The sequence below is a fragment of the Photobacterium sp. genome, from assembly GCF_057456235.1.
Window position 1 is genome coordinate 1 of sequence record NZ_JBVCPH010000023.1, and the last position, 57,671, is coordinate 57,671.

Annotated in this window: 55 protein-coding genes; 19 read left to right on the forward strand and 36 right to left on the reverse strand. The window is 47.9% G+C overall.

The genetic code is table 11. The features are described from left to right. Window positions 1–272: 272 nt before the first annotated feature. A complete protein-coding gene (locus AC2204_RS19115; protein WP_318927439.1) occupies window positions 273–1,115 on the forward strand; it encodes an endonuclease/exonuclease/phosphatase family protein in 843 nt (280 codons plus the stop codon). Here the strand turns inward: AC2204_RS19115 and AC2204_RS19120 are convergent. The 3 genes from AC2204_RS19120 to gloB form a co-directional block, all read right to left on the reverse strand. Continuing rightward, a complete protein-coding gene (locus AC2204_RS19120) occupies window positions 1,105–1,794 on the reverse strand; it encodes a Yip1 family protein (RefSeq protein ID WP_318927441.1) in 690 nt (229 codons plus the stop codon). The genes AC2204_RS19115 and AC2204_RS19120 overlap by 11 nt on opposite strands. Continuing rightward, entirely contained in the window at window positions 1,791–3,359 is a 1,569-nt protein-coding gene (locus AC2204_RS19125) for a lytic transglycosylase (protein WP_318927443.1), read from the reverse strand. The genes AC2204_RS19120 and AC2204_RS19125 overlap by 4 nt, the downstream gene beginning before the upstream one ends. A gap of 70 nt (window positions 3,360–3,429) precedes the next feature. Beyond that, window positions 3,430–4,188, reverse strand: a complete 759-nt coding sequence (gene gloB, locus AC2204_RS19130; protein WP_318927444.1) for a hydroxyacylglutathione hydrolase — start codon at window positions 4,186–4,188, stop codon at window positions 3,430–3,432. A 41-nt stretch (window positions 4,189–4,229) separates the two neighbouring features. Here gloB and AC2204_RS19135 point away from each other — a divergent pair, with 41 nt between their 5' ends. Then, complete coding sequence (locus AC2204_RS19135) at window positions 4,230–4,973, forward strand: methyltransferase domain-containing protein (RefSeq protein ID WP_318927445.1); 744 nt, start codon at window positions 4,230–4,232, stop codon at window positions 4,971–4,973. A gap of 27 nt (window positions 4,974–5,000) precedes the next feature. On the opposite strand, the gene rnhA is transcribed toward AC2204_RS19135, so the two are convergent. Then, window positions 5,001–5,471, reverse strand: coding sequence for a ribonuclease HI (gene rnhA / locus AC2204_RS19140; protein WP_318927446.1), 471 nt, complete (start codon window positions 5,469–5,471; stop codon window positions 5,001–5,003). Between the two features lie 51 nt (window positions 5,472–5,522). Here rnhA and dnaQ point away from each other — a divergent pair, with 51 nt between their 5' ends. Both dnaQ and AC2204_RS19150 read left to right on the forward strand, forming a co-directional pair. Continuing rightward, a complete protein-coding gene (gene dnaQ, locus AC2204_RS19145; RefSeq protein WP_318927447.1) occupies window positions 5,523–6,251 on the forward strand; it encodes a DNA polymerase III subunit epsilon in 729 nt (242 codons plus the stop codon). Between the two features lie 7 nt (window positions 6,252–6,258). Continuing rightward, the gene (locus tag AC2204_RS19150; protein WP_318927448.1) at window positions 6,259–7,500 is read left to right on the forward strand and encodes a TIGR03503 family protein; all 1,242 of its coding nucleotides are present in this window, start codon (window positions 6,259–6,261) and stop codon (window positions 7,498–7,500) included. Between the two features lie 217 nt (window positions 7,501–7,717). Here the strand turns inward: AC2204_RS19150 and AC2204_RS19155 are convergent, their stop codons facing one another. Then, on the reverse strand, window positions 7,718–9,124 hold the full coding sequence (locus AC2204_RS19155; RefSeq protein ID WP_318927449.1) for a DASS family sodium-coupled anion symporter: 1,407 nt from the start codon (window positions 9,122–9,124) through the stop codon (window positions 7,718–7,720). Between the two features lie 271 nt (window positions 9,125–9,395). On the opposite strand from AC2204_RS19155, the gene AC2204_RS19160 reads away from it, so the two are divergent. Next, the gene (locus tag AC2204_RS19160; RefSeq protein WP_318927450.1) at window positions 9,396–10,985 is read left to right on the forward strand and encodes a sensor histidine kinase; all 1,590 of its coding nucleotides are present in this window, start codon (window positions 9,396–9,398) and stop codon (window positions 10,983–10,985) included. Then, window positions 10,979–11,665, forward strand: coding sequence for a response regulator (locus AC2204_RS19165; RefSeq protein ID WP_318927452.1), 687 nt, complete (start codon window positions 10,979–10,981; stop codon window positions 11,663–11,665). Before AC2204_RS19160 ends, AC2204_RS19165 begins: the two co-directional genes overlap by 7 nt. A 72-nt stretch (window positions 11,666–11,737) precedes the next feature. Here the strand turns inward: AC2204_RS19165 and fadE are convergent, their stop codons facing one another. After that, the gene (fadE, locus tag AC2204_RS19170; RefSeq protein WP_318927453.1) at window positions 11,738–14,194 is read right to left on the reverse strand and encodes an acyl-CoA dehydrogenase FadE; all 2,457 of its coding nucleotides are present in this window, start codon (window positions 14,192–14,194) and stop codon (window positions 11,738–11,740) included. Between the two features lie 414 nt (window positions 14,195–14,608). On the opposite strand from fadE, the gene AC2204_RS19175 reads away from it, so the two are divergent. The 4 genes from AC2204_RS19175 to AC2204_RS19190 all read left to right on the forward strand — a co-directional run bounded on the left by AC2204_RS19175 (window position 14,609) and on the right by AC2204_RS19190 (window position 18,231). Next, on the forward strand, window positions 14,609–14,734 hold the full coding sequence (locus AC2204_RS19175; RefSeq protein ID WP_318927455.1) for a hypothetical protein: 126 nt from the start codon (window positions 14,609–14,611) through the stop codon (window positions 14,732–14,734). 307 nt (window positions 14,735–15,041) lie between these two features. Then, on the forward strand, window positions 15,042–16,769 hold the full coding sequence (gene dauA, locus AC2204_RS19180; RefSeq protein ID WP_318927456.1) for a C4-dicarboxylic acid transporter DauA: 1,728 nt from the start codon (window positions 15,042–15,044) through the stop codon (window positions 16,767–16,769). 60 nt (window positions 16,770–16,829) lie between these two features. Continuing rightward, complete coding sequence (gene lpcA, locus AC2204_RS19185) at window positions 16,830–17,408, forward strand: D-sedoheptulose 7-phosphate isomerase (RefSeq protein WP_318927457.1); 579 nt, start codon at window positions 16,830–16,832, stop codon at window positions 17,406–17,408. Window positions 17,409–17,451: 43 nt separating this feature from the next. After that, on the forward strand, window positions 17,452–18,231 hold the full coding sequence (locus AC2204_RS19190; protein WP_318927458.1) for a class II glutamine amidotransferase: 780 nt from the start codon (window positions 17,452–17,454) through the stop codon (window positions 18,229–18,231). A gap of 100 nt (window positions 18,232–18,331) precedes the next feature. Here the strand turns inward: AC2204_RS19190 and purN are convergent, their stop codons facing one another. Both purN and purM read right to left on the reverse strand, forming a co-directional pair. After that, complete coding sequence (gene purN / locus AC2204_RS19195; RefSeq protein WP_318927460.1) at window positions 18,332–18,976, reverse strand: phosphoribosylglycinamide formyltransferase; 645 nt, start codon at window positions 18,974–18,976, stop codon at window positions 18,332–18,334. A 4-nt stretch (window positions 18,977–18,980) separates the two neighbouring features. Continuing rightward, entirely contained in the window at window positions 18,981–20,021 is a 1,041-nt protein-coding gene (gene purM / locus AC2204_RS19200) for a phosphoribosylformylglycinamidine cyclo-ligase (RefSeq protein WP_318927461.1), read from the reverse strand. Between the two features lie 197 nt (window positions 20,022–20,218). Between purM and upp the strand changes: the two genes are divergently transcribed. Beyond that, the gene (upp, locus tag AC2204_RS19205) at window positions 20,219–20,845 is read left to right on the forward strand and encodes a uracil phosphoribosyltransferase (RefSeq protein ID WP_318927462.1); all 627 of its coding nucleotides are present in this window, start codon (window positions 20,219–20,221) and stop codon (window positions 20,843–20,845) included. A gap of 95 nt (window positions 20,846–20,940) precedes the next feature. Here the strand turns inward: upp and AC2204_RS19210 are convergent, their stop codons facing one another. Continuing rightward, the gene (locus AC2204_RS19210; RefSeq protein WP_318927463.1) at window positions 20,941–22,194 is read right to left on the reverse strand and encodes a uracil-xanthine permease family protein; all 1,254 of its coding nucleotides are present in this window, start codon (window positions 22,192–22,194) and stop codon (window positions 20,941–20,943) included. A gap of 230 nt (window positions 22,195–22,424) precedes the next feature. Here AC2204_RS19210 and AC2204_RS19215 point away from each other — a divergent pair, with 230 nt between their 5' ends. Beyond that, window positions 22,425–23,654 (forward strand): DUF2066 domain-containing protein, encoded by a 1,230-nt coding sequence (locus AC2204_RS19215; RefSeq protein ID WP_318927464.1) that lies wholly within the window; start codon window positions 22,425–22,427, stop codon window positions 23,652–23,654. A gap of 86 nt (window positions 23,655–23,740) precedes the next feature. Here AC2204_RS19215 and AC2204_RS19220 read toward each other — a convergent pair whose 3' ends face one another. From AC2204_RS19220 to bepA, 4 genes are all read right to left on the reverse strand, one after another. Next, complete coding sequence (locus tag AC2204_RS19220) at window positions 23,741–24,178, reverse strand: DUF2069 domain-containing protein (RefSeq protein ID WP_413466725.1); 438 nt, start codon at window positions 24,176–24,178, stop codon at window positions 23,741–23,743. Next, a complete protein-coding gene (wrbA, locus tag AC2204_RS19225; protein ID WP_318927466.1) occupies window positions 24,171–24,755 on the reverse strand; it encodes an NAD(P)H:quinone oxidoreductase in 585 nt (194 codons plus the stop codon). The genes AC2204_RS19220 and wrbA overlap by 8 nt, the downstream gene beginning before the upstream one ends. Continuing rightward, window positions 24,755–25,105: an arsenate reductase (glutaredoxin) gene (arsC, locus tag AC2204_RS19230; RefSeq protein ID WP_318927468.1), complete on the reverse strand. Its 351-nt coding sequence runs from the start codon at window positions 25,103–25,105 to the stop codon at window positions 24,755–24,757. The genes wrbA and arsC overlap by 1 nt, the downstream gene beginning before the upstream one ends. Before the next feature lie 118 nt (window positions 25,106–25,223). Beyond that, window positions 25,224–26,681: a beta-barrel assembly-enhancing protease gene (gene bepA, locus AC2204_RS19235; protein WP_318927469.1), complete on the reverse strand. Its 1,458-nt coding sequence runs from the start codon at window positions 26,679–26,681 to the stop codon at window positions 25,224–25,226. A 363-nt stretch (window positions 26,682–27,044) separates the two neighbouring features. Between bepA and AC2204_RS19240 the strand changes: the two genes are divergently transcribed. Both AC2204_RS19240 and AC2204_RS19245 read left to right on the forward strand, forming a co-directional pair. Next, window positions 27,045–27,272, forward strand: coding sequence for a sulfurtransferase TusA family protein (locus AC2204_RS19240; protein WP_318927470.1), 228 nt, complete (start codon window positions 27,045–27,047; stop codon window positions 27,270–27,272). Between the two features lie 8 nt (window positions 27,273–27,280). Beyond that, window positions 27,281–28,354, forward strand: a complete 1,074-nt coding sequence (locus AC2204_RS19245) for an AI-2E family transporter (RefSeq protein ID WP_318927471.1) — start codon at window positions 27,281–27,283, stop codon at window positions 28,352–28,354. A gap of 130 nt (window positions 28,355–28,484) precedes the next feature. On the opposite strand, the gene AC2204_RS19250 is transcribed toward AC2204_RS19245, so the two are convergent. The 3 genes from AC2204_RS19250 to AC2204_RS19260 are packed head-to-tail and all read right to left on the reverse strand — an operon-like array spanning window position 28,485 to window position 31,579. Then, entirely contained in the window at window positions 28,485–28,760 is a 276-nt protein-coding gene (locus AC2204_RS19250) for a hypothetical protein (RefSeq protein WP_318927472.1), read from the reverse strand. Next, window positions 28,760–31,315: a ferrous iron transport protein B gene (feoB, locus tag AC2204_RS19255; protein ID WP_318927474.1), complete on the reverse strand. Its 2,556-nt coding sequence runs from the start codon at window positions 31,313–31,315 to the stop codon at window positions 28,760–28,762. The genes AC2204_RS19250 and feoB overlap by 1 nt, the downstream gene beginning before the upstream one ends. Window positions 31,316–31,336: 21 nt before the next feature. Further along, window positions 31,337–31,579, reverse strand: a complete 243-nt coding sequence (locus tag AC2204_RS19260; RefSeq protein WP_318927475.1) for a FeoA family protein — start codon at window positions 31,577–31,579, stop codon at window positions 31,337–31,339. Between the two features lie 255 nt (window positions 31,580–31,834). Here AC2204_RS19260 and AC2204_RS19265 point away from each other — a divergent pair, with 255 nt between their 5' ends. After that, window positions 31,835–32,149, forward strand: a complete 315-nt coding sequence (locus AC2204_RS19265) for a hypothetical protein (protein ID WP_318927477.1) — start codon at window positions 31,835–31,837, stop codon at window positions 32,147–32,149. Between the two features lie 47 nt (window positions 32,150–32,196). Then, a complete protein-coding gene (locus AC2204_RS19270; protein WP_318927479.1) occupies window positions 32,197–32,985 on the forward strand; it encodes a DUF4198 domain-containing protein in 789 nt (262 codons plus the stop codon). Window positions 32,986–33,063: 78 nt separating this feature from the next. On the opposite strand, the gene bcp is transcribed toward AC2204_RS19270, so the two are convergent. Together bcp and AC2204_RS19280 are read right to left on the reverse strand one after the other, a co-directional pair. Continuing rightward, window positions 33,064–33,534 carry a thioredoxin-dependent thiol peroxidase gene (bcp, locus tag AC2204_RS19275; protein WP_318927481.1) on the reverse strand — a complete coding sequence of 157 codons (471 nt, stop codon included), beginning with the start codon at window positions 33,532–33,534 and terminating at the stop codon, window positions 33,064–33,066. An 11-nt stretch (window positions 33,535–33,545) separates the two neighbouring features. Beyond that, entirely contained in the window at window positions 33,546–34,085 is a 540-nt protein-coding gene (locus AC2204_RS19280) for an ACT domain-containing protein (RefSeq protein ID WP_318927482.1), read from the reverse strand. A 161-nt stretch (window positions 34,086–34,246) separates the two neighbouring features. On the opposite strand from AC2204_RS19280, the gene dapA reads away from it, so the two are divergent. After that, the gene (gene dapA, locus AC2204_RS19285; protein ID WP_318927483.1) at window positions 34,247–35,128 is read left to right on the forward strand and encodes a 4-hydroxy-tetrahydrodipicolinate synthase; all 882 of its coding nucleotides are present in this window, start codon (window positions 34,247–34,249) and stop codon (window positions 35,126–35,128) included. Between the two features lie 30 nt (window positions 35,129–35,158). Beyond that, window positions 35,159–36,187, forward strand: coding sequence for an outer membrane protein assembly factor BamC (gene bamC / locus AC2204_RS19290; protein WP_318927484.1), 1,029 nt, complete (start codon window positions 35,159–35,161; stop codon window positions 36,185–36,187). 102 nt (window positions 36,188–36,289) lie between these two features. On the opposite strand, the gene lipA is transcribed toward bamC, so the two are convergent. The 12 genes from lipA to leuS all read right to left on the reverse strand — a co-directional run bounded on the left by lipA (window position 36,290) and on the right by leuS (window position 49,211). Continuing rightward, the gene (gene lipA / locus AC2204_RS19295) at window positions 36,290–37,261 is read right to left on the reverse strand and encodes a lipoyl synthase (protein ID WP_318927486.1); all 972 of its coding nucleotides are present in this window, start codon (window positions 37,259–37,261) and stop codon (window positions 36,290–36,292) included. Then, window positions 37,262–37,906: a lipoyl(octanoyl) transferase LipB gene (gene lipB, locus AC2204_RS19300; protein ID WP_318927488.1), complete on the reverse strand. Its 645-nt coding sequence runs from the start codon at window positions 37,904–37,906 to the stop codon at window positions 37,262–37,264. 164 nt (window positions 37,907–38,070) lie between these two features. Beyond that, window positions 38,071–38,349, reverse strand: coding sequence for a DUF493 family protein YbeD (ybeD, locus tag AC2204_RS19305; protein ID WP_318927490.1), 279 nt, complete (start codon window positions 38,347–38,349; stop codon window positions 38,071–38,073). Window positions 38,350–38,563: 214 nt separating this feature from the next. Further along, a complete protein-coding gene (locus AC2204_RS19310; protein WP_318927491.1) occupies window positions 38,564–39,739 on the reverse strand; it encodes a serine hydrolase in 1,176 nt (391 codons plus the stop codon). Between the two features lie 203 nt (window positions 39,740–39,942). Continuing rightward, on the reverse strand, window positions 39,943–40,746 hold the full coding sequence (locus AC2204_RS19315) for a septal ring lytic transglycosylase RlpA family protein (RefSeq protein WP_318927493.1): 804 nt from the start codon (window positions 40,744–40,746) through the stop codon (window positions 39,943–39,945). Beyond that, the gene (mrdB, locus tag AC2204_RS19320; RefSeq protein ID WP_318927495.1) at window positions 40,747–41,868 is read right to left on the reverse strand and encodes a peptidoglycan glycosyltransferase MrdB; all 1,122 of its coding nucleotides are present in this window, start codon (window positions 41,866–41,868) and stop codon (window positions 40,747–40,749) included. Further along, entirely contained in the window at window positions 41,865–43,784 is a 1,920-nt protein-coding gene (gene mrdA / locus AC2204_RS19325; RefSeq protein WP_318927497.1) for a penicillin-binding protein 2, read from the reverse strand. The genes mrdB and mrdA overlap by 4 nt, the downstream gene beginning before the upstream one ends. A 6-nt stretch (window positions 43,785–43,790) precedes the next feature. Continuing rightward, on the reverse strand, window positions 43,791–44,261 hold the full coding sequence (rlmH, locus tag AC2204_RS19330) for a 23S rRNA (pseudouridine(1915)-N(3))-methyltransferase RlmH (RefSeq protein WP_318927499.1): 471 nt from the start codon (window positions 44,259–44,261) through the stop codon (window positions 43,791–43,793). Window positions 44,262–44,268: 7 nt separating this feature from the next. Next, window positions 44,269–44,586 (reverse strand): ribosome silencing factor, encoded by a 318-nt coding sequence (gene rsfS / locus AC2204_RS19335; protein ID WP_318927501.1) that lies wholly within the window; start codon window positions 44,584–44,586, stop codon window positions 44,269–44,271. 136 nt (window positions 44,587–44,722) lie between these two features. After that, window positions 44,723–45,754 carry a DNA polymerase III subunit delta gene (gene holA, locus AC2204_RS19340; RefSeq protein WP_318927502.1) on the reverse strand — a complete coding sequence of 344 codons (1,032 nt, stop codon included), beginning with the start codon at window positions 45,752–45,754 and terminating at the stop codon, window positions 44,723–44,725. Further along, window positions 45,751–46,461 (reverse strand): LPS-assembly lipoprotein LptE, encoded by a 711-nt coding sequence (locus tag AC2204_RS19345; protein ID WP_318927504.1) that lies wholly within the window; start codon window positions 46,459–46,461, stop codon window positions 45,751–45,753. Before AC2204_RS19345 ends, holA begins: the two co-directional genes overlap by 4 nt. A 173-nt stretch (window positions 46,462–46,634) precedes the next feature. After that, window positions 46,635–49,211 carry a leucine--tRNA ligase gene (gene leuS, locus AC2204_RS19350; protein ID WP_318927506.1) on the reverse strand — a complete coding sequence of 859 codons (2,577 nt, stop codon included), beginning with the start codon at window positions 49,209–49,211 and terminating at the stop codon, window positions 46,635–46,637. Between the two features lie 295 nt (window positions 49,212–49,506). On the opposite strand from leuS, the gene AC2204_RS19355 reads away from it, so the two are divergent. Beyond that, window positions 49,507–49,989 carry a zinc ribbon-containing protein gene (locus AC2204_RS19355; RefSeq protein ID WP_318927507.1) on the forward strand — a complete coding sequence of 161 codons (483 nt, stop codon included), beginning with the start codon at window positions 49,507–49,509 and terminating at the stop codon, window positions 49,987–49,989. Between the two features lie 55 nt (window positions 49,990–50,044). On the opposite strand, the gene AC2204_RS19360 is transcribed toward AC2204_RS19355, so the two are convergent. The 6 genes from AC2204_RS19360 to miaB all read right to left on the reverse strand — a co-directional run bounded on the left by AC2204_RS19360 (window position 50,045) and on the right by miaB (window position 57,568). Next, on the reverse strand, window positions 50,045–51,607 hold the full coding sequence (locus AC2204_RS19360) for a S8 family serine peptidase (protein ID WP_318927508.1): 1,563 nt from the start codon (window positions 51,605–51,607) through the stop codon (window positions 50,045–50,047). Window positions 51,608–51,930: 323 nt separating this feature from the next. Continuing rightward, the gene (lnt, locus tag AC2204_RS19365) at window positions 51,931–53,484 is read right to left on the reverse strand and encodes an apolipoprotein N-acyltransferase (RefSeq protein ID WP_318927515.1); all 1,554 of its coding nucleotides are present in this window, start codon (window positions 53,482–53,484) and stop codon (window positions 51,931–51,933) included. A 2-nt stretch (window positions 53,485–53,486) separates the two neighbouring features. Continuing rightward, window positions 53,487–54,359, reverse strand: coding sequence for a CNNM family magnesium/cobalt transport protein CorC (corC, locus tag AC2204_RS19370; RefSeq protein ID WP_318927510.1), 873 nt, complete (start codon window positions 54,357–54,359; stop codon window positions 53,487–53,489). A gap of 94 nt (window positions 54,360–54,453) precedes the next feature. Beyond that, window positions 54,454–54,918: an rRNA maturation RNase YbeY gene (ybeY, locus tag AC2204_RS19375; RefSeq protein ID WP_318927511.1), complete on the reverse strand. Its 465-nt coding sequence runs from the start codon at window positions 54,916–54,918 to the stop codon at window positions 54,454–54,456. Further along, on the reverse strand, window positions 54,918–56,045 hold the full coding sequence (locus AC2204_RS19380) for a PhoH family protein (protein ID WP_318927516.1): 1,128 nt from the start codon (window positions 56,043–56,045) through the stop codon (window positions 54,918–54,920). The genes ybeY and AC2204_RS19380 overlap by 1 nt, the downstream gene beginning before the upstream one ends. A 98-nt stretch (window positions 56,046–56,143) precedes the next feature. Further along, the gene (miaB, locus tag AC2204_RS19385) at window positions 56,144–57,568 is read right to left on the reverse strand and encodes a tRNA (N6-isopentenyl adenosine(37)-C2)-methylthiotransferase MiaB (RefSeq protein ID WP_318927512.1); all 1,425 of its coding nucleotides are present in this window, start codon (window positions 57,566–57,568) and stop codon (window positions 56,144–56,146) included. Window positions 57,569–57,671: the final 103 nt, after the last annotated feature.

The window sequence follows — 57,671 nt, forward strand, 5'->3', positions numbered from 1 at the left end:
ACCCCTGCCATTTTAGAAAGCCTCAGCAGAAATGCTGGGGCTTTTTTACGTTTGTTACTCGAACTGGCAGAGCAGCGGATTCCCCCTGTACCAAAAATAGCGCGTGTTGGGAGCTCGAATCTCTCCACCCCTGTCATTTTAGAAAGCCTCAGCAGAAATGCTGAGGCTTTTTAGTATATTCCTTTCCCAACTTATCCAGCTCTTCTATCACGACAGTGGTATGATTTCTGATATCAGTGTGTTTATACCTATAACAGTCGGAAATAATCGAGATGAAGCGCGGGATTACGGTTTTTTTGGGTGTTTGTACCCTTGTAACAGGCATTGGATTGGGGTTTATTTCCTGGTCATTTGATGTTGCCAGGGCGCCGGAAGTAACGGCAGATATTACGACTCCCACTTATTCCTATCATTGTATTGATGGAACTTCCGACCAGCCTTTAGATCAGGATGGTGCGCTGACTGTTTCTGTCTGGAATATCTACAAACAGCAGCGAGAAAATTGGCGCCAGGCGCTGGAGTTGTTTACGGCAGATAGCGAACTGGTCTTATTGCAAGAAGCGAGTTTAACTACGGCATTAAAGGACTATTTAGATACATCACACTGGCAAGTGACAATGGCGAATGCCTTTAAATTCTTTAATACGTCTGCCGGTGTTATGAACTTGTCGTCTGTCGAAGCCATTGAAACATGTGCTTATCTTGCTATGGAACCTTGGCTGAGGTTACCCAAATCGGCGTTATTGGCGCGCTTTTCTCTTTCGAATGGTCAGGTACTGGCTGTCGTTAACTTGCATGGTTTGAATTTTGCGTTAGGGCTGGAGGAGTATAAGGCACAAATGGACCGCCTTGGTAGAGTACTGGCTAAACATCAAGGACCGGTAATCTTAGCGGGTGACTTTAATAGTTGGAGGCAAGGACGAATAGATGTCGTCAGAGATTTTGCGGAAGGTTTGCAGTTAAAAGCCGTAGTGCTGAATATCGATCAGCGAAGTACGGTACTGGGCAAACCGCTTGATCATCTGTATTACAGAGGCTTGAGGTTAATGGAAGCAGAGGCGCCCAAAACGGAAGCCTCTGATCATAACCCAATTATAGCCACATTCAGGCTGTAAAAATCATTACCGGCCAGAGAATCAAAGTGAGTATCCAGGGCAGGATGGCAATGATAATAGCCTTAGCACGGTCAAAGTCTGTCCAGGCTCCGACTGCCGCATAGGTCAGGGCGATGTACCAAGGTGCTAATAGAGGTATTGTGGTGGCAAACGGTGACCATGGATGGTTGAGAGGCAGTTTTAATAATCCGTTCAAACTATTGAGGTCAGCGGCATTAGGTAAGATATCACTTGGGTTAAACATGATATTAGTATAACTGGCAACATCACCGATGATTGCGGGCAGCATAATAAAACATGATGCAGCAAGCCATTTACCGAAGCCGTGTTGATAGCGGTTTGCTTTGGTCGCTAAATTTAACCAAAGGGCCAGAACAAAAATGCACGCTGTTCGGCCTAAAATATCACTGAATACTTCTCCCGCGAGTAAAACCTCTTTAGTCAGCCAGGCTTTCTGAACGTCTTGATCAACATTTGATAGCTGGACTGTTAATTCCTGCTGTAGCCATGCCATATTGACGTGATCAAAGTATGTTCCCCAAAGGATAAAAGAGCCTAAGAGAATGACTAAGAATGGGAGAATTGCCCACTTAGGGCGTTCGTGTATTGCAGCAAAGCAGTCAATGGGTGATCGGAACAGATCCCATAAAGCGATTAATGGGTTTTTTGACGGTGTCATACGCTTACCTTGGTTACATCAATGTACAATTTCAGCTTTTGTCCGGGTTTTAAATACTTGCTGGAACTGATGTTATTCCATTTTACTACATCAGAAACTTTCACTTTATAACGTTGAGCAATTTTACTGAGATTATCACCCTGACGAATTTCATAATATACCGTACGAATGACCCCGCCATTGCCGCTTGTTTTCCAAATGTTGAGTTTCTGACCGATATGAAGAGATTGATTTTTAGAAAGGCCATTCCACTTTGTTAGCTGGTCGATAGTCACTTTCTGACTGCGGGCGATGGTCCATAGGCTGTCACCTGATTTAATGTGATACACGGTTCGGTAGCCGCTACCGTGACTTTTCTGGCTGCGTACTTGTTGCGCTTGGTATGCCGATGGAAATCCGTCACTGTCTTTCATCGCCACAGGGATCAGGATATGTTTACCGGTTCGAATACTGGTTCCGGTTATTTTGTTGGCTCGTTGGATTTGCTTCACTGTCGTTTTATGTTTGGCCGCCAGTACGCTTAAACTATCACCGGGCTTCACCTGATAACGGATCACATTCATTCCCTGATGGCCACTGTTAGCCAGCTGAATATTGAAAGTATCCACTTTGTTGGTCGGCAGGAGTAAATGGTTCGGACCATCTGGTGCGGTAGCCCACTGGTTATAGGCCGGATTCAGGCTTTGCAGTTCAGACAGTTTCATACTGGCATATTGTGCCGCCATGGCCAAGTCCATCTGGATTCCTGGCTCAACGAGCTTCACTGCTGGTTTATTGGCAATGTTAGGGATCTCTATACCATACGCTTTTTGATTTCTGATGACATCTGCCACAGCATAGAGTTTGGGGACATAACCGCTGGTTTCTTTCGGTAAGTCCAGTGACCAGAAATCGGTTGGTTTACCGGCTGCTTTGTTTTTCCGGATGGCTCTGAATACCCGCCCTTCGCCAGTGTTATACGCGGCTAACGCATGTTGCCAGTTGCCGTCAAATTTACGATTAAGGTATTCCAATAAATCCAGTGCGGCGCGAGTTGATTCAACGACATCACGGCGACCGTCATACCACCAGTTTTGTTCGAGACCAAAGCTGCGGCCTGTTGGTGGCGTAATTTGCCATAAACCAGCAGCTCGGCCATGGGAGTAGGCAAATTGGTCAAAAGAGCTTTCAACAATCGGCAATAAAGCGAGCTCGAGAGGGAATCCGCGTTTTTCGACTTCTTCAGTGATGTAATAAAGAAAGGGTTCGGCACGCTTAGATACGGTGTTCAGATGCGCGGGGTGCTTCAAATACCAGTTACGATAATCCTGAACCTGCTTGTTGTTTGGGATATCAGTTGTGATTTGCATACTGAGCCGTTGCCAAACATCATCTTGTTCCTGAGGCGTCAGTCTTTTTTCTTCTTTTATAATAGGCTTATCATCCACATCCAGAACAGATTTTCCTGTTACTTGCGTCTGAGTTAGCGTTTCATTTTTATTGGTACTTGCTTGCTCTTCTACGGTATTCGTTATTTGGCAACCAGCCAGTAATAGCGCACTCGCTAATAAAATTCGTGACTTCATGACACCTGCCTACAGCCAAAATGGTTGATGATAATACTTGTCCTGCCACCTTGGTTACAAGAGACCTGTGTCAAAATTCGTCCTTCCATCTTCTCAGTGCGGCAAATGTCTCCAGATCACTATCGTCAAATGCTTTATTCGCAACAGATTTTTTGATACTTGGCTGATCGCAGCGCAAAAACGGATTGATCAACTTTTCTTGCCCCAGTGTTGATGGAATGGTGCTGATCCCCTGTGCACGCGCGCGACTGACCACCTCTCTGTAACGCTGAAGGTGAGGGTTGTCTTGCTCTGCAACTAGCGCGAAAGATAAGTTACTGCTCGTATACTCGTGGGCACAGTAAACTTCGGTTTCATCCGGCAGGGCGGCAATTTTCTGCAGTGAGCTGAACATCTGAGCCGGATTACCTTCAAAAAGGCGTCCGCAACCCGCTGAAAAGAGAGTATCGCCACAAAAGAGTTTACCATCGCCTACGTAAGCAATATGTCCTAACGTATGGCCTGGAACGCCAAGCACCATAAAACGCTCGCCAAATAGCTCGACCTGATCGCCATCTTCAACCGATTGGGAAATCCCGGGAACAGGTTCAGCTGCCGGGCCGACAATATTGATCTGCGGATAACGGCGTTTTAGTTCGCTAATGCCACCAATATGATCATGATGATGGTGAGTAATTAATATTGCCTCAAGAGTGAGTTGTTGCTCTTCTAATACCTTGATCACCGGAGTTGCATCTCCAGGATCGACAACAACGCAATGATTATCCGGACTGTGAATCAGCCAGATGTAATTATCATTAAATGCGGGTATGCTTTGAACAGTTAACATATATTTCGTCTCCAGCCTTTGAAGGTGTTGAGCAATAACTTATGAAGCCAGCACGCACATTAAAACATATTGAAGCACCTAACACCTGGTCACAAATAACAAATGGTGAATGGGCCGCTGACTTGCTTCAGGCACAACTCGATGAATGGTGTCCGAAGCTGTTTGGCTATCATATGTTGAAACTGGGTGGTCTAAGCTGTGAGTTGGCGAGTGGCCATTGTAACATCCAGCATCAGGTATGTGTTGATAAGTACAATCCACTGCATAATTTGATTGCCGAGCCTTTTGAACTGCCTTTTATCGAAAAATCATTTGATGCTTGCCTCATTGCACATCAACTTGATTATTGCCCTGATCCTCACCGTTTGCTGCGAGAAGTAGACCGAGTGACGGTTGATGACGGCTATATGGTGATCAGTGGTTTTAACCCGGTCAGCATTCTTGGCCTAAAAGGATTGTTGCCATGGAACCGTAAAAAATATCCCTGGTCCGGAAGGATGTTTATGCCGATGCGGATAAAAGATTGGCTAGGGGTGTTGAATTATGAGGTGGTTTATCAGGATGACTTTGCGGTTTTGCCGGCAACGAAACACCGGGCTTGTGCGGCCTGGGTCGAAAATATGGTAGCGGATCCACTTTCCGTGATTGGGAGTATGTATTTTATCGTCGCCCGCAAGCGTACGTTCCCATTAAGACCGATTAAACCCCGCTGGAAATTACGCCGTCAGTTAGCCCCGATGGGGGTCAATTGCCATACTAAGGTCAGTCAAAAAGTGAAAAGTTAGCCAGCGTTCACCTGACTAACCGCTGGGTCAGGAGTCGGCTTGATAACCGGTATCATCGTGGGTCGGGGACTCAGCCGCGCTGCGCGCCAGTTCATCGCAGCGTTCATTTTCGGCATGACCAGCGTGACCTTTTACCCAATGCCAGTTAACTTCGATATGACGCTGAGTTTCTTGATCCAGGCGTTGCCAGAGATCGGCATTTTTAACCGGCTGCTTAGCAGCTGTCTGCCAGTTCCGTTTTTTCCAGTTATGGATCCACTGGGTGATCCCCTGACGGACATACTGACTGTCAGTTGTCAGGTCAACTTTACACGCTTCTTTTAAACTGGATAAACCAACAATGGCCGCCAGTAATTCCATTCTGTTATTTGTTGTCATGAAAAAGCCCGCATTGAGTTCTTTTTCATGTTGTTTATAACGTAAAACCGTACCGTAACCACCGGGGCCGGGGTTACCTAAACAAGAACCATCGGTGAAAATCTCTACCTGCTTCGTCATATTTGGTAGTATTCGTTTTAGGGAAAACTTGAGTCTGACATGATCGCTACTATGAAAGCTACTAACGAACGAATTATTGTACTCGATACCGAAACCACGGGTATGAATATGACCGGCCCTCATTACGAAGGCCATCGTATTATTGAAATTGGCGCGGTTGAAATTATCAACCGTAAATTGACGGGAAACACCTTCCACGTTTATATCAAACCTGATCGCACCATTGAAGATGAAGCGGTTGGTGTCCATGGTATTACCGATGAGTTTCTGGAAGATAAACCCGCTTATAAAGACGTTCATGATGAATTTCTGGAATTTATTCGTGGTGCAGAGTTAGTCGCCCATAACGCTCCCTTCGATGTGGGCTTTATGGATTATGAATTCCGAAAACTCAATCGTTCAATAGGTAAAACGGAGGATTTCTGTAAAGTTACCGATACCCTGGCGATGGCGAAGAAAATCTTCCCGGGTAAACGTAACAACCTCGATGTGCTTTGCTCACGTTATGGTATCGATAACTCACATCGTACACTCCACGGCGCCTTACTCGATGCCGAGATCCTAGCCGATGTTTACCTGTTAATGACGGGTGGGCAAACGTCGTTAGCGTTGAATGCCGGGAGTGAAGAAAGTGATGCTGGTACAGAAAGTGGGATCAAACGTCTTGCTTCAGGACGAAAATCATTAAAGATCATTCATGCCTCTGCCGATGAGATACAAGCGCATGAATCGCGTTTAGATATTATTAGCAAAAAAGGTGACGTCCTGTGGCGTCAGTAGGGGATCTATGCTGCAGCGGTTATTACTACTGGTAATATTATTACCGGTACTCTCTTTTGCCCAAGAGAGTACCGCAATGTCGTGGCTGGATAACCGTTTTCGAGTCGATCCCACGGTGGATCAAGTCTCATTTATGGTGCAAAGAGAAAAGCAGAGTCGCGCTGTGGTACTTGTGCGCCCTGATGGCACTAAATATTACCCCTGGCGTCATCCGGATAATGTCTCATGGCATGAAGAGCCTGAGATGGATATTATTTCTATTGAAAACCCAATGCCGGGTCCCTGGCAAGCCGTTGGCAAGATAACACCGAACAACCAGGTGAAAGTGTTATCGAACTTGAAACTGGAAATCGACGATTTGCCTTCCAGACTATATCAGTCTGAAACCCTTAAATTTACCGCTCGGCTGAAGCAAGATGGAAAGTTACTGACGTTAAGAGATTTTCTTGATCGCATTAGACTGACTGTGGTTTTGTACGAATATGTTGAAAATGCAGAATTATTACCGAAGGAAGCATTGCCCGACCCGATTAAGCTTGGTGAATTTACCGATGATGGCTTAGGGCTTGATGAAGAACCTGGAGATGGTATTTTTACCGTCGCCCTGCCAGTCGAGATCCTGCCCGGCAAATACAGGGTAAAGATAACATCCAGCAACGGGATTTTCCTGCGTACGGTCGAGCAAGAAGTCTTAGTTTACCCGCCACCACTGTCAGTTAGTTTTATCCAGGGACGAGACCGCAATGAATCTCACGAGGTCGCCGTAACCGGAGAAGAAGGCACATTAGTGCCTGGATCGTTTGCTGCTCATATTGAACAGGTGGATCCGGAAGGACGCGTTACGATCCATCAGGGGCATGCGCTGGCTGATGAAAAAGATTTGCGAGTGCCTATCCCCCATGGAAAAACACCGGGACGCTATAGCTGGTCAGGTTGGTTATATGCGACTGATATCCTTAATGGGCGGGAATTAATTTTTAAATTACCGAAAAACAATTTTGCAGTAGTGGCTGAATTACAGCTTGATAAGAACCTGGAGGTTTTCCGCTCTCAGCAAGAAGCAAAAGCTCAAGCTGAAGAGCAAAAGCGTAAGGAAGAAGAGCTGGAGGCGGCACGTTCTAAGGCCCTGAATATTGTACTGGGAAGCAATTTGATCGTGATTTTTTTGGTTATTATCGGGGGCTTTCTCTGGCGTAAGCGTCAGGTTAAAAAAGCGTTAGCTGAAGAATTGTTAGTGATCCCAAGTTGAAGCTCCCTTTGATTTGTTTCTATCAGAATGCATTTAACAAGCTTATTGAGACGGTCATCCGATCTTAAGGCAAATGCTCTATATCGCGACTTGTTATTCTGCTCGAAGAAGAACCGCTCGCGGTTAAGCGAGCGGTATGAGTGGATAAAGACACTGAGTTTCTTGTTGTTACGTTATTCTGGTTAACGCCTCAATATAGAAAGGGAAAGAGCGGTACTTACCACATACCGAGTAGTTTCCACCATGCGCCGCCAATAAAGAAGAACACTGGCAATACGATGAGGGAGAATACAAATCCGATCTTCCACCATTGCTGTAGCGGGTGGAATCCTGCACCGAACAGTATCGGAGCGGGCCCGGAAGAGTAGTGCGTAGTCGACATATACAAGTTACTGAAAATACCCAGAACAATCGCAGCCAGCATAGGGGGAGCACCAGCAGCGATTGCGATGGCCAGAAATGCGGAATACATTGCGCTGATGTGCGCCATGGCACTAGCCATCAGATAATGGCTGTAATAGTAAACCAGCAGCAATATAACCAACGTGGTCACCCAGCCATACCCAGACAAAGACTGCCCAATAAAATCACCGAACCAACTGATAAAGCCCAGCTTATTGAGCTGTGAGGCCATCATCACCAATACCGCAAACCAAGTAATGGTGTGCCATGCTTCTTTCTCGCTGAGAACGGCATCCCATGTGATGGTGCGGGTAAACAGTAAAAAGACCAGACCTAACAGCGCTGTAACCGTTGAGTGAATTCCCAGCGTAGGACCGAGAACCCAAAGTGAGATCATGCCGATAAAAGTCACACAGACCATCATTTCATCGCGGCTCATTTTGCCCATGTCTACCAGCTTCTGCTTGGCAATCGCGCGCATTTCCGGTGTCTTTTTAAGCTCCGGCGGGAAGAAAATGTACATCGCCAGCGGAATAAGGAAAAGACAAATCAAACCCGGAACAATCGCTGCAATCGCCCAGCCCGCCCAAGTGATTTCGACACCTTGTTCGCTGGCAAAATTAGCGGCCAACGGGTTACCGGCCATTGAGGTCAGGAACATGGCACAAGTAATGGCGTTACACTGGAAAATACATTGAACGAGGAATGCGCCAATTTTGTTTTCAGTGCCTTTTTCTGGATCAGAATCATATGCGTTGGCGACTGAACGGAACAGCGGAGAGATAATTCCGCCGCATCGTGCTGTTGTGCTCGGCGTTGCCGGTGCGAACAGTAAATCGGTTAACACCAAGCCATAAGCCAGACCCAGCGAACTATGGCCGAGCTTAGAAATAAACCAGTAACCCACACGACGGCCAAAACCGGTACTGATAAAGCCTCGTGAAATGAAAAATGCTGCCGCTATCATCCAAATGGTTGGGTGAGCGAAACCCGTCAGGGCCGTTCTAATCGGCAGCACATCAAGTAGGGTTGCGGCGGTGAGGCCAAGCAGTGCCATCGCGCCCAGTGGCAGGGGGGCAAGTATCAGGCTGAGTACGGTGACGACGAAGATCGTCATCATCTGCCAAGCCTGTGTGGTTAGCGCTTCCGGCCCCGGGAAAAACCAGAGACCGGTGCCGAACAGTAATAGGATAAGTAAACGAGTGTTGGTTGCTGTAATCATAAATACCTCCGTGATTTGCCCTCAACATAGCGTTTGTACACGCGTAGAAACTGCGATAAATCAATTTTGGATAAGAACAACGGCAGTGAATTACGACTTTGAAGTGGAGCGCGGATTAAGGGTGTAACTGACGTGAGATAAGCATTTTTGATACCATAAAAGTCATAAAATTCACCGGAGAGAGCGGGGCCAAACTTCCAGCCATGCAGCCTGCGAAAATTGTGCCGTTTCCCTTATCCTGCCTTTATGGCCTTTTTAAAAGAAGCTTGTTATGAATTTTTGGCTTATACCGCACTCCTTTACAAAACAACTCACCCTGCTGTTGTGTGGCGTGTTTGCATTCAGTGCGGTCAGTTGGTGGGGGATAAGCGCCTATCGCTTAAATCGGGTGCTGAACGAGCAAATCGCACTACGGGCGCAGGTTCAGACATTGCAGCTATCCCGCCTACCCAGTCTGATTAACGCGGTGGCGGGGAACGATCCGAGCAGTGTACAGACGATAGTATCAAGCGTTCAAACTGTCAGTGACGCCGATTTTATAACGGTAAGTGATCATGCCGGTATCCGTATGGCACACCCGGTTGTTGATCGCATTGGTCTTCCTGTGATGGGGGGCGATATTCTTCGTGCCCTTGAACAAGGTGAGTCTTACCTTTCTCAAGGAACTGGCTCACTAGGGCCATCTATCCGTTATATTGCGCCTATTATCAGCGATTCCGGTATGGTTGTCGGTATGATCAAAGTGGGCTACCTTAAGAATACTCTTGCGGGCTGGGGCGCGGAAATTATCTCTCCGCTGTTGTTCTTTGGCGCCTTTGCAGTGCTATTTTCGGGGTTGGTCGCGTGGCGTTTTTCTGACTATGTTCGCCATCAGATGCAGCATATGGAGCCATGGCAGCTTAGACAGGCTCTAGATACCAACCAAGGGGTGCTGGAAGCGGCTCATGAAGGACTGATTGCCATTAATCAGCACGGCGAAGTGTATTTGATCAATGACTCGGCAAAATCCCTGCTGTTAAAAGAATCTCCGTACACGGCGAACATGCCGATCACTGACATCGTTAAGGACGCTAACCTGTTTACGTTAAGTGGCAATGATTTTATTGACAAAATGCTCAGGGTGAACGGGCGAAACCTCGTTGTTACCCGTGTCACCATTAGTGGTGAACTGAATGAGCCGGTAAGTGCGGTTTTTAGCTTTAGAACACAGCAGGAAATGCAGGTGCTTTCTAATAAGCTCAGCCAGGTCGATCGCTATCTTGATAGCTTGCGCGTTACCCGCCATGAATACCAGAATAAGCTTTCAAGCATAGCGGGGCTGTTGCAGATGGGGATGTATGAGAATGCGCTGGCGATGACATTGGCGCAGTCTCGGGCTAATCAATCCCAACTCGATGGTGTCAGAGATCTTGATGCGCTGCCCCAGCTTTCAGGGCTGCTGATATCAAAGTTATGCAAAGCGAATGAACAAGGCGTAATTTTTACGACCCAGATTATTAAGGGATGGGGGGGCTGCCCAAGCGCGATAACGGAAGAGCAGCTTTGTTCGCTGGTGGGTAACTTGATAGATAACAGCCTTGATGCGTTGCTTGATGCAGACGAGCCTGCTGTTGAGATCGCATTGTGGGAAAATGCAACCGAGCGGGTATTGTCTGTTACCAATAATGGCCCGGTAATTAACTTAAGTCTCGATGTGCTATGCCAGCTGGGCTATACCAGCAAACCGAATTATGAAGAGCATGGTATTGGCTTGCATCTGGTTCAGGCCATTGTTGAAGAGGGCGGGGGCCACTTGGAGCTAGATAGCGATACCGAGGAAACATCCTTTACCGTTTACTTTCCCAAGGACGAACAATGCTGAAGGTTTTGATTGTTGAAGACGACAAAGATATAGCGGCGCTTAATAGTTATTTTGTCAATAAAGACAGCCGCTTCAAAGTACTTGGTGTTGCAGGGAATCTTGCTGAAGCCAGAGAATTTGTAGAGGCTGTCGTGCCGGATTTGGTGATCGTTGATAACTATTTACCGGATGGATTGGGGGTCGAGTTGGTCTTAGAGCTGTTGAACCGTCCCAATTATCCAGAGTGCATTTTGATCACGGCTGCCAATGATTCTGAAACGGTGCAAAAAGCGCACCGATATGGCGCATTTGATTATTTGGTTAAACCTTTGGATTATAGCCGCCTGAGTGAAAGTTTAGGGCGATTGTGGGATCTTAAACACCATGTGAAATCGTCAAAGCATTTTCGGCAAAATGAACTCGACCGCTTGTTTAACGCCAGTAAATCACCAATAAAATCTAATGCATCTACAGATGCTTATACCTTAAAACAGATCATTGAGCACTTTGGCCATGCACATATCGAACATACATCAAACAGCATCGCCGCTGAGTTTGGTATCAGTAAAAGTACTGCTCGCCGATATTTAGATAAAGCGGTAGAAGATGGCGATCTGATTGCCTTCCTCGCACATGGAAAAGTCGGTCGTCCCACTCGGGTATACCGTCGGCCCTTTTTAGAAGAGGCAGTTAAAATGTAGGGAAAGATGCCGCTAACCTTAAGTCAGCGGCATTGAAGTATTTAGCTTTCCCTCGTGTCAGGCTTATTAGGGCTACGCGGCATTACCGATATTGTTTTCGACAGCGCGGTAAGGTTTGGCAGCAAGCTCTTCCGAGGCGAAGTCATCGACATTGATTGTACGTAATCGACCTTCTTCCGCTTTACGTAGCAGGTCAGCCTCTTCCTCATTGATGGCGTTAAGCTCTAAACCGGTCGCCGCCACCTTATCAAGCTGCATAAACGGCAGTTTTTTACCTGCGGCCTGGCAGACACGATCATAGATAGGCTCAGCAGCCAGAATGTCTTTCAGAGCCAGCTCAATCATACCGACGGCATTATTTTCTGTTGCTTCAAGGAATTGGCCTTGACCAATTCGGCTACGTGTATCGCAAGGAGTCTGGATAATACGAGCCACCGTATGATCAAGCTTGTCACTGGGTTTTGCTCGTCTCTGCCCCAGCGGGAAAATAACGGCCCGCAGCATGCCCGCAATAAAGCGGTTCGGGAAGTTAGCCAGGAATTGATCCAGAGCCTCTTCTGTCTGATGCAGGGAATCTTGCAGCCCCCAGTGAACAAGTGGAAGATCTTCTTGTTGACAGCCGTCATCAGCAAAACGTTTTAGCGTCGCCGAGGACAGATAAAGCTGACTTAACACATCTCCCAAGCGAGCAGACAGACGTTCTTTTCGTTTAAGTGAACCACCCAATACGGCCATTGAAATATCGGCCAGTAAGGCAAGGTTAGCACTGTAGCGATTCATTTGCTGATAGTAACGGACTGTTGGATCTTTGCGTGGTGCAACAGAGCCTCGGCCATCTGTCAAGCCCAGCCAGAACGAGCGAACCATGTTGCTTATCACAAAACCAATATGACCAAACATCGCTTTATCAAAATCAGTTAATGCCTGCTCCTGATTGTCATTGTAGGCTGCATTCATTTCGTCCAAGACATATGGATGGCAGCGGATGGCACCCTGACCAAAGATGATCATTGATCGGGTCAGGATATTCGCGCCTTCAACGGTAATGGCAATGGGCGCCCCCTGATAACTACGAGCCAGGAAATTACTTGGCCCTATACAGATCCCTTTACCCCCGACGATATCCATTGCATCAATAACACTGCGTTGACTACGATGCGTACAGTGATATTTGACAATGGCTGAGATCACCGATGGTTTTTCACCTAAATCGATACCCGCGACAGTGAGGTTACTAGCAGCATCCAGGACATAAGCATTACCGGTAAGGCGTGCAAGCGGTTCTTCAATCCCTTCCATTTTACCTATCGGCAGTTTGAACTGGCGACGAATACGGGCATAGGCACCGGTTGCCATTGCCGCTGTTTTGATACCCCCGGTAGAGTTTGACGGCAAGGTAATACCGCGGCCGACAGACAGGCACTCAACCAGCATACGCCACCCCTGGCCCGCCATTTCTTGGCCACCAATGATGAAGTCTATCGGTACGAAGACTTTATTACCCTTAGTTGGACCATTCTGGAAAGGCACATTCAGAGGGAAGTGGCGTCGGCCGATTTCAACGCCTTCGATTTCGGTCGGGATCAAAGCACAAGTAATGCCGGGTTCTTCTTCATCGCTAAGCAGATGGTCCGGGTCGAAGAGCTTAAATGCCAGCCCCAACACTGTCGCGACAGGCGCTAAGGTGATGTAACGCTTATTCCAGGTCAGTTCCATGCCGAGCACTTCCTCGCCTTGCCAGATCCCTTTTTTCACGATACCGAAATCAGAAATCGAGCCGGCGTCGGAACCCGCTTCGGGGCTGGTCAGGGCAAAACATGGGATCTCCTTCCCTTCCGCGAGGCGAGGCAGGTAATGGTTTTTTTGACTTTGAGTACCATAGTGCTGTAGCAGTTCGCCGGGGCCTAATGAGTTCGGTACACCGACTGTCGATGACAGTACGGCAGAAACCCCGGTCAGTTTTTGTAACACAAGGGATTGCGCATAGGCAGAAAACGCCAGTCCACCGTATTGTTTATCGATGATCATCGCGAAGAATTTATGATCTTTCAGATACTGCCAGACTTCAGGAGGTAGATCGGCCAGTTCATGGGTGACCTGAAAGTCGTTAACCATACGGCAGACTTCGGTAACGGGCCCTTCTAGAAAGGCTTTTTCTTCTGCACTCAGGCGCGGTGCCGGGATGTCATGCAGTTTGTTCCAGTCAGGATTACCACGGAACAGATCGGCTTCCCACCAGACCGTTCCCGCATCAATGGCCTCTTTTTCGGTGCGGGACATTTCAGGCATCACACCTTTAAACAGTTTTAAAGCGGGTCGGCTGAGGAAACTTTTGCGAAAGGAGAATATATTGATTGGCACGGCAATGATGAAGTACACCAGCCAGCTGTATTGACCAATCACATCAAGTACAGAGCCGATGGCAAGTACCACAGCCAAAGCAAGAGTAAAGGTTCTCAGACTTGCTCTATGGTAGGCGAGTATGCCAGTTATACCTATAAATCCTAGCAGGTACATGAGTGTTACCATGGTGATTCTCCTTATCGGGGCGTAACGTCTCACCTCAGCGCTATTTCGTCCAGTACTGCTTGTTCTTTAAGCTGCAGAGGATGTGTTCATTTATCTTGATAAATGTCACACGGAAAAATCGCCGCCTTCACTGTTATGGCACAAAATAGCTGTGGGTTGACCTGTTACAGAATACTTTCAATGAATATACATTTATTGTGTTGGGTACATTTTATGCAAGGTAAGAGGTCTTACCACTAACAACAAGTGTAATTGTTTTTTTAATGAAATGTAAAATAATTTTTTCGATTTGAGGTGAGGTGTTACGTGTCTGTGGTTTGTTATCCCTTGATAAAACGAGGGTTGATCAAAAATCAGTGAGTTGCTTTTTTGTACTTGCGAAAATAATCCAGCCTATTAATATAGGAGCATATTGTGATGTTGTTCACGTTAATCACGGCTATCGACTTTCGTCTGGCTGTAGTGGGCAGTATTCTGTTATATGTTGCCTTTCCCGATCTCCGACTGACACATGCCCGCCGGATCCCTCTTTCGGGTTGACAGCTATTCCTGTTTTTTTTGTGTACGTAATACCAAACGGGATAAGTATTTGGCCATTCAGCGAGAATTAAATTGCTCAGTGACAAGGCGCTTGATTGTAGATGTATTCACATCCATCAAAGTCAAGCAACGCAGTGGCTGAGCAATTTAAACTCGCCCTTCGGGAACGTGCCAGCGGCCTGATTCCGGCCCCAAATTTTTTCGATGTAGAGCAACTATATCTTCATCAATTTGGGTTGTTCTCTGGCCACTGGCAACGTTCTGAATTGAGCAGATATTTATCTCGTTTGGTATAAAGGGGTTTGTCGTGTTGCTATTTCATGCTTTATCACAAGCGTGGAAGGATGGTTATTCCTTCTCTAAATTTCGTTCTGATATCGTTGCGGGTGTGACGGTCGGGATTGTTGCTATTCCTCTTGGCATGGCTTTGGCTATCGCCGTTGGTGTGCCACCTCAACATGGTCTATATACCGTTATCGTGGCGGGTTTGCTCGCGGCACTATTCGGTGGTTCTCGATTTAACATCACAGGCCCGACGGCGGCATTTGTGGTGATCTTGCTACCCATTACCCAGCAATATGGTCTGAGCGGTTTAATGCTGGCGACGTTAATGTCGGGTGTGATCCTGGTTCTAATGGGGATTTTACGTCTCGGTCAGCTGGTGGCTTATGTTCCTTATCCGGTGACAACGGGCTTTACTGCCGGTATCGGTCTGGTTATTGCGTTTTTGCAATTAAAAGATCTGCTGGGGTTATCGGTGGCTGGAAATCCCATTCACTTTCCGGAAAAAGTGATGGCTTATGCCAGCGCGTTACCCAGCGTGGACTTTGCCGATACGACTGTTGGCCTGATCACCATCACCGTATTTATAGCTTGGAGTAAATTAAAGACCCGTATTCCGCCACATGTTGTTGCTTTGGTAATCGGTACATTGCTGGCTCTACTGATGAACCATTTCGGAGCCTCCCACGTCGGATTACTGGGTGAAAAATTCCATTATCAGATCGGAGATTTGATTGGTCAGGGGATCCCTCAGGTATTGCCCCAATTTAGTGTGTTATGGCACAACGACAGTGTGAATTGGTCGCTGGTCGTCGAGTTGCTGCCAGCGGCTTTTACTATCGCGATGTTAGGCTGCATTGAGTCTCTGCTCTGTGCCGTTGTTGCCGATGGTATGACGGGTAAGAAGCACAACCCCAATGCAGAGCTGGTAGGCCAGGGTTTGGCAAATATTGTTGTGCCTTTTTTCGGCGGTATTCCGGCAACGGCTGCTATTGCCCGTACCGCAACCAATATCCGTTCCGGCGCCTTCTCTCCGGTTTCCGCTATTATTCATGCCCTTTTCGTGCTGGCGGCAATGATTTCTCTGGCGCCAATGTTATCTTATGTGCCAATGAGTGCGCTAGCTGGCCTGTTGATCATGGTGGCCTGGAATATGTCAGAAGCCCCGCACTTTGTGCATACTCTGAAAGTGGCACCTCGTCGTGATGTCGCAGTATTGTTAACTTGTTTCACGTTGACCGTGGTGTTTGACATGGTGATTGCTGTGGTGGTGGGGCTGTTGTTAGCCGGGGTATTGTTTATCCAGCGTATTGCCAGCCTGACCACCGTTACCGTGGTCGGTGATCAGCATGAACACCTGGATTTTGGTTCTGATGTGGTGGTTTACGATATTAACGGTCCTCTCTTTTTTGCGGCGAGTGAAAAAGCGTTTTCAGTGATTGATAGCTCATTGGTTGATACGCGTGCCGTTGTATTGGATTTCGCGGATGTTTCTACCATTGATATTACGGCGATTCATGCATTTGAAAATGCATTAGATCGTCTTCGTCATTATCCGGTGTACTTATTGGGAGTGGCCCCGCATGTTAAGACTAAGCTGGCCAATGCGGGCGTTTTGGCGGCAGATAATATTACCCTTTATGCTTCTGCTCCGTCATTACGTGAACATTTGGCAATAAACCATCACAATGTGCCCTCTCAGGAGTCGACACCCTCGACCGTTTCTTTGTACACTGCAGATACAGGCGTATAGCAATTCAGGTGTGCGATGTACCCTGAAAAATCTATTTAATGAATAATCAGAGATAAGCCTATGTATCAAGATATGATTCGTGCAGAGTTAAGCGAAGCTGCCGAAGTGTTAAACCGCTTTTTGAACGACGAAAAAAATGTTGCGGATATTGAAGCGGCAGCAAAGCTACTGGCTGATTCATTTAAGCAGGGTGGTAAAGTATTATCATGCGGAAACGGTGGTTCTCACTGTGATGCGATGCATTTTGCGGAAGAACTGACAGGCCGTTACCGAGAGGATCGTCCTGGTTATCCGGGGATTGCGATTTCGGATCCCAGTCATTTGTCATGTGTCAGTAATGACTTTGGTTATGAACACGTATTCTCTCGTTATCTTGAAGCTGTTGGATCTCAGGGGGATGTGCTGTTTGGTCTGTCTACCTCAGGTAACTCTGCCAATATCCTTAAAGCGATTGAAGCCGCCCATGCAAAAGGCATGAAGGTGATTGCGCTGACGGGGAAGGACGGTGGCAAGATGGCGGGTTTGGCCGATGTGGAAATCCGTGTTCCGCACTTTGGTTTTGCCGATCGTATCCAGGAAGTGCATATTAAAATTATCCATATTTTGATCATGCTGGTGGAAAAGGAAATGGCGGTATAGTTGTTAAATCGAGCCGCTATTTAAGAAGAGAGGCATAAGAGATATGTGTGAATTGCTTGGCATGAGCGCAAATGTGCCAACAGATATCTGTTTTAGTTTTACCGGCCTGATGCAGCGTGGCGGAAAAACCGGGCCTCATCGTGATGGCTGGGGAATCGTCTTCTATGAAGGTAAAGGGTTCAGAACATTTAAAGACCCTAATCCGAGCTATCAATCTCGTATTGCTGAGTTAGTACAGGGATACCCGATCAAAAGCTGCGCAGTGGTCAGCCATATCCGGCAGGCCAATCGCGGGGGCGTCAGTTTAGAAAATACCCATCCGTTTACCCGGGAGTTATGGGGGCATTACTGGACTTTTGCCCATAATGGTCAGTTAACAGGCTATGAAGCGCTTGATACCGGACGATTTAAACCTGTCGGGGATACCGATAGTGAAATTGCTTTTTGTTGGTTGCTAAACCAGTTAGACGCAAAATTTCCAGATTTGCCCGATGACTTAACTCCTGTATATGGCTATATCGCAGAGTGTTGTGATCGCTTGCGCCAGCTTGGTGTGTATAACATGTTGCTCAGCAACGGTAGCTGTGTGGTGACTTACTGTACCAACAACTTGTATTGGATCACCCGCCGCGCCCCATTTGGTCAGGCATCGTTGATCGATGAAGATGTCACGATTGATTTCCAGAAGGAAACAACACCTAATGATGTGGTTACGGTGATAGCAACTCAGCCTCTCACCAATAATGAGAGCTGGCATAAAATGCAGCAAGGGGAGTTTAGCGTGTTTCACTTTGGTGAACTCGTGCATAACCGGACCCTGTAGGCGGATATGTTGCTGCTCAAGGCGTTGTGATGTAATCGTTAATGTCGGGTGTGAACAATTTGACGAACAAATAAAAACGCGGCCAGATGGCCGCGTTTGTTTATTCGTCGGTTGCGTAGCCTTGGGGAGGCAGTGGTTCGCGGTCTAAAACCGCGCCATCATTCTCCATGATTAAACGATCTTGCAAGAACCAGTTCGCAACTAAAGGATAAATACGATGCTCTTGCTGCTGTACTCTGGCTGCTACTTCATCAACTGTATCCTCAGCAAAAATAGGCACTTTTGCTTGCAGGATCACCGGGCCACCATCTAACTCTTCGGTGACAAAGTGGACACTGGTACCATGCACCTTATCACCAGCGGCTAAAGCGCGCTGGTGGGTATGAAGACCGGTGTATTTCGGCAACAAAGAAGGGTGGATATTAAGCATTTTGCCCTGATAGTGACGGACAAACTCATCACTGAGGATACGCATGAACCCGGCCAAGATGACAAGTTCTGGTTCGAAGCTATCGATTTGCTCTGCCATTGCCTTATCGTAAGCTTCGCGATCAGCGTAATCACTTGCGGCAAGAGACACCGCTTCAATTCCTGCCTGGCGAGCGCGCTCAAGGCCATAAGCATCTGCTTTGTTTGATAGCACGGCCGCGACTTTGGCGTCTTCAATAGTCCCACTCTGACAAGCATCAATGATGGCTTGAAGATTTGAACCATTACCAGAAATTAGGACAACGATGTTTTTCATCGACTTACTTGATCTCCACCTGCTCTTCGCCAGCGTCAGCGGTAGCAATTTCACCGAGCAGCCAGGCATTTTCGCCTTCCGCTTTCAGAATTTCAATTGCTTGCACTGCCTGGGCTTGTGGTAAGGCAATCACTAGCCCAACACCACAGTTGAAAGTACGGTACATTTCATAGGTTTCGACGTTGCCGGCAGTTTGCAGCCAGTTGAAAATTGCCGGCCACTGCCAGCTGTTGCCATCAACCACCGCTTTCGTTCCTTTTGGAAGTACACGTGGAATGTTCTCCCAGAAACCACCACCAGTGATATGAGAAATCGCGTGAACGTCACAGGACTCCATCATTTTCAGTGTTGATTTCACATAAATCTTGGTTGGAGTTAACAGGTGATCGGCGAGTGATTTCCCTTCCAGATCCTGATTAAGATCCGCTTGTGACACGTCAATGATTTTACGGACGAGAGAATAGCCGTTTGAGTGCGGGCCACTTGAGCCAACCGCGATTAACGCATCGCCGGCTTTCACTTTAGAGCCGTCGATGATGTCAGCTTTCTCTACCACCCCGACACAGAAACCCGCAACGTCGTAATCTTCACCGTGGTACATGCCCGGCATTTCAGCCGTTTCACCGCCGATTAAGGCGCAGCCCGCCTGAATACAACCTTCACCGATACCGGCAACAACACTGGCCGCGGTATCAACGTCTAATTTGCCTGTCGCATAATAATCAAGGAAGAAAAGAGGTTCGCCACCTTGAACAATCAGGTCGTTGACACACATCGCAACGAGATCAATGCCGATCGTGTCATGCTTGTTCAGATCCATCGCTAGACGAAGTTTCGTGCCCACGCCGTCGGTACCTGATACCAAGACCGGCTCTTTATACTTGGTGGGTAGCGAGCATAGCGCCCCGAAACCACCGATGCCGCCCATTACCTCAGGACGGTGGGTGCGTTTTACCACCCCTTTAATACGATCTACTAATGCATTACCTGCATCGATATCTACACCAGCATCTTTGTAACTAAGAGAAGAGTTATTGCCGCTCACAGGAGGTCCCTCAACGTATTAAAGTAAAAAAGCGGGGGTATGATAACAGCAGTCAGGGCGGAAAGGGAAACGTTTGCGTCAATAAATCTTGCTGGGTGTTTCCTGAGCAAACGATACCCTTTCCCCTATCAGAAGGTTAATGGTCTAGTGTATAATGATTCGATTTTTTTTAAATTTTGTTTGCTTAGGAGTCAGAAATGAAAGTCGTTGAGGTTAAACACCCACTGGTTAAACATAAGATTGGTCTTATGCGCGAAGGCGACATCAGCACTAAGCGTTTTCGTGAGTTAGCAACGGAAGTAGGCAGCCTACTGACGTATGAAGCGACTTCGGACTTCGAAACAGAAAAAGTTACCATTGAAGGTTGGGATGGTCCAGTTGAAATTGACCAGCTCAAAGGTAAAAAAGTCACGGTTGTGCCTATTCTTCGTGCCGGTCTTGGTATGATGGACGGTGTTCTTGAGCATGTACCAAGTGCACGTATCAGCGTTGTCGGTATTTACCGTGATGAAGAAACATTAGAGCCTGTGCCTTATTTCAATAAGCTTGCATCAAACATTGATGAGCGTATTGCTTTGGTTGTCGATCCAATGTTAGCGACTGGCGGTTCAATGATTGCAACACTGGACCTGCTAAAAGAGCAAGGCTGTAAGCAATTTAAAGTCTTAGTACTTGTTGCTGCGCCTGAAGGTATTGCTGCACTGGAAAAAGCACATCCGGATGTTGAGCTGTACACAGCTGCTATTGATGAGAAGCTAAATGACAAAGGCTACATCGTTCCAGGTCTGGGCGATGCGGGCGATAAGATCTTCGGTACTAAGTAAGCAAGAAGTTTTGATAGAGAAAAGCCGAACTAGGTTCGGCTTTTTTATTATCGGTATAAACTGAAATCGACTAATTATCTGAATAATTAGGCAATTTAACTCTCTGTGGTGTTTTCCATCTGAGCATTATCAACAACATGATTATCCCCCAGATCGTCAGGCAGGATCAGGTTTAGCAAAATTGCCACGATACCGCACAGACTTACTCCCTGCAGGCTGAATTCGCCGATACCGAAAGCCATGCCGCCAATACCGAAGACCAGTGTTACCGCGACGATAACCAGGTTGCGTGCTTTGTGCAGATCAACCTGATTCCTGATGAGTGTATTGAGGCCAACGGTCGCAATGGATCCAAATAGCAGGATCATGATGCCGCCCATCACCGGTACCGGAATAGTTTGCAACATTGCCCCTAACTTGCCGACAAATGCCAGTACCAGAGCCGTTATAGCAGCCCAGGTCATGATGACGGGGTTGAAGGCTTTGGTTAGCATGACAGCGCCAGTGACTTCAGAATAAGTGGTATTAGGCGGTGCTCCAAACATTGAGGCCGCGATGGTGGCAATCCCGTCACCCGCCATCGTGCGGTGCAGGCCCGGTTTTTTCAGATAGTCTTTACCGGTTACATTAGAAATCGCCAGTATATCGCCTACATGCTCTACCGCTGGAGCAATCGCAACAGGGATCATAAATAGCACGGCGTTAATGTTGAACTCAGGGAATGTGAAGTTTGGTATCGAGAGCCAGCTTGCCTGAGTAACTGGTGCAAAGTCGACAACGCCAAAGCCCAGGCTCACACAGTAACCTGCAACAATCCCCCCCATAATCGGAACTAACTTCAGGAAGCCTTTGGCAAATACACTGAGAGCAATAGTCACAAGCAGAGAAATGCTTGAAATCCAAAGCGAAGCATCACTATTGACTAGCTGTATACCGCCATCTCCACTTTTACCTAAGGCCATATTAACTGCAGCAGGCGCTAAGCCTAAGCCAATGACCATGATAACCGGGCCAACAACAACCGGTGGCAGGATTTTATGGATAATCGCAACGCCACGTACTTTAATGATAGCTCCCATCAGCACATACACGATGCCAGCCATCATCAGGCCACCCATGGTACCAGCGATTCCCCAAGTCTGGACGCCGTACATGATTGGAGCGATGAATGCGAAAGAGGAAGCGAGAAAAATAGGGACGGAACGTTTAGTGATGACTTGAAAAAGAAGAGTACCAATACCCGCACCAAATAGGGCGACACTAGGATCTAGCCCGGTAAGTAACGGAACCAGAACCAACGCACCAAATGCGACGAATAGCATTTGTGCACCTTGCAGTACCTGCATCATTGTATATTCCATCCTGTCTGAAAAAAAATCGCGCAATCCTAGCATGGAAGCAAACGATTAACTAGCGGAATTTGTGAGTCAAATCGCACTTTATCGCGGCGTTGTCTGGAATTGCCTGATACCTCATCTTTTAATGAAAGTTCATCCATGTTTATCATCAGGGGCAATAATAAACAGTTACACTTGCTGAACATTGCCTGATCCCATTATGATCAGGGACTAACTACGTTATGAAAGAGTTTATTATGTTGCGTTGTGCTTTTTTATTTTTGGCTTTATTAGCCTTGCCGCTTAAAGCCGCAACCGTCACTAATTTATATCAGGCGCAGGTTGTCTTGCCTGACACGGATAAGCAATCAGAGCAACATGCTCGTGAAAAGGGGCTTGAGCAGGTTCTGATTAAAGTCTCAGGGCAGAGCTCGGTAGGCCAAAATGACGTTATTCGCAAAGCGATGGCGAACAGTAGCCCTTATATCAGTCAATTTGGTTACGGTAACTTAAACGGTGAGCGGACCTTAGAGCTGACGTTTAATAGCGGTCAGATCCGTAACCTGTTGACCCAGGCTCATTCCACATTATGGAGTGAGCAGCGCCCAACGATTCTGGTCTGGATGGTGGAAGATGCCAATCGTGAGCGTGAAATTCAGTGGGATCAGTCAGGCAACTCTCTGGAATTGCAGATGAAAAAAGCTGCCGATAGGCGTGGTGTGCCATTGATGATGCCAATAGGTGACTTCGATGATGTGACTGCGATTAATATCCCGGACTTGTGGGGAGGCTTTGTTCAGCCGATTGCTGACGCGAGTATGCGTTATCATCCTGACGCAGTGCTGGTGGTACGTGCCCGTCAGAAAGGTTCTGATGATGTTGATCTGGCATGGCAGCTATTCACCCAGAAACCTGAACAACTGGTCAGCTCTCAACAGGCACCTTCGGAAGGTCAAGCGGCAGGATCGGTTGCGATCGCGATCACAGAGATGATTAATGAGGTGGCAGATAGGCTGGCAGCCAAATATGCCGTCCCATTAGGGGGGGGCAGTGAGGGTAACTTCGCCATTCAGCTTGCCAATGTGCAAACGACGGAAGATTTTTTTGCCCTGGAAAGAATGTTGACAAACCTAACGTCTGTGGCATCGGTAAATGCTAGCCGACTGCGGGGGGATAACGTCATATTTGACGTTAACCTCCTCAGTACTGAAGATGCCTTCCGTCGAGAGTTGGGCCAAGATGGGCGTATTAGTCAGCAACCTGCGGATGGGCAGAGTGCCGTTGAATTCGGTGATGGCAGTGTAGTGATTGTGAAAGAAGCGATGGCAGGCACTGAATCTCAGATCAAGCCAATTGAACCCCAAGCGATAGAAAATGAACCAGAGGCACCAGTCGACCCGAGGATGGTTGACGTTAGTGCCACGGTGGAGCTAGCTACCGGTCAGATTGAGACTTATTATTGGCAGCCATAATATGACCGGTGACGCCCCCCGTCGTGTTGCTAGGGGGAATGTTCGTTCTAAAAAAGGCGCCGTCAGGCGCCTTTTTTTGTAAGAGATTACTTCTGTCCGTGGGCTTCTTTTTCTTCTTTTTCGACCTGAGAGAGACGTTTTAATCCCGTCCCTAATTCTTTGCCGCGAATACGGGCAAACAGGATATTGGTGACAAAAGCCCAGGATACCAGGCCTAATTCCACCCAAGCTAACCAGCGCTCGCCACCATCAACCCATAAAATGGTCAATGCGTGAAGAAAATAGAACATCAGAATGAAGTTAGCCCAGGCATGAGTGTAGGGCTTTCCTTCAAGGATGCCCTTTAAAGGCAACAGCAGCGGTAATACCCACATGATCGCAATCACATAGCTGTTCAGGTGAGGGTGAGGCGAAATCATAGTCTGCCATAACCCCACCCACAGAATGAGGGACAGGTTAGCGATCAAAGTGATATACCGCAGATTTTGTGTTCTAGGGCTCATTTTTGTCATGTCATCATCCATTTAGCTTATGCGCTGTCCATGCCAGTCGTTTTCCAAGGGTTTGTGCCAATGCTGCTTCGTCAGGGTGAATGTGTTTACTTTGCCCCTCATTCAGATGTGACGCCCCATAAGGCGTACCGCCATGGCGGGTGGTATGCAGCAGAGGCTCTGAGTAGGGCAGGCCTACCACCAGCATCCCGTGGTGGAGCAGGGGCAGAAGCATCGATTGTAAGGTCGTCTCGTGTCCGCCATGCATCGAAGACGAAGAGGTGAACACGCAGGCCGGTTTGCTAATTAATGTACCAGAAAGCCATTGGGCGCTGGTACTGTCGATAAAGTGCTTGAGAGGTGCGGCCATATTGCCAAAATGAACCGGGCTGCCTAGTGCTAATCCGGCACATTGCTGAAGATCGGTGTGAGTGGCAATCGGGTCGCCTGCTTGTGACGATCCCGCTAATTGCCCCTGGGGATCAATATCGGCCACGGTGCGTAATACGGCTTCACAACCAGCAACCTGCTCAATACCACGCGCAATATGGCGTGCTAACTGACGGGTATTGCCGTGACGGCTGTAGTAGATCACCAGGATTTTCAGCATTATAGAATGTCCAGTACTTGCTCGGGAGGGCGGCCCATTGCGGCTTTGTCACCGTTCACCACAATCGGGCGTTCGATAAGTTTAGGGTTCGCCGCCATGGCGTTAAACAGTTGATCATCTGTGACGCTGTCTTCGCCCAGAGCAAGCTCTTTATAGGTATCTTCTTTGATACGCATCATGTCACGAACAGAGCTATAACCGAGCTTGGCGAATAAGCCTTTCAGCTCATCTGCCGTTGGTGTGTCATCAAGGTATTTCACAATTTCTGGGGCAATGCCTTGCTCTTCAATCAGCGCAAGAGTTTGGCGGCTTTTTGAGCAACGCGGGTTGTGGTAGATAGTCACTGACATTGTTTCTTCCTTTTTAATAATATGTTGCAGTCCCATTGTAGTGGAACTGCAACATATAAAAAAAGAAAAATAGTCACCAGCTGCAATGTTGAAAGATAAGCAGGCCCTCACCTCATAACTATTGCAGATTCTCGAAGCGCTCGCGGGAAAGGCGAAGCTGGTCAATTCTGGCGTCATAACGAGCTTGATCCAATGAATCAATATCGACAATCTGGCTTGCCTGGATATAGTGATTGATCGCTTTGTCCCACTGTGCCCGTAATGCCAGTAATTCGGCACGGGCGGCCAGTTCACCATCGCGTTTTCCGCTATAGGCATAGGCTTGCGCCAGCAGGCTCCAGCCATTGGTATCCTGAGGGCTATCATAGGTGTAGCGGGTCAGAATAGAAATACTGTCCGTCGTCCGACCGGCTTCCTGCAGGGCATGAGCCAGATTTAAGCGCAATACTTTATGTTCCGGGTTCTGCTTTAAAGCGAGCTCTAACCGGTTGATAGCAGAATCATATTTTTTCTGAAACAGATCGAGATCGGTAGCCGAGTCAATGAAAAAGCGGTTGTTGGGTTCGGCAGCCACTAACGGATCCAGTAACTGATGCGCCAGGTTAAACTTGCCAGAATCCATATAAACGAGGGCTTTGCCATAGTTTAGCGCTGTGGTTTGGCTGGAATTCGCTTTTTTCAGCTGGCGATCAAACCAATCCAGTGCTGCATCGCTGTCAATACCGGCAAAGCGCGCAACAATGCGGGCGCGGGCTAACTGGTAACGTTCAGAGGGGGTTACCCTGACGGTCGGGTACTGATTTGCACGGCTACGGGTATCAGAGACACGCGCTTCAGGCAATGGGTGAGTCAACAACATTGCTGGTGGTTTGCTGGCATAACGATACTGATCGGCCAAACGACCAAAAAACTGCGGCATCGCTTGTACGTCAAAGCCTGATTTTGCGAGTGTTGCAATACCAATACGGTCAGCCTCTTTTTCATTACTGCGGGTATAGTTGATCTGTCCTTGCATTGAAGCGGCGGTGGTCGCGTGAATAGCGGCAATACCGGCCTCCGGTGAAGCAATAGCCAGCATCAGAGATCCAATTAGAGCGGCCATTGTCGCAGGCGATTTTTTCGCCTGATCTTCCATGCTTCGAGCAAGATGACGCTGGGTGACGTGAGCAATCTCGTGCGCCACAACAGAGGCTAACTCACTTTCAGTGTTGGCATGTAAAAACAGCCCGCTGTGCAGAGCCACATAGCCACCAAAGAAAGCAAAGGCGTTAATTTCCCGGCTTTGGATCATGAAGAAATTAAAAGGTGTACGAACATCCTCGGCATTGGCGACCAAGCGATGACCTAAGTCCAGGACATACTCTGACAGTAAAGGATCACTGATGACCGGTTTACTGGCCCGCAGCATGCGCATGTATGCATCACCGTATTCCTGCTCTTTTTCTATCGTTAACGTTGATGCTGCTGCTGTGCCGATTTCCGGTAGGGTGTTGAAGTTATCAGCATTTACCGTAAAACTTGAGCCCAATAAAGCACTGATTAAGAGATAGCTTGGCGCTTTAGCAAATCGAAACATGTTAATAATACAACCGCCTTCTGTGGAGATCCCAAGACATTATACCCATGACATTCATCACTGCTGAATGAGCAGTTACTGATGCCATTGAAACTAAGACAACAAAACGTATGACGGGTTTCTTTTTTGTTGAGCCGGTGTCATTTATTATCCCCAAACCGTCTAAAGAAACGAGATTCAGAGCTACGCCGAAAAGGCCACGACCATTGTCTTTTACTCTGTGTCAGCCACTCCCGAAGTAAAATCACTATTGCGTGAAACGGCAACCCTGACTAAAAGGCAAGGAATTCTCGCGGAACTCTGCATCTTGCAGTAGTTTGGGTATACAATACCCTGATGTATAATAACTGTCAGTATACTGGAATGGAAATCCAAGCGCTTAACTTGACATCAGAACGTTGCCCTATGGCACTTTTATTAGCTAAACGAGCAAGTAAAAGCCTTCGCTTTGGCCAAGTTTTGCGGATCCACATCTCAGATCCCGGTGGCAGACAAGATATTCCCCGTTATTTATTAAACCATGGGTTTAATGTTGAGGTGCAAGCTGATGTTTATCAAGAGCTTGTAATTATTGTGACAAAAAGGCTGTAAAGATATTTATGCTGGATATGCTAACTCGCTGGTATCAGCGACGATTCTCTGATCCCCACGCAGTAAGTCTGGTTGCTATTCTGTTAGGTGGTTTTATAACGATCTACTTTTTCGGCCATCTCATTGCGCCATTATTGGTGGCTATTGTACTTGCTTACTTACTTGAATGGCCAGTCATGCGACTAAGTCGCTTAGGGTTGCCTCGCTCGCTATCGGTGATTGTGGTCCTGCTGATTTTTGCAGGCTTAATGGTACTGGCAATCTTCGGTCTGGTGCCGACTATCTGGCACCAGATTAGCAACCTTGTTGCTGATGTGCCAACGATGTTCAACGGCCTGCAGGAGTATGTGTCCAGCCTGCCAGAACGTTATCCTGATCTTGTCCAGCCACATCAGATCGTGACTCTCATGACGACGCTGCGTGAAAAAGTACTGGGAATGGGGGAAAGCGTCGTAAAAGGCTCATTCGCCTCGTTGGTCAGCCTGGCGACACTGGCGGTATATTTAATTCTGGTGCCGTTATTGGTCTTTTTCCTTTTGAAAGATAAACAGGAAATGCTGGCAACCCTGAGTGGCCTCTTGCCGAAAAATCGCCGTTTGGCGAGCAAGGTCGGGGTGGAGATGAATGAACAGATCTCTAACTATATTCGCGGTAAAGTGACTGAAATTTTCATTGTCGGCATTACCAGCTATATCACCTTTGCGGTGATGGATTTACGCTATGCCGTGTTACTCGCGGTGCTGGTTGGTTTTTCTGTGTTGATCCCTTATATCGGCGCGGCGGCAGTGACGATCCCAGTGGCAATAGTTGGTCTGTTTCAGTGGGGATTAGCTCCCGATTTCTGGTGGTTGTTAGTCGCTTACGGTATTATTCAAGCACTAGATGGTAATGTATTAGTACCGGTTTTATTCTCCGAAGCGGTTAACCTGCACCCTGTTGCGATCATCGTGGCAGTCTTGGTTTTTGGTGGACTGTGGGGGTTCTGGGGGGTATTTTTTGCGATCCCGTTAGCGACCCTGGTGAAAGCTGTATGGAATGCCTTGCCCGCTAAAGAGCTCGATGACGAGACGGTGAGTGAATAGGCCGATAGTGCTTACAAGAAGAAATACCGTATTTGGGAAATGCCAGTCTGTTAAACGGACTGGCATTTTTTATTGAAGGTCGGCTATTTTTATTACTTATCCCGGTTGGTATTAGGATGATTTTCTTGATTCAGCCGCTACTCTGATTGGTCGATTTGTTTGTTGCTGTCTTGTTATCAGAGGGGAGAGATATCACTGATATCGTGTCCATCTGCTGACAGCGGGGTTGACGCATTGCTTTGCCGCATCGTTTGCAACCGTCACACCGTCCCTTGTTTTTCCACCACTTAATATAGAGATAAACAAACGCGGCAATGATCACCAGGCCGGCAACAGCGATATCCTCCCAGCTGGTGGTGGCAGTCAGATAAGGTAATACTGCTAAAGTAGAATCTGTATTCGCCATCAGAGCGCTCCGCTATTGTTTAGTGGGGCTGTGTTGTCAGCAGCAGGCATAAGCCTGCGTTTGATGGCCGGATAAAACCCGACGGCGAGCAGCAATGCCAGACCGCTAAAGTACACGCCGCTCATCATAGCAATGCCAGACGCGCCCAGTGCCAGACCCAGACTGTAAGTCGTACTTGCAACGGCCAGTCCCAACGCGGTGGGGAAGATCAGTGAGAGCAGCATCCAGCGATATTGTCCTGTCTGCACCCTAACCATGATCATCGTAGCCAGACATGGCGGATACAGTGCAAAGAACAGGATCATTGCCACCGCGGTGAGTGACGTGATGCCTTCGGTTTGCTCACCCATACGTTGTTCAAGGCTGGCATTCTGATCATCTTCCTGCTGGAACAGTACACCCAGCGTGGCAACACTGCTTTCGCGGGCGGCAAAAGAAGACAGCAGGGCAACGTTAATTTTCCAGTCAAAGCCTGCAAACTGCGTGACTGGTTCCATTGAACGGCCAACAGATCCGAGAAAGGATTTGGTCAGGCGTTCTTCTTTTATTTCCCGGCGAATTGATTTACGGGCGCTAGTCAGATTACGCAATGCTCGATTGGCTTTTTTCGCCAGTAGGTCTCCCTTAGGCGCTTTAACAAATGGGAAGAAAGTCGGGTTACGTTGTTTGAATGTTATATTAACCGCTTTGGAAGCTTCCGCGCCTTTGGCATTTAACTTGGCACGTTTGAAATCGTTGTAATAGTTGACCAGTGATACCAGCTGCTCACCTTGTGCGACATCAAGGTAGGGGTTTCCTGCCATTGCCTTATTGAACTTTTGAATTGCTTGTGCTGAGCGTTGTTGATAGAAGTTGTCTCGCTCAGGGGGCAGGCCTGGATATTGTAGTAGAGTAAAGATCACTACAGATACGGCAATGACAATGGTGCCAACCTTCTTGATGTAAATCCAGGTACGTTCAGTCGAACGGGTTAGCACAGCGCGAACTGTGGGCAGGTTGTAACGTGGCAGCTCTATCACAAATGGGGCACTTTCCTCACCGCGCAATACGGTCAGAGACAACAGCTTGGCAACCAGTAATGCAGCGATAATGGTCATGGTTGAAATGTAGAACATCATCAGTGCTTGGTCCTGCTTGAAAAAGATACCAACCAGCAGGGTATAGAGAGGAACTTTGGCCAGACAGTTCATAAACGGCACAGTGAGTATGGTGGCCATTCTGGCCCGGTGATCCGGAATGCCTTTGGTTGCCATAATTCCGGGTACCGCACAGCCGCCGGCGAATACTCCACTGAGAATGAGCGGCAGAGTGCTCTGGCCATGAAGACCAAAACGATGAAGTACTTTGTCGATCACAAAGGCGATCCGTGCCATATAACCTGAATCCTCCAAAATGGCAATCAGCGCAAACAAAATCAGAAATATAGGAACATAGTTCAATAGAGTATTGGCGGAATCGACGATCCATAGCCCCAGCGATCGGGTATAAGGATCAAACAGGAATCCGGCTTCCGGTAGTAACCCGGCGACGAACTCCCGAAAGTTTGCCAGATACGGCCAAGTATAGTTGGTTAGTGTATAGCCATGGACGATCGCTAGCTGGTAGATCATAAAGACGGTCAGAACCAGGAACACCGGAGCCAGAAAACGATTCAGTACGACTTTATCAATACGTTGTGACACGGTTGGTCCCTGATGCGGTATGACGACAACAGCGTCGGCGAACAACGATTGCACAAAAGCTTCGCGTTGAGCGGCAATGTAGTCATTTATACCGGTTTTGTATTGGCGATCAAACTGTGCGCGCAATACAGATACCATTTCGAGCAGTGGTGCCAGATCGGTTTCTGACAGTCTGTCAGTCAGGTGGCTGATAATCTGGGCGTCATTTTCCAGCAATTTAAGCAGCAGCCAGTAGCGCGGTAGCTCGTCAATTTCTTCCTCAACACTAACCAGTTCGGCATCAATAGTGGCTATAGCTTCCGTCAGCGCAGGATAGTGAGGCAGATTTCCATGCTGAACCGCGGACTTTGTGTTGGCCGTTTTGATTGTTTTCGCTGCGGTCTGAGTTTTTATTACCTCGCAAAGCGCTTCTCGTCCTTCCCCTTTGCGCCCGACAGTGGTCACGACCGGTATTGACAGGCGCAGGCTGAGACGCTCAGTATCAATGGTCATCCCTTGTTTATTGGCAACGTCCATCATGTTCAGTGTCAGCACTGTCGGGCAGGCCATTTCTAATAACTGGACTGTTAAGTGCAGTGAGCGTTTAAGGTTTGCGGCATCGACAACGTTGATGATGAGGTCGGGCTTTTCAAAGCAGAGAAAATTCCGGGCTACTCGTTCTTCAAGAGAGAAAGGCGACAAACTGTAGGTGCCAGGCAGATCAACAGCCTGATAAGGCTGATTCTGATAGCGAAAATAGCCGTATTTCTTATCGACGGTTACCCCTGGATAGTTGGCTATATGCTGCCTGGCTCCTGTGAGAAGGTTAAAAAGCGTGGATTTGCCTGCATTTTGTTGTCCGGAGAGAGCAACCAGTGGCGTGCGATTTGTCATTTTACTTTCCTTTTCCCTGCATTAACACGCTTCGGGGGGAGCGATTGTTACCACTTCAATCCCTGCCGCTTCTGTGCGGCGCAGTGAGATATGGGTATTGTCAATTTTGATTTCGATCGGATCGCCGAGCGGGGCACTCCTGATCATCGTGACAGTGGTATGAGGCATGATGCCTAAATCCATCAGGCGTTGTCTTATCATTCCCGTTGCGCGATGACGGTGAACAACAACAGTTTGATTGGGCTTAATATCGTTTAGTGTCATAAAGGTTACTCACAACCGGCTAAAAAGGAATGCTGTTAAGATAATGCTCATGTCAATATTAGCCTTATAAATCAATCCTATTCAATTCAAATGATAATTATTATCACCATCTTTGATTTACCTCAATAAAAACACGAACAAGAAGGATTCTCATTTGAGTTACTGGTATCTTGCTCTCGGTATTCAGTGTGTTGCTTATTTGTTCGGTTGAATTCGACCGTAATAGGTAACAGAAAATAATAATCAGGTCTCGATATGAATAAAAAACAACTTTCGTTCGCGCTCATGTTATCCATGGTGCCGCTGACTGGTATGGCACATACCCCATTGTGTTCCTGTTATGACAACGGTGACGGCACCGTGTTATGTGAGGGAGGCTTCTCTGATGGTTCTTCAGCGGCCGGTGTTGAAGTTATTGTCGCCGATGCAGAAGATAATCAATTACTTGCTGGCAAGATGAGTGAGGACAGTGAGTTTGAGTTCAACAAGCCGCAAGGCGAATACAAGGTTCAGTTTAATGCAGGCCCTGGCCATCTGGTTGAAATCGGCAGTGAAGATATCACCGAATAATATGCAGTTACTGAGGTATTTCCTCTAAGTAGAAAGGATTGAAATTAATGAAAAAAACACTTGTTACATCACTTAGCTTTGTCGCTCTGGCTATCTCTGGTGCGGCTAATGCTCACTTTCAGCTGGTCTATACACCGGATGTGATTGTGGAAAAACCGACTGAGATCGACATGAAGCTGGTATTCGGTCACCCGATGGATAACGGTCACGTGATGGACATGGATAAGCCAGAGCAGTTCTTCGTTCAGTTCAAAGATAAGCGTATAGATTTGATGGGCAAGCTGAAACAGATCAGCTGGGCGGGTCCGGAAAATACAGCAAAAGCTTACCATGCTGACTACAAAGTGAAGCGCAACGGTGATTACGTCTTTGCCGTAGTCCCTGCACCATATTATGAAAAAGGTGAAGACATTTATATTCAGCAGATCACCAAATCGTATGTTAATAAAGGTGGCCTTCCGACTGGTTGGGAACAGCCACTGGAGCTGGCGACGGAGATTGTACCGCTGAATAAGCCATACCAGGTTTTTGCTGGTGGCACATTTACCGGTCAGCTGCTGAGTGAAGGTAAGCCTGCGGCAGGTGTTGAGTGTGAGATTGAATTTATTAATACTGACATTGACATGAAAGGCAATGCGTTCGGTAAAAAGACGCACCGTGAAGCACCGGAAACGGCAATTGTGGCGATCACCGATCAGGATGGAGAATTCACATTTGGCATTCCAAAAGCCGGGGTATGGGGCTTTGCTTGCCTAGGGTCAGGTCCTGTGACTGAGCATAAAGGTAAAGAGATGTCTCAGGATGCAGTTATCTGGGTGAATGCACAGGAGCTGTAATTTCCCCTCACCGTATTCATAAATCGTTCAGAGACTGAAGGCCCCTGCTGCTGTGCAGGGGATCTTGTCGTTGCCATATTACTGATGGTTGTTGAGGTAGTTCAGCACAATCTCGTGGTGATCTTTGGTTTTGAACTTGTTGAAGACATGTTCAATGATGCCGTCTTCATTGATCAGGAAGCTGACGCGGTGCAGACCGTCGTATACTTTACCCATGAACTTTTTCTCGCCCCAGACACCAAATTGATCGGCGACAGCGTGGTCTTCATCGGATAAGAGGGTGAAATTAAGGTTATCGCGCTCAATAAATTTAGGCAGGCGTTTAACCGGATCAATGCTAATACCTAACACCACCACATTCTTTTCGTCTAACTCTGCTTTACTATCTCGCAGCCCACACGCTTGAACAGTACAACCGGGGGTCATGGCTTTAGGATAAAAATAAGCCAGTACTTTCTTACCCTTAAAATCAGCCAAGTTGACAGGTTGGTTATCCTGATTTAGCAGGGTGAAGGCTGGAGCTGGCATACCAGCGGTCAGAGTCTTCATACAATTTTTCCTTATTGATTATGACCGATGAAATTGACGGTACCGGTGGCAAGGAGATCATGGCAGAGGGCTTCGAACTCTTCTTGCAGAGACATCAAATTACAGCCCTCAGGCAAATTGGTGCTGATCTGTAAAATGAAACGATTTTTCGCATCGTGATTTGGGGATTCCTGGGTATGTGCGCTTAAGGATGAAATATCAACTTTACGGACGGCAAAAAAATGAGTGAAATGCTCGATAATTCCAGAAGTATCATCGACTTCGATGTTAAAATCGGCCGTGTAAGGAAAGAAGCGATCTTTATGTTTCGTCGTTCTTTTCATTACCGTGACTAAATCATGCTCTTGTGCTTTCAACGGCAGGGTCGATTCCACACGGGAAATAGCATTACCGTTACCAGATAGCAACATAATCAAGGTGAACTCAGTGCCGAACAGGGCGAGGCGGCTATCCACAATATTGCAATTACATTGCGTGATGAGCCGGATGATTTCGTCTGAAATACCGGGGCGATCCGTACCAACCGCAGTAATGACCAGGTAATGTTCCATATTTATTCACATCGTTTTGCTATCTTATCTGCATGTTAGCACAGGAAACTGGCCGGGATAATAACCGTATCTATTTAGTTCACTGTTTTACCTGCGATCGCGCTTGAGTTTACGGTCACCGAAAAGTACCATGAATGCTTATATAAAAAGGGGAGATGGGCATGTTTTCAGGAAGCATGGTAGCGCTAATAACACCGTTGGATCAGGCTGGCGAAGTCGATTATGCAAGCCTGGCCAGTTTGGTGGAATATCATATTGCCGCTGGCACGGATGCAATTATTGCCGTTGGCACGACAGGCGAGTCGGCAACGCTGACCGTTGATGAACATGTAAAGGTCGTATTAAAAACATTAGAATATGCCAAAGGTCGTGTGCCTGTTATTGCGGGCACGGGGGCGAACGCAACTCATGAAGCCATCACCTTCAGTAAACTCTTCTCTGGTACGGGAGTTGCGGGCTGTCTGTCTGTCACGCCGTATTACAATAAACCGACACAAGAAGGTTTATTTCAACATTATAAAGCGATTGCGGAAGCGACAGAGCTGCCTCAAATTCTGTATAATGTGCCGGGTCGGACCGCGGTTGATTTATTGCCGGAAACCGTTGCTCGTCTCGCAAAAATAGACAACATCGTTGCAATAAAAGATGCTACAGGCGATTTATCCCGTGTACATAAAACTCGGGAACTTTGTGGCGAAAACTTCATCCAATTAAGCGGTGATGATGCAACAGGTTTAGATTTTGTTGCTCAAGGCGGGCAGGGGGTTATTTCTGTAACCGCGAATGTGGCTGCTGCAGATATGGCAAAAATGTTCAAGCTGGCTCTTAATGGCCAGTTAGAGGCCGCGAAAGAAATTAATGAACGCTTAATGCCGTTGCACAAACACCTTTTTATCGAATCGAATCCAATTCCAGTCAAGTGGGCCGCCCATAAACTGGGGTTGATTGAGCATGGGTATTTGCGTTTGCCGCTTACAGAATTAAGTGAGTCAGCACAGCCAGTCGTTATTCAGGCTCTTAAAGATGCCAATGTGCTGCTGTAGTTTGCAAAAGCGTAGGAGCGCGAAGCATAAATGAATTGTAATTACAGGCTTGTATTAACTGCTGTTATGGTTGCCAGTTTGGCTGCCTGTTCTGGTGGTGCAGAGCGACGTCGTCAAGCAAATCAGGATTTTACCTATCTCGATTCAAAGCCATTAGAAAACTGGACTTTGCCTGCGGGAGCTGAACCATTTGCTGCCGCAGACTACGCTATTTCTGATCAGAGGTACCAAGGTGAAATAGGGCCAGCGGTTGATATTCGCCCACCACAACAGGTATTAGCGCTTATTCCTGGTGCCCGAAGTGTCCAAGATGCCGATGGCGTCACGTTGTTATTGCCTAAGCCGGCCGTTTTAGCCCAAGTATGGTCGTTAACTCAGCGTATTATTGCTGACAGGAATATCAGTCTTCGTAGCCAGTCAGCGAATGCGATTGAGACGGATTGGATCAATTGGATGAATGACGACGAAGAAGCTGAAGTCGGTAGTCGTTACCGGATTGAGAAATCCTCCGATCCTGAACGTAATAGCTTTAAGATTTCGCTGGTTGACTGGCGGGAAGGCGGTGTTGAAAAACCCGTATCGCTCGTTAATAAAGAGCGTTACAGTATTTTGATGACCAACCTGGTGACATCGCAGTATGATCAGTTGCTTCGTGATGAAGCGCGTGTTCGTGCCGAGGAACTGGTCAAACAGATCCCGATCTCAATAGGTAAAGATCGCAGCGGACTGCCTGTGATTATTGCGCGTGCACCTTATAACGTATTCTGGGAACGTCTGCCACCGCTGGTCAGTGAGCTTGGTTTCACCGTTGAAGGCCGTAACCGTTCACAAGGTGCGGTGGAAGTGAAGTTCCGCTCTCCTGATGATGAACTCTGGACTGAACTGGGCGTAAACCCCATTATGCTCGACGACAGTACGTATAAATTACAACTGGGTGATTTAGGCAATCGGACATCAATGAGTGTGACGGATTCAAATGGTAAGCCGATCAGCGAAGAAGCATTAAATACGATAGCACTTGTATTTTCTGCTGCTATTGAGCGCGCAAATAGCCAATAGTAGAAGTATTGCGAAGTATAAAAAACCGCTTTGGCTTGTGCCTAAAGCGGTTTTTCTTTTTAAGAAACTAGAAACTAGAAACTAGAAACTAGAAACTAGAAACTACTTAATCTCAATACCTTTTGCCTGCAGGTCGGCATGGTAAGAAGAGCGTACAAATGGACCACATGCAGCGTGAGTAAAGCCCAGCTCTAAGGCAATTTCTTTTAGTTCATCAAACTCTGATGGCGGAACATAACGTTCGACCGGCAGGTGATGACGGCTTGGTGCCAGGTATTGTCCCAGAGTCAGCATGGTAACACCATGTGCACGTAAGTCTTTCAAGACCTGAACGATCTCTTCTTTGGTTTCTCCCAGACCCATCATCACACCTGATTTGGTCGGGATCTCCGGGTGCATTTCCTTGAATTTCTTCAGCAGATCCAGAGACCACTGATAGTTAGCGCCCGGACGCGCTCTACGGTACAGCCGAGGGGCGGTTTCAAGGTTATGGTTAAAGACATCCGGCGGATTATCACGCAGGATCTCGAGTGCATTATCCATCCGTCCACGGAAATCTGGCACCAGTGTTTCAATTCGAATATCAGGGTTTTTCTGTCGAATTTCACGGGTACAGTCAGCAAAATGCTGGGCACCGCCATCTCGAAGGTCATCGCGGTCTACAGACGTAACCACGACGTATTTAAGCTTCATATCTGAGATGGTTTGAGCGAGCTGTACCGGCTCTTCTGCACTTGGCGGCAGCGGTCGGCCATGGGCAACATCGCAGAATGGGCACCGGCGAGTACAAATGGCGCCCAGGATCATAAAGGTTGCCGTACCGTGGTTAAAGCATTCAGCCAGGTTAGGGCAAGAAGCCTCTTCGCAAACAGAGTTGAGATTATTCTTACGCATAGCAGCTTTAATTTCTTGGATACGTTTGCTGTCTGATGGCAGCTTAATTTTCATCCATGCAGGCTTGCGTAATACGTCTTTGGGGGCCGCCTCTTCTGCAACATGACGTACAGGGATCAGAGCCATCTTGTCGGCGTCACGGTATTTGACACCCTGTTCGATTTTTATTGGTTTGCTCATTTAACTGCTCTCCGTTATCCACTCAATGCTCTGGTAATCGAGCAATTTTGTCAACTCTTCAACAAGTACAGGCTGAACTTCCAGTAATTCAGAAGGGCCATTCAACAAGGACAACTGCGTCATTTCCATGCCAGCATAACCACAAGGGTTAATGCGCAGAAATGGTGTCAGATCCATATTGATATTGAGCGCCAGGCCATGAAAAGAGCAGCCACGCCTGATACGTAACCCGAGTGAACAAATCTTCTTATTGTCGACATACACACCTGGGGCATCTGGACGGGCATTAGACTCTACCCCAAAATGGGACAGGGTATTAATGACGGTATTTTCAATATGTGTAACCAGTTCACGCACACCCAATTTGATCCTTCTCAGATCAATCAGGATATAAGCGACTTGCTGGCCCGGGCCATGATAGGTTACCTGCCCGCCACGATCGCTTTGTACCACAGGGATGTCACCGGTATGCAACAAGTGCTCTGCTTTACCGGCCTGCCCCTGAGTAAAGACAGGGTTGTGTTCAACCAGCCAGATTTCATCCGGCGTTTGTGGTGAACGTTGATCGGTAAACGTCTGCATAGCCTGCCAGGTTTGTTCGTAATCCCGTCGGCCAAGGTTTCGAATGATGAGATTTTTTTGCAATTTATCACACCCATATGGTAACCAGGCAAAGCCTGAATGAACGAATCCAGCATAACATACCGCATAGGGCAAAGCTTCTGGGGGATTATAAAGCTTGGCGGCTGAATTATCAGCCGCCAATTTTGTAGGGGTATTCGTTTACTTGATCTTTCGCGAACCCAGGCTCAGAGTACCACGCGAACGATGTCGATATCGCCAAGCTCTGCATATAGCGTCTCTACCTGCTCGATAGAAGTCGCGGTAATGGTCACTGAAACGGCACTGTAAGTGCCTTTGCCACTTGGCTTAACCGTTGGCGAATAGTCGCCTGGCGCGTGGCGCTGGATGACTTCTACAACCAGATCAGGTAATTCTGGTTTATTGAACCCCATTACCTTGTAGGAGAACTTACAAGGGAATTCAAGTAGGTCTTTTAGTTTTGGTTGCGTTTGTTGCTGTTGCATTCTGAACTCCAGGGGTCCGCATTCGGTATGACTGAATGTAATATCTGGCTGATTATTGTCTGTGGGTACGTAACCACTCAGATTGATATTAGGCGAGCATAGTAATGTGTCAGTAACCAGAAAACAAGTATCGGGGGAAACAGGTTGTAGGACAGTGTGTAAAGAAAAAGGCGACCATTGTGGTCGCCTTTGTACGGAACTGTGTGGGATTTGATTAACTTAACCAGCTTTTAAACAGCATCATGATGTAGTCAATCAAGCGGCTGAAAATCCCGCCTTCATTGACATCGTTAAGAGCGAGTAGTGGATATTCAGCGATATCTTCTTCGCCAACACGATAATATAGTTTTCCTACCACATCGCCTTTCGCGATGGGTGCCTTCAACTCTTTTTCAAGAATAAAGCTGGCTTTTAAGTCTTTTGTCTGGCCGCGAGGCAAAGTGACAAAGGTATCTGCACTGACGCCCAGTGACACTTCATCAATGTCACCCATCCAGACTTTTTCTGTCACAAACGTTTCGTTAGCTTTGTGTGGCGAAACTGTTTCGAAGAAACGGAAGCCATAGTTAAGAAGCTTCTTACTTTCGGCTTTACGGGAATTGGCACTTTGGGTTCCCATTACCACGGCAACCAGGCGCATTCGACCTTCAGTTGCGGTGCTTACCAGGCTATAGCCGGCATTGTCGGTATGACCTGTTTTCATGCCGTCAACATTTAAGCTGTTATCCCATAGCAGGCCGTTGCGGTTGTACTGGGTTATACTGTTGTACGTGAATGACTTCTCTTTATAGATAGCAAACTCGTCTGGTACATCTCGGATCAGAGCCTGACCAAGCAGGGCCATATCATACGGTGTGGTGTACAGGCTATTATTATCAAGGCCATGAACATTGGCGAAATGGGTGGAGTCCATACCAATGGTTTTCGCCCATGCGTTCATCAGATCAACAAAGGAATCTTCTGATCCGGCGACGTGCTCAGCCATCGCCACACATGCATCGTTACCCGACTGGATAATGATACCGCGGTTCAGATCGGCGACTTTGACCTCACTGCCGACTTCGATGAACATTTTCGAAGAGCCAGGGAAATTCTTTGCCCAGGCATTTTTGCTGATGACAACAGTGTCATCCAGGGAAATATTGCCACGTTTAATTTCTTGGCCGATGACGTAACTGGTCATCATTTTGGTAAGACTGGCTGGCGGTATTTTATCGTTAGCTTTGTTACCAGCCAGGATTTTACCTGAATGGTAATCCATCAACACATAGCCTTTTGCGGCAATTTGAGGTGGATCAGGCACCACAGCGGGTGCAGCGACTGCAGAAGCAGAGACCAGCATCAACGCCGAGATGGCTAAAGTTCGGGAAGTTGCAGCAAATTTATTCATGATTGTTGTAACTTAATTTGTCGATTACAAAAAACTGTACACACTATATCAGATTGAAAATTCTGAACCAGTTGAGAAAGGGCGAGATGTCGAAATCTTGACATTAATTATCACCGAGATTGAATTGTTTGAGACATTGTTATTCCTAAACCGTATCACTGACTGTTGTGTATGATAGTCGATAGCTATTTGACCCGTATTTTCTATTTCGGTTCCAACTCTCGTTGAGTTGTGATGATAAACGCTTTCGGATAGTTATTTGCTTTCGCTTTATCCCGGATCTCAATTGCTTCATCACGATCAAGGTAAGGGCCTAACCGTACCCGATAGACAGCAGCTGACTCGGCTTTTTTTAGATCCACCGGCGTGGCAAAGGTTTCCGCCAATTTATCGGCTACCAGCCGGGCTTTATTTTCATTGCTTACTGCAGCTAACTGCACGTAGTAATAATTAGGATTTGCTGTTTGCCATTCATCGGGTGAGGCAGGTTTCGCCACCTGGATCAATTCTATTTTGACGGGGGCGGTACCGTCTTTGATGACGTCCAGTTTAGATGCCGCAGCCATGCTTAAGTCGATGATCCTACCATTATGAAACGGGCCCCGGTCGTTAACCCTGACGATGGCTGTTTTCCCGTTTTTCTGATTGGTCACTTTGACATAACTCGGCAAAGGCAGGGTTTTATGGGCTGCTGTCATCGAGTACATGTCATAGATTTCACCGTTTGAGGTCTTATGGCCATGAAACTTCTTGCCGTACCAGGAAGCATGCCCTTCTTGGGTGAAGCCTTCCTGGTTGGTCACGATCGTGTAATCTTGATCGCGCAAGGTGTAATTTTTATTGCCTGCCAGGCTAATGGGCTCATAGCGAGGCTGGGCGTCTTCAATATGCTCCAGAGTCGGTGAATTCTCCGGAGCCGCATCGTCAGCGATATCGTAGCGTTCTTTGCTTGGCGCTGAGCTACAGCCGGCTAGCAGTAATAAAAAAAGAAAGGATAATGCACGCATTTAGGTCGCCTTCGACAACATTTTTCTATGAGTATGAATAGACATTAGAATGCCAAAACCAGCCATCAGGGTCACCATGGATGTCCCGCCGTAACTTATTAAAGGTAGTGGTACCCCAACAACAGGTAATATGCCGCTTACCATGCCAATATTAACAAAAATGTAAACGAAGAAGCTCAGAACGATACTGCCGGCCATCATTCGGCCAAAGGCCGTTTGGGCACGGCTGGCCAGCAGTAATCCCCGGCCGATAATAAACAGGTAGATGGCCAGCAGGCAAGCGACACCGGCTAATCCCCATTCCTCCGCAATCACGGCGAAGATAAAGTCAGTGTGGCGCTCGGGTAAGAATTCAAGTTGTGATTGTGTGCCGTGGAGCCAGCCTTTCCCGGCGATTCCGCCTGAGCCGATGGCTATTTTGGATTGAATAATATGATAACCCGCGCCCAATGGATCGGACTCTGGATTAAACAGGGTCAGTACGCGGGTGCGCTGGTAGTCGCGCATTAAGAAAAACCACAAGACCGGAATAAATGCCCCGAGCAGAACCGCGGCGGCTGTGATGATCCGCCAGCTAATGCCTGACAGGAACAGAACGAAAATACCGGATGCGGCAATCAGAATGGATGTGCCTAAATCCGGTTGTTTGGCGATCAGGATCGTCGGTACAAAGATCATCATCAATGCCACGACAATGTTGCGGAAACTTGGCGGCAGCGGTTTATTACCAATGAACCGAGCGACCATTAAGGGCACGGCCAGCTTGATCAGCTCTGACGGCTGGAAACGGACAAAACCGAGGTTAAGCCAACGCTGCGCTCCTTTTGATGCTTCGCCAAATACCAGTACGCCAAGCAACAGTATCAATCCGATCCCGAACAAGTAAGGTGCCCAGGCTTCATAATGACGCGGAGCGACTTGGGCTAAGATAAACATGATGCCAAGGGACAAACACATACGAACAGCCTGCCGTTCCATCATTGGCAGGCTCTGGCCGCTGGCACTGTACATTACCAATAAGCCGAAGCCCATCAGGGCCAAAATACCTAATAGTAGCGGCATGTCCAGATGTAAGCGGTCACTGAGGGAGCGTTTATTCCCTGTTGTAGCCATCACACTCATTGATTTACCTCGGCTAACTGGGGTTTCAGTAATATATGGTCGAAAATCTTACGTGCCACCGGGCCACCATTGGATGAACCGCCTCCGGCATTTTCCAGAACCATTGATACCACGATTTCTGGGGCTTCAAAAGGAGCGAAAGCGGTAAACAATGCGTGATCTCGCAGGTGTTCTTCCAGCTCTTCAGCGTTATATTTCTGATCTTTAGCTAAACCGAATACCTGAGCAGATCCCGACTTCCCCCCCGCCTGGTAAGGGGCGCCGTAGAATGCTCGCCTTGCGGTGCCTCGGGTACCGTAAAGTACGCGATGCATACCTTCTTTGGCAATATCCCAATGCTTTTGTTCGACACCGGAAATTGGCGGATATTCATCGAAGACGGCTGGTGTCTCGCTTTCATCCTCAATAATGTTTTTTAACAAATGAGGCGGACGCACAATACCGTTGTTAACCAGTACCGTGGTTGCCTTGGCAATCTGTAATGGCGTCGATGTCCAGTAGCCTTGTCCGATACCGACAGGAATGGTATCACCCTGGTACCAAGGCTGACGAAAACGGGCTTGTTTCCATTCACGGGTCGGCATATTGGCTTTACTCTCTTCGTGGATATCGATACCGGTGTATTCACCGAAGCCGAATTTAGCCATCCAGCTCGACAGGCGATCAATGCCCAAATCGTAAGCTATCTGGTAGAAGAAAGTATCAACGGATTCTTCAATCGCTTTATCTATATTGACTTTGCCGTGCCCCCAGCGTTTCCAGTCACGGAACGGACGGCTATTGGAGTTTGGTATTTTCCAAAATCCCGGATCGTTTCGGGTGGTTCGCGGGGTGATCACCCCTTCAGTCAGTGCGGCGACAGAGATCATCGGTTTAATGGTTGATGCTGGCGGGTAAATACCCAGTGTGGCCCGGTTAACCAGCGGGCGGTTTATATTATTAAGCAGCTGATTGTATTGTTTGTTGGAGATACCATGAACAAACAGATTCGGATCATAGCTCGGGCTGGACACCATGGCCAATACGGCCGAATCGCGAGGATCCAGAACCACCACAGAACCGCGCTTATAGGTGATAGCTTCTTCACCGGTATCGGGATCTTGTTTTCGTTCGGTCAGCAGTTCTCTCACATACAGCTGTAACTCAATGTCGATATTGAGCTTGATATCTTTACCTGGAATTGGCGGGACGTATTTCAGGGTGCGAATAATACGACCACGGCTATTGACTTCGACTTCCTGATAGCCGGATGTACCATGAAGCAGCTCTTCATAGTATTTTTCGATCCCTAGCTTGCCGATATCCCGTGTGGCTTTGTAGTTGCTGATTTTTTCTTCTCGTTCCAAGCGCAGGAGATCACGGTCGTTGATTTTAGCAACATAGCCTAAAACGTGAGTGAGCGAGTCACCGTAAGGATAATGGCGCTTGAGGTAGGCTTTGACTTCTACCCCGGGGAATTTGTGCTGATTGACAGAAAACAGCGCAACTTGCTGTTCCGATAACTGATTTAGAATTGAGACAGATTTAAAGCGGCGGCTGCGTCGGCGCTCATTCTTAAAGCTTTCAATCTCCTCGGCAGTGATCCCCAGCAGAGATTGCAGGCGAGCAAAAGTATCTTCGAGATCCGATACTTTTTCGGTGGTTATTTCGAGGGCGTAAATCGGGCGATTTTCGGCCAGCAGTACACCGCTGCGGTCGTAAATCAGGCCGCGGTTAGGGGCGACCGGGACAATTTTGATTCGGTTGTCGTTAGAGCGCGTTTGATAGTCGGCATGTTGGTTGACCTGAATGTGATACAGGTTGGTAAGCAGTACACCGACCAGTACCACGATGCCGATAAATGAGACAAGAGCCCGGCGAAAAAAGAGTGCCGACTCAGCCCGATGGTCGCGGATCTGGGTTCGCTTTTGTCTCATTGACACTTATTCCCTGTGATAAGGATGATTGGCGGTGATACTCCACGCGCGGTATAAACTTTCGGCCATTACAACCCGTACTAACGGATGTGGTAGCGTTAACGGAGATAAAGACCAGCTTTGCTCTGCCGCGGCCTTACATGCCGGGGACAGTCCTTCCGGACCGCCGATCAGAATGGACACATCACGTCCATCGAGCTTCCAGCTGTCAAGTTGCTGGGCTAATTGCTCGGTATCCCAGCGTTTTCCCGGAATATCCAAGGTGACAATTCGGTTACCTTTAGCCACAGCGGCTAACATGGCTTCGCCTTCTTTTTGTAAGATGCGAGCAATGTCAGCATTTTTCCCCCGTTTTCCGGCAGAAATCTCAATTAACTCCAGTGGCATATCTTTAGGGAAGCGACGGCTATATTCTTTATAACCGTCTTCGACCCATTTTGGCATCTTAGTGCCCACAGCAATCAGTTGAAGCTTCATGGTTGGTTTAGCTCCAAAGCTTCTCCAGCTGGTAGAGTTCACGCGTTTCTTGCTGCATCACGTGCAGCATTACGCTGCCCATATCAACAATCACCCATTCAGCATCATCTTCACCGCTGATACCAAAAGGAGGGTAGTCAATCAATTTAGACTCTTTGTCGACATTATCGGCAATAGAAGCCACATGGCGGTTAGATGTACCGGTACAGACAACCATCAAATCGGTGATGCTTGATTTACCGCGTACGTCCAGTGTCACTATGTCCTGAGCTTTCATATCGTCAATTTTATTTACAATAAAGTCGTGTAGTTCTTGAACCTGCAAAGGTATCCCCTCATTTGAGTGAAATATGAAAATAATTCAGTGGCCAGATAGATCTGAGTCACAATTTAGCGGCGCAGTATATCACTCGCGATAAAGTCATTAAAAGCTTTATACCGATTGGTCGTCGATAGCATTGTTAAAATTTAGCCATTGTTGTATGGGTCGGGATACCACACATTTCAGCACATAATGCACTTAACGCTGGCCAGGGATTGCTGTCAAAATCCGTTTTCACTTGTACTTCGAGCAAGGCTAATCGCTGCAGGAGCTGGATCAATGTTGCCAGCGGCAACCGATGTAATGCGCCAATAAAGATTTCGCGGCGGCTTTGCCACACTCTGAACTGTTCAAAAATGATGTTCAGAGGGGTTCCTTTCTTGCCCATTTCCTGCATTTTGTACAGCTGGGTTAATTCACGCTGTAGGGTGCGCAGTAAGATGGTGGCTTCCACCCCTTCGCCTTCCAACTGTCTTAATATCCGTTGGCTGCGCTTGGCCTGGCCCGCAAGCAGGGCATCAACCAATTGAAATGGCGTGTAGTGATTATGGCGGCTCAGGGCCTCTTCCAAGCGTAAAACAGTCAGTTCACCATCAGGATAGATCAATATGAGTTTCTGCAAGCTTTGAGCCAGCGCAAATAAGTTGCCTTCGTGCCACTGTGCCAGCATAAGTACGGATTCATGATCGGGCTTTAAGCCTAATGACTGACAGCGGGCTTGAATAAAACGCGGTAAATGGCGCGGATCCGGTGTGTTACATGGAATATAAAGGCCGGTATCTGCTAAGGGCTTAAACCATTTTGCACTTTCTTGCTTTTTATTCAGCCGAGGACCATGCAGCAGTAATAAAATATCGCGGTGTAAACTGGCCGTGACTTCCTGCAGGGCTTTGGCCTGGGTGGGATTAAGACCAGAGTCCGGAATTTCAAGCTCAATAATCTGTTGATCGGAGAACAGACTCATTGCATTGCAGCAATCGAGAACCTGATTCCAGTCCAACTGGTTATCAATGGTGAAGGCATGCCGCTCAGTGAAGCCGGCTTGTTGAGCGTGGTGTTTGATTTGGTCGCCACATTCTTGCTTGATCAGTGGCTCGTTGCCGAAAAGAAGGAAAGCCTGACGCAGCCCTTTTGCCAGTTGCTGCGACAGTTGTTCTGGGTAGATTCTCATTCCGTTTTGTTGTCTAAGTGATTGTTGTCTAATTGTGTGTTGTCCGCGTCGTTAAATAACGCCTTGGCAGCTTGGGTATCTTCTACCGCCTCTGTGGTGATGCTCGTCGATCCTTCTGATGTCGTATCGAGCGTGTCTGCCTCGCTATGCATCCCGGTATCCAGATCAGCTTGGAACTCTTCTTCGGCCACTTTGTTGAGCACTGCCGTTAAGCGGGCAAGCTGACGCATGATTTGTTGTGCGGCCTGTTTGCGCATAACATCTTCAAGCTCATCCTGTTCAACCGATTTTGCCAGGGCTGTGAGTGGGTTATCCAAAAAGGTCCGAGTGACTTTGGTGGTGAATGTCTGTGCGCCTTTTTCTGGCACAACGACTCGATAGTTAACCGTGTAGATAAGTTCATACTCAGCTTTACCACTGTTCTGGTACAGCGATAAGGTACGCTCACCCGTTGATTCACCGATCAAATGCAGGTTTGGGACGGTGGCCGCGGGTGGAACCGATTCAATGCCATGCAGTTCAAACTGCGACTCGACAAGACGGGTCAGCTGACCATATTTATCAAAGCTGGTGAGGGACAGTTTGGCGATATCGTCAGGCAGCATATAGTTGCCACGAAGGTGAAAACCACAAGAAGCAGTGGCAAGGGCCAGTACTGCAACAAACACGGTTCGGATGGCGCTTGGTAGGGGAAATAAAGCTTTCACCGAGTCAGCTCCTGGAAAAAGTAAGTGAAAACTGATCGATTGCAATAATGACCGTCTCAATGAAGACAAAAGCTGCCATTACAGGTTCAATCAATAGCGCGGCAGAAAGATCCCCGCCTGAGCGGGGATCATATCTTAAGGCTTTTTAGTTGTTACTCTTGTTTACGTGAAAGCTAGTTGGCAACAATGTTGAGTAGCTTACCTGGAACGTAAATCACTTTACGGATGGTTGCCTCTGCGGTGAACTTGGTCACACGCTCATCGTTTAGCGCAAGCTCCTCAACTTGTTCTTTGGTTGCATCTGCCGCTACGGTCAGTTTGGCACGTAGCTTACCGTTAACCTGAACAATGATTAGCTTCTCGTCTTCAACAAGTGCCTTCTCGTCAGCAACCGGCCATACCGCGTGATCAATGTCAGTCTCGCCTAACGCTTCCCACATTTCAAAACAAATGTGCGGGGTCATCGGGTAGAGCATTGTCACGATAGCTTTCAGTGCTTCATCAAGCAGCGCGCGATCTTGTGCTGATTCTTGAGGGGCCTTTGCCAGCTTGTTCATCAGCTCCATGATTGCAGCAATTGCAGTGTTGAACGTTTGGCGACGGCCAATATCATCACTTACCTTGGCGATAGTCTTGTGGACATCACGGCGTAGTGCTTTCTGATCTGAAGACAGAGCAGCAACGTCTACCGCTTCTGCTGCACCTTTTGAAGCGTGCTCATTAACCAGCTTCCATACACGTTTGAGGAAGCGGTTTGCACCTTCAACGCCAGATTCCTGCCATTCAAGGGTCATATCTGCAGGCGCTGCAAACATCATGAACAGCCGCACGGTATCTGCACCGTATTTGTCGACCATTTCTTGCGGATCGATACCGTTGTTCTTCGACTTAGACATTTTGATCATGCCTGAGTGAGCAACTTCGCGGCCCTGGTCATCAACGGCTTTCTCGATACGGCCTTTTGCGTCACGCTCAATAGTCACGTCAGTTGGAGCAATCCACTCTTTCGTTCCCTTGTCGTTGGTATGGTAAAATGCATCTGCCAGTACCATGCCCTGACAAAGTAGCTGCTTGAACGGCTCGTCCGACGTCACATAGCCTGCATCACGTAGCAATTTGTGGAAGAAGCGCGAGTACAGCAGGTGCATACAAGCGTGCTCGATGCCACCGATGTACTGATCTACTGGCAGCCAGTAGTTTGCTTTTTCCGGATCCAGGATGTCGTCAGCTTGTGGTGAACAGTAACGCGCGTAGTACCAAGATGATTCCATAAAGGTATCAAAGGTATCGGTTTCGCGAAGTGCCGGCTCGCCATTGAATGTTGTTTCAGCCCATGACTTGTCTGCCTTGATTGGGCTTGTTACGCCATCCATTACCACATCTTCAGGTAGGATCACGGGTAGCTGATCGGCGGGTACCGGGTGAACTTGACCGTCAGCTGTTGTGACCATTGGGATAGGTGCGCCCCAGTAACGCTGACGAGAAACCCCCCAGTCGCGTAGACGGAAGTTAACGGTCTTCTTACCTTTACCTTCCGCTTCAAGCTTGGCTGCAATGGCATCAAAAGCAGCCTGGAAGCTAAGGCCATCAAACTCGCCAGAGCCGAACAATACCCCTTTTTCGGTGTAAGCCGCTTCAGAGACATCGAGATCACTACCGTCTTCTGGCTTGATAACCGGAACGATATCAAGACCGTACTTGGTTGCGAATTCGAAATCACGCTGATCGTGCGCCGGAACGGCCATAACAGCGCCTGTGCCGTAATCCATTAATACGAAGTTAGCGACGAAAACAGGCACTTCACGTCCATTAAGAGGGTGGATAGCTCTTAAGCCTGTATCCATACCTTTCTTTTCCATTGTCGCAAGTTCAGCTTCAGCAACTTTGGTGTTACGACATTCATCAACGAATGCAGCAAGGTCTGGATTGCTGGCGGCCGCTTTTTCAGCCAGCGGGTGACCGGCAGCGATACCGACGTAGGTCACGCCCATCAAAGTATCTGGACGCGTGGTATAGACTTCTAGTGGGGCATCTTCGCCATTAACGGCGAAAGAGAGCTCAACACCTTCCGAGCGACCAATCCAGTTGCGCTGCATGGTTTTCACCATCTCAGGCCAACCGTCAAGGTTGTCTAGATCGTCAAGTAGCTCTTGTGCGTACTCGGTGATTTTAATGAACCACTGTGGAATTTTCTTTTGTTCTACCGGGGTATCACAGCGCCAGCAGCAACCATCTTCAACCTGCTCATTTGCCAGAACGGTCTGGTCATTCGGGCACCAGTTAACAGACGACGTTTTCTTATATACCAGGCCTTTGTTATAAAGCTTAGTGAAGAACTCTTGTTCCCAACGGTAGTACTCAGGGGTACAGGTGGCGAATTCACGATTCCAGTCGTAGCCAAAGCCCAGCAATTTAAGCTGGTTTTTCATGTACTCAATGTTTTCATAAGTCCATGGTGCTGGCGCGGTATTGTTTTTGACTGCCGCATTTTCTGCTGGCAGGCCAAATGCATCCCAACCAATTGGTTGCATTACATTTTTACCTTGCAGGCGCTGGTAGCGAGAAACAACATCACCGATGGTGTAGTTACGAACGTGACCCATGTGAAGTCGACCACTTGGGTACGGGAACATGGAGAGACAGTAGAATTTTTCTTTATTAGGGTCTTCACTTACAACAAAGGTCTTGTTGTTGTCCCAATGTTCTTGAACTTTCTGTTCAATGTCCTGCGGGCGATATTGTTCTTGCATCGATGACATCCAGGATTTTGTGAGTTGAGTACAAACACAGTCAATATAATCGACATAGAATAACTAAAGGTAAAGGTGTCAACAATAGCTGAGGCCAATTCGGAGTATTAATTGTTGGTTTTAGCCGGAAGTTTGCGGTGTACCTGTCGATAATCAGCCTATGATTACCTTATATACCTAAGTGATCTCAAGATGCGCGTTTCAGCTAGCTTGGGTAGAGGGGGCACCGTTCGTATCAAAACATTGAGTGTGTAATGGCTTAATACGGTGGGGATTATTGGTATGGAGGTGATTCATGGCTAAGCAAAAAAAGGAATATGAAGCGCTGCTGGAGCAAATTACGGAAACCCTGAAGCATAGTCCGGAAGAGCTTAAGCACTGGGGTGAAATCACGGCAAAGTACCGTCAGGCTGCCAGCGACATGACCAAGGATGAATGGGCCCTGATTTCGGCTTACTTAAAACGAGATTTGGAAGAGTTCGGACGGAATGTCAGGGAGAGTCCCGAACCTTTCTCGGAAAGCCCATTTTATAAGTTGGTGTCTGAATCCATCTGGGAGGGATTAGCGGAAATTACCGATAAAACGCAGCTTGAATGGCGTGAAGTGATGGACGATCTTCAGCATCAGGGGGTCTATCAGGCCGGTGAAATTGTCGGCTTAGGAAACCTGGTATGTGAAAAGTGTGGCCACCATGAAATCTACACCCATGCGAAACGTATTGAACCCTGTTCTAAGTGCGGTCACGTTCAGTTTACTCGTCAGCCGTTATCCCCTTAAAACAGAGCAACCATATTAAATTAAACAGCGGGCCGGAAGGCCCGCTGTTGGGAGGTTACTTACATTGGCCTAGCAGAGTCCAGACTCCCCAATCGGCAGCGTTATCTGCTGGTGACTGGTTCTGGTTCCACCATTTTGCTTGGTAAGCGGTGCCGTTTTGCCGGGCTTGTTCTCCTTCCAGGTACACATTGCCCGCAGACCATACGGATAAACCGCTGCAATCTACGGTGCCCGGTTGTGGGTTAGGCCCAGGTGCTGGCTTAATCCCTTTCACGCGCTGTAAAGCCGCGAAGGTGTCGGTAATACCTGCGCCGCAGTTTGTAGTGTTACAGGTACTCCCTGCCGGAAAGGGGCGCGCCGTTTCCGTTATATACTGCTCGATTTGATCCGGTGTCAGGCTGGTATCCAATGAGTACATCAGAGCGGCGATACCGGCAACGTGCGGGGCAGCCATGCTGGTGCCCATGGAGTGTTTATAGGTATGCAGATCGGCCTGTCTTGTCCCTGAGTTGTGGGTTGACAGAATACCTCCGGAACGGCCGCCACCAGGAGCAGCAATATCGATCATGGAGCCGTAGTTGGAATAGAAGGCTCGGTCGCCTGTCTTATTGTTGGAGGCGACCGAGATGACACCTTGGCAGTTGCCGGGAGTAAAGCCGCGCACATTCTGGTTGTCATTACCGGCGGCCACAACGACAGCAGCCCCTTTGGTTCGGACGTCATTGATTGCCTGTTGGTAGGTGATGCCACATGCCCCTTTTCCACCCAGGCTGAGGTTCAGAACTTTCGCCGGATAAGGGTTAGCAGGTGTTCCTACAACCGGTAGGCCTGCTGCCCAGCGCATACCGTCGGTAATGTCAGAGGTGTAGCCACCGCAAGCGCCCAGTACACGTACTGGTACAATGCTGGTTGACCAGGCAACGCCAGTGACACCCTGACCGTTATTGCCCTCGGCGGCAACGGTTCCGGCGACATGGGTACCATGCCAGGAAGAATTTCTGTCGCGTGGCGGGTAGTTTTGACCGCATTGTCCTGCAACTAGCCAATCCCCTTCATCTGTCGCATCGGCATCTCGACCATCGCCATCACGCGCTGCTGCAGCATTCTTGATAAAGTCATAGCCAGGTAACAGATTGTTCATCAGGTCGGGGTGTTCGGGCTGTATGCCGGTGTCAATTACGGCGACGATAACATCGGAACCGCCGGTGGTGAGGTCCCACGCTTTAGGTAGATTGATCCCGCTGACCGATGAGGAATAGTGCCATTGTTTGACGTACTCGGGATCATTTGGGATTGCGGTCGGCCACATGATCCGGTCGGGCTCGGCATATTCAATATTGGGGTTTTGATTCAGTTGCTCGATAACCGCTTTGAGGTCGCTTTGAGCGGGTACTTTTAGAATATGGGTGTCGTTAGCACTGGGTCGGACATACTGTACATCGGCATCAACCATTTGCTGCAATTGAGTGGCGCTGTTGCTGGCCGATACTTCGGCAAGCATCATTGGACTGTCGGTACGGTATTTGACGATGATCTGATCGGTTAGAGGCTCGTTGTTTTGAGCGAAAACTGGGCTGCTGGCGATTAGCACAGCCAGCGCGGTAGGTATGATTCTCATCTTTCGTCCTTGGTTAATTATTATTGTGAGGTAGGTAGTTGTTCAAATTCAACTTTTCACAATTAATAGTTGTTGTGCAGACGGAACAATGAGAATTCGGGGGGAGATCTAAAAAAGAATTTTCTATTTCAAAAGGTTAACTTGAAAACGCGACATACGGCAGGGTTATATTTCGGTGTCAATAGATTGCCCTGGTCGATACTTCTGCATTTGTGTCTATTGAGCAATGCTTTATGTCGGTAAGAGGTCGTCAAACAGATTGTCGTTAAAGGGAGTATGCAAAAAAGGCGAATGGTTAATCTTCGCCTTTTTAATTTCAATTTCTATTTAGTCTCTTGCGGTCGATTATCCCGGAATCCCCCTTCACGGCGCCTTATCAGGATCGCTGACAGTGTCAGCGACCACAGCACGTAAAAATACAAAGGCCAGTTGCCCAGCGTTGTATAAGGTGTCAGCCCTTCAGTCAGTGTTACCGTTGCTCTTAATACAGCCGTTTCAAATTGAGGCAGCTGGTCGGTTATTTGGCCTGTATGGTCGACAATAGCGGTTACACCGGTGTTGGTTGCCCTCAGCAGGGGTTTGCCAAGTTCCAGAGCGCGCATCTGAGCGATTTCCATATGCTGGAATGGCCCTATCGAGGTGCCAAACCAGGCATCATTAGAGAGGGTCAGTAGTAGATCAGTATCAATGTTCACATTTTGTCTGACTTGTTCGCTGAAGGCGATTTCGTAGCACAAGGCTGGTGCAATGGAGTACCCGTTAGCTTCGAGGTTTGGCTGAACGAAGTCACCGCGACTGAATGAAGACATCGGCAAGTTAAAAAGCGGTGCGATAGGGCGCAACAGATCACCAAACGGGACAAATTCACCGAAAGGCAATAAGTGGTGCTTGCTGTAACGGGTGGCTTTATCGTACTGATATGGACCGTCGGTATTGATCCCTAGTGCAAGAATATTATTAAAATATTCGCCGCCTTCTTTTTGGTCGAGAACACCGGTGATGACGGTGCTGTTATTACTGCGCGCAGCACTGTCGAGGTTCTGTAAAAAGGTTGGCAAGTGCGCTTCTAAGGCCGGGATTGCCGCTTCAGGCCAGACAATCAGATCCGCATCCCAGTTCTCGCGGCTGAGATCGGTGTATTTCATCAGGGTCGGCCAGCGCTGGCTGGGCAGCCACTTGAGCTCTTGCGGTACATTGCCCTGAATTAGGGCGACCTCAACATTTTTTTCGGGATCGGAGCTGACCCACTGAACGGAACCCGCCAGCCAGATCAGTCCCGTGAGCATAGCCGGAACCAGCAAGGGCCTCCAGTTACGACTACACCCGGCCGCGACAAAACCACCACAGCCCAAGACCAGTGCCAGGGTGATCCCCTGAACGCCCAATACAGGGGCAATGGCTGCTAACGGGCTGTTGATTTGGCCGTAGCCCATCCATAACCAGGGAAACCCTGTGAATGCCCATCCTCGGAGCCAGTCCAGCAACAGCCAGATCACCGGCCCGCTTAACAGCAGCTGGTGGAAGGGACGATTGCGGTTAAAGCGGTTATACAAGGCGCCGAAAGCGGCGGGATATAAGGCCAGGTAGCTGATCAGTGACAGCATTAAAAAGAGGCTGGCAATCTTTGGCATTCCGCCAAAGGTGTCAATGCTGACATGTACCCAGCTGATCCCGGTGGCGAATAGCCCTAAACCCCATAAAAAACCGATTAAACCTGAGCGCTTAGTGCTCTGGTTTTGCAATAACCCGAGAAATAAAACAATAGAGACCGGGGCCAGCAGCCAGTAGTTATAGGGTGCAAATGAGAGTGTGGCGAGTGCACCGGCCGGAACGGCCAGAAACAGCCGTCCCAACGAGTGGAATGATTTTTTTGTCATCATTAAGGAGTGGTTGTCGGTTGATGCGCTTCGTGGGGAACCGTTACCTGTAATTGGATAATCCGGCGGTTATCGGCAGAAGTCACCTTAAAGGAATAACCATCTAACTCTACAATTTCACCGCGGGAAGGTAAATGGCCAAAGCTGGTCATCACGAGGCCACCGATGGTATCCACTTCCTCATCACTGAACGTGGTTTGGAATAAATTGTTAAAGTCTTCAATGGTTGCCAGTGCTTTTACCGCATAGGTATGTTTACTTAACTGACGAATATCCTCTTCTTCCTCGTCGTCGAATTCGTCCTCGATTTCGCCAACGATTTGTTCAAGAATATCTTCAATGGTGATGACCCCTGACACCCCGCCAAATTCATCAACAACGATAGCCATGTGATAGCGCTCTTCTCGGAACTCTTTCAGCAGGCGATCGACGCGCTTACTTTCCGGCACAACAACCGCCGGACGCAGCACTTTTTCCATGTCGAATGGCTCACTTGTCGGTAGCAGGTAGCGCAGCAAATCTTTCGCCAGCAGAATACCTTCGACATGATCCTTGTCATCACTGATAACAGGGTAACGTGAGTGTTGGGCGTCAACAATTAAATCAATCAGATCTTCTAACTTCTGAGAACGTTCAATGGTTGTGATCTGAGATCGCGGGATCATGATGTCACGAACACGCATCTCTGATATTTCCATCACACCTTCGAGCATGTCTCGGGTGTCGTGATCAATCAGATCGTTTTCTTCCGAGTCACGGAATACTTCGACCAACTCTTCGCGATTTTGTGGTTCGCCTTGAAACAGTTGACCGATACGTTCAAAGAAGGACTTTCTACTCGGACCTTCAGAATTTTGGGGGTTATCTTCGTTCATTAGTTATCAGCAAAGTGTTTTCTTTGTTAGTTAAGTGGAATCATCCACGAAAATGTTGCACGTCAATACAAACGGGCAACGGCTATCTGTGATGTTACAGTTTTTCTTCGGCATACGGATCGGTAAAACCCATCTTTACCATAATTTCCGTTTCCAAAGACTCCATCTCTTCTGCTTCATCGTCTTCTATATGATCATAACCTAGCAGATGAAGACTGCCGTGTACAACCATATGTGCCCAATGGGCATTTAGCGGTTTATTCTGTTCAGCCGCTTCTTTTTCAACAACCTGACGACAAATAATTAAGTCGCCTAGCAGATCCAGCTCTATTCCAGGAGGGGCATCAAATGGAAAAGATAATACATTGGTTGATTTATCTTTGCCGCGATACTCATGGTTTAACGCATGGCTTTCTTCTTCGTCAACTAAACGAATGGTGACTTCTGCATCAGCTTGAAATGGTGTGACGGCGGCGTCTAACCAGCACTGGAACTCAACCTCGCTAGGCAGGCCTTCTTGGCTTTCTGTGGCGTGTTGCAGATCTAGATAAATTGCCATTAGTTACTCTGTTCTGTTTTAGCCTGGTTGGGCGTAGCTTGGGTTACTGTCGGCTGTGCTAGCTGTTCGTCAAGATGACTACGTTGTTCACGGTGCCTTTGTTCAGTCAGTTTCTTTTGTTTCTGATCTTCGTTTTCCCAGATTTCATAAGCGTGAACGATACGTGCGACAACGGGGTGGCGTACGACATCATCGGCCAGGAAAAAGTTGAAGCTTATTTCATCGACATCGGCCAGTACTTCAATGGCATGACGAAGGCCTGAACGTGCCCCCCGCGGTAAATCAATCTGGGTCACGTCACCGGTGATCACGGCGCGTGAATTAAAGCCGATACGGGTCAGGAACATTTTCATCTGTTCTACCGTGGTATTCTGACTTTCATCCAAAATGATAAAGGCATCATTTAAGGTGCGCCCGCGCATATATGCTAATGGAGCCACTTCAATAACGTTTCGTTCAATTAATTTTTCGACTCGTTCAAAACCGAGCATTTCAAACAATGCATCGTAGAGCGGACGCAGGTACGGATCGACTTTCTGGCTTAAATCACCAGGCAGGAAGCCGAGTTTTTCTCCGGCTTCAACCGCTGGACGAGTCAGTAGAATACGGCGGACTTCCTGACGCTCCAGTGCATCGACGGCGGCAGCAACGGCAAGATAGGTTTTACCGGTTCCGGCAGGGCCGACACCAAAGGTGATGTCGTGGGTCACCATGTTGGCAATGTACTGAGCCTGGTTCGGCGTCCGCGGCTTGATCAACCCTTTTTTGGTTTTGATGTGGATCTCTTTGCCGTAAGGAATAGAAGACTCTGTGCTTTGCTCTAAAACACCCGACTCTTTGATCGCTAAATGGATTTGATCCGGCTCAATATCCGGGGTGGTTGTGTTTGCCGACCCACTGCGAACCGGGGCGGTATCGACATACAGGTTTTTGATGATTTCGGCTGTCGGTCGGGCGGTATGGGGCAGCCCGACAACACTGAAGCTGTTGCTACGGTGGTTGATTTCAACCCCCAGACGACGCTCTAATTGTTTGATATTATCGTCGAAAGGGCCACAAAGACTGGAAAGGCGCTGGTTGTCGGCGGGTTCCAGATTAAACTCTACAGTGATAATTTTACTCAAGATTTGCCTCTCATTGAGGTCGCCCGGCGAGCGGGCAACCATATTTTTCAGGGCATGCGTCCTACTGGTTATGTTCAGACATACGTTAGACGCAGGTCTTACTACGGAGTATATACGCCAACACCCAATTCATCTTCTTTACGTGCTTTGTCCATCACCTCTGCCGGTGATATCGCAACACGAAGGTTCATTTCGGCTTCTGTACGTACCAGCTCTCCGCGCAGAGAGTTGGTGAACACGTCAGTGATCTTCACATCAACAAACTGGCCGATGAGATCGGCCGAGCCTTCAAAGTTGACCACTCGGCTGTTTTCAGTCCGGCCACGAAGCTCCATGATGTTCTTTTTCGAAGGACCTTCAACCAGAATACGCTGCTCAGTACCAAGCATTTGGCGCGAGTAACGCATTGCCTGAGTATTGATCTGTTGTTGCAGTTCATACAAGCGTTGTTTTTTCACCTCTTCTGGCAGATCACACGGATAATCCGCTGCCGGCGTACCTGGACGCGCAGAGAAGATAAAGCTGAAGCTCATATCAAAATCAATCTCACGGATTAGCTTCATGGTGTCCTGGAAGTCCTGATCGCTCTCTCCCGGGAAAGCAACAATAAAGTCAGAACTGATCGTAATGCCCGGACGCGCTTTCACCAGCTTGCGGATTTTTGACTTGTACTCAAGGGCCGTATGCGGACGCTTCATCATTGTCAGAATACGGTCTGAACCACTTTGCACCGGCAGGTGAAGGAAGCTAACCAGCTCAGGCGTGTCTTTGTAGACTTCAATAATATCGTCAGTGAACTCGATAGGGTGACTGGTGGTATAACGAATACGGTCGATACCATCAATTGCAGCCACTAAACGGAGCAGCTCGGCAAACGTGGCGATTTCACCTTCATAGGTATTACCACGGTAGGCATTGACGTTTTGGCCAAGAAGGTTGACTTCGCGAACACCTTGTTCAGCAAGCTGTGCAACTTCGTACAGTACGTCATCGAGTGGACGGCTGACTTCTTCTCCGCGAGTATAAGGTACTACACAGTAGGTACAGTATTTTGAACAACCTTCCATGATCGATACAAATGCGGTTGCACCATCAGCACGGGGCTCGGGCAGGTTATCGAACTTCTCAATCTCAGGGAAAGAAATATCCATAACCGGCGAGTGAGTAGATTGAGAATCCTTAATCATCTGTGGCAGGCGGTGCAGGGTTTGCGGGCCAAAAATAACGTCAACAAATGGCGCACGCTTGCGAATTGAATCGCCTTCCTGAGTTGCTACACAGCCACCGACGCCTATCACAAGATCAGGCTTTTTATCTTTTAATGTTTTCCAGCGACCTAGCTGGTGGAAAACTTTCTCTTGTGCCTTTTCACGGATAGAGCAGGTGTTAAGCAGCAGAACATCTGCTTCTTCTGGAACTTCCGTAAGCTCGAAGCCATTGGCAGCATTAAGAAGATCGGCCATTTTTGATGAATCGTATTCGTTCATCTGGCAGCCCCAGGTTTTAATCAGCAGTTTCTTAGCCATGTCTAACTCTTCGCTCGTAGTGTTTATTCATTGCATTCAACATTGCATCTAGCGTTGTGTTGCTATTGGTAACTGTGCTCTCTGTGGCCGTTACCAATAGCAA

Excerpts from the sequence above, each read along its gene's own strand:
- AC2204_RS19115 (WP_318927439.1), top strand. The coding sequence starts at position 273 with ATGAAGCGCGGGATTACGGTTTTTTTGGGTGTTTGTACCCTTGTAACA.
- AC2204_RS19120 (WP_318927441.1), bottom strand. The coding sequence starts at position 1,794 with ATGACACCGTCAAAAAACCCATTAATCGCTTTATGGGATCTGTTCCGA.
- AC2204_RS19125 (WP_318927443.1), bottom strand. The coding sequence starts at position 3,359 with ATGAAGTCACGAATTTTATTAGCGAGTGCGCTATTACTGGCTGGTTGC.
- gloB (WP_318927444.1), bottom strand. The coding sequence starts at position 4,188 with ATGTTAACTGTTCAAAGCATACCCGCATTTAATGATAATTACATCTGG.
- AC2204_RS19135 (WP_318927445.1), top strand. The coding sequence starts at position 4,230 with ATGAAGCCAGCACGCACATTAAAACATATTGAAGCACCTAACACCTGG.
- rnhA (WP_318927446.1), bottom strand. The coding sequence starts at position 5,471 with ATGACGAAGCAGGTAGAGATTTTCACCGATGGTTCTTGTTTAGGTAAC.
- dnaQ (WP_318927447.1), top strand. The coding sequence starts at position 5,523 with ATGAAAGCTACTAACGAACGAATTATTGTACTCGATACCGAAACCACG.
- AC2204_RS19150 (WP_318927448.1), top strand. The coding sequence starts at position 6,259 with ATGCTGCAGCGGTTATTACTACTGGTAATATTATTACCGGTACTCTCT.
- AC2204_RS19155 (WP_318927449.1), bottom strand. The coding sequence starts at position 9,124 with ATGATTACAGCAACCAACACTCGTTTACTTATCCTATTACTGTTCGGC.
- AC2204_RS19160 (WP_318927450.1), top strand. The coding sequence starts at position 9,396 with ATGAATTTTTGGCTTATACCGCACTCCTTTACAAAACAACTCACCCTG.
- AC2204_RS19165 (WP_318927452.1), top strand. The coding sequence starts at position 10,979 with ATGCTGAAGGTTTTGATTGTTGAAGACGACAAAGATATAGCGGCGCTT.
- fadE (WP_318927453.1), bottom strand. The coding sequence starts at position 14,194 with ATGGTAACACTCATGTACCTGCTAGGATTTATAGGTATAACTGGCATA.
- lpcA (WP_318927457.1), top strand. The coding sequence starts at position 16,830 with ATGTATCAAGATATGATTCGTGCAGAGTTAAGCGAAGCTGCCGAAGTG.
- AC2204_RS19190 (WP_318927458.1), top strand. The coding sequence starts at position 17,452 with ATGTGTGAATTGCTTGGCATGAGCGCAAATGTGCCAACAGATATCTGT.
- purN (WP_318927460.1), bottom strand. The coding sequence starts at position 18,976 with ATGAAAAACATCGTTGTCCTAATTTCTGGTAATGGTTCAAATCTTCAA.
- upp (WP_318927462.1), top strand. The coding sequence starts at position 20,219 with ATGAAAGTCGTTGAGGTTAAACACCCACTGGTTAAACATAAGATTGGT.
- AC2204_RS19210 (WP_318927463.1), bottom strand. The coding sequence starts at position 22,194 with ATGATGCAGGTACTGCAAGGTGCACAAATGCTATTCGTCGCATTTGGT.
- AC2204_RS19215 (WP_318927464.1), top strand. The coding sequence starts at position 22,425 with ATGAAAGAGTTTATTATGTTGCGTTGTGCTTTTTTATTTTTGGCTTTA.
- AC2204_RS19220 (WP_413466725.1), bottom strand. The coding sequence starts at position 24,178 with ATGGATGATGACATGACAAAAATGAGCCCTAGAACACAAAATCTGCGG.
- wrbA (WP_318927466.1), bottom strand. The coding sequence starts at position 24,755 with ATGCTGAAAATCCTGGTGATCTACTACAGCCGTCACGGCAATACCCGT.
- arsC (WP_318927468.1), bottom strand. The coding sequence starts at position 25,105 with ATGTCAGTGACTATCTACCACAACCCGCGTTGCTCAAAAAGCCGCCAA.
- bepA (WP_318927469.1), bottom strand. The coding sequence starts at position 26,681 with ATGTTTCGATTTGCTAAAGCGCCAAGCTATCTCTTAATCAGTGCTTTA.
- AC2204_RS19240 (WP_318927470.1), top strand. The coding sequence starts at position 27,045 with ATGGAAATCCAAGCGCTTAACTTGACATCAGAACGTTGCCCTATGGCA.
- AC2204_RS19245 (WP_318927471.1), top strand. The coding sequence starts at position 27,281 with ATGCTGGATATGCTAACTCGCTGGTATCAGCGACGATTCTCTGATCCC.
- AC2204_RS19250 (WP_318927472.1), bottom strand. The coding sequence starts at position 28,760 with ATGGCGAATACAGATTCTACTTTAGCAGTATTACCTTATCTGACTGCC.
- feoB (WP_318927474.1), bottom strand. The coding sequence starts at position 31,315 with ATGACAAATCGCACGCCACTGGTTGCTCTCTCCGGACAACAAAATGCA.
- AC2204_RS19260 (WP_318927475.1), bottom strand. The coding sequence starts at position 31,579 with ATGACACTAAACGATATTAAGCCCAATCAAACTGTTGTTGTTCACCGT.
- AC2204_RS19265 (WP_318927477.1), top strand. The coding sequence starts at position 31,835 with ATGAATAAAAAACAACTTTCGTTCGCGCTCATGTTATCCATGGTGCCG.
- AC2204_RS19270 (WP_318927479.1), top strand. The coding sequence starts at position 32,197 with ATGAAAAAAACACTTGTTACATCACTTAGCTTTGTCGCTCTGGCTATC.
- bcp (WP_318927481.1), bottom strand. The coding sequence starts at position 33,534 with ATGAAGACTCTGACCGCTGGTATGCCAGCTCCAGCCTTCACCCTGCTA.
- AC2204_RS19280 (WP_318927482.1), bottom strand. The coding sequence starts at position 34,085 with ATGGAACATTACCTGGTCATTACTGCGGTTGGTACGGATCGCCCCGGT.
- dapA (WP_318927483.1), top strand. The coding sequence starts at position 34,247 with ATGTTTTCAGGAAGCATGGTAGCGCTAATAACACCGTTGGATCAGGCT.
- bamC (WP_318927484.1), top strand. The coding sequence starts at position 35,159 with ATGAATTGTAATTACAGGCTTGTATTAACTGCTGTTATGGTTGCCAGT.
- lipA (WP_318927486.1), bottom strand. The coding sequence starts at position 37,261 with ATGAGCAAACCAATAAAAATCGAACAGGGTGTCAAATACCGTGACGCC.
- ybeD (WP_318927490.1), bottom strand. The coding sequence starts at position 38,349 with ATGCAACAGCAACAAACGCAACCAAAACTAAAAGACCTACTTGAATTC.
- AC2204_RS19310 (WP_318927491.1), bottom strand. The coding sequence starts at position 39,739 with ATGAATAAATTTGCTGCAACTTCCCGAACTTTAGCCATCTCGGCGTTG.
- AC2204_RS19315 (WP_318927493.1), bottom strand. The coding sequence starts at position 40,746 with ATGCGTGCATTATCCTTTCTTTTTTTATTACTGCTAGCCGGCTGTAGC.
- mrdB (WP_318927495.1), bottom strand. The coding sequence starts at position 41,868 with ATGAGTGTGATGGCTACAACAGGGAATAAACGCTCCCTCAGTGACCGC.
- mrdA (WP_318927497.1), bottom strand. The coding sequence starts at position 43,784 with ATGAGACAAAAGCGAACCCAGATCCGCGACCATCGGGCTGAGTCGGCA.
- rlmH (WP_318927499.1), bottom strand. The coding sequence starts at position 44,261 with ATGAAGCTTCAACTGATTGCTGTGGGCACTAAGATGCCAAAATGGGTC.
- holA (WP_318927502.1), bottom strand. The coding sequence starts at position 45,754 with ATGAGAATCTACCCAGAACAACTGTCGCAGCAACTGGCAAAAGGGCTG.
- leuS (WP_318927506.1), bottom strand. The coding sequence starts at position 49,211 with ATGCAAGAACAATATCGCCCGCAGGACATTGAACAGAAAGTTCAAGAA.
- AC2204_RS19355 (WP_318927507.1), top strand. The coding sequence starts at position 49,507 with ATGGCTAAGCAAAAAAAGGAATATGAAGCGCTGCTGGAGCAAATTACG.
- AC2204_RS19360 (WP_318927508.1), bottom strand. The coding sequence starts at position 51,607 with ATGAGAATCATACCTACCGCGCTGGCTGTGCTAATCGCCAGCAGCCCA.
- lnt (WP_318927515.1), bottom strand. The coding sequence starts at position 53,484 with ATGACAAAAAAATCATTCCACTCGTTGGGACGGCTGTTTCTGGCCGTT.
- corC (WP_318927510.1), bottom strand. The coding sequence starts at position 54,359 with ATGAACGAAGATAACCCCCAAAATTCTGAAGGTCCGAGTAGAAAGTCC.
- ybeY (WP_318927511.1), bottom strand. The coding sequence starts at position 54,918 with ATGGCAATTTATCTAGATCTGCAACACGCCACAGAAAGCCAAGAAGGC.
- miaB (WP_318927512.1), bottom strand. The coding sequence starts at position 57,568 with ATGGCTAAGAAACTGCTGATTAAAACCTGGGGCTGCCAGATGAACGAA.